This is a genomic window from Escherichia sp. GZ89, from assembly GCF_019366485.1.
Classification (GTDB): domain Bacteria; phylum Pseudomonadota; class Gammaproteobacteria; order Enterobacterales; family Enterobacteriaceae; genus Escherichia; species Escherichia fergusonii.
Genome location: NZ_JAEOHX010000001.1, coordinates 172,208 through 229,878, shown reverse-complemented (window position 1 = coordinate 229,878; position 57,671 = coordinate 172,208). Strand labels below are relative to the sequence as shown.

Sequence of the window (57,671 nt, the reverse complement as noted above, 5' to 3'; positions counted from 1 at the left end):
CGACCAATATCGGTGTTGAATCCACCGCCCGCAATGCCTGGGAACTCGGTTTTAATCTGGTGATTGCCGAAGACGCCTGCAGCGCCGCCAGCGCCGAGCAGCACAATAACAGCATCAACCATATCTACCCACGCATCGCCCGTGTGCGCAGTGTGGAAGAGATCCTCAACGCATTATGATTTACATCGGTCTGCCGCAATGGTCGCATCCTAAATGGGTGCGGTTGGGAATCACCAGCCTTGAAGAGTATGCCCGCCACTTTAACTGCGTGGAGGGGAACACCACGCTATACGCTATGCCGAAACCCGAGGTTGTCCTGCGCTGGCGTGAGCAGACCACAGATGACTTCCGCTTCTGCTTTAAGTTTCCAGCGACCATTTCGCATCAGGCAGCATTACGGCATTGCGATGATTTAGTGGCAGAATTTTTAACCCGTATGTCACCGCTGGCTCCGCGCATTGGGCAATACTGGCTGCAACTGCCTGCCACATTCGGCCCACGGGAACTGCCTGCGCTTTGGCATTTTCTCGACTCTCTTCCCGGCGAGTTTAATTATGGTGTGGAAGTCCGCCATCCACAGTTTTTCGCCAAAGGGGAAGAGGAACAAACGCTTAATCGCGGTTTACATCAGCGCGGCGTTAATCGGGTGATTTTAGACAGCCGCCCGGTTCATGCAGCACGTCCACACAGTGAAGCCATTCGCGACGCTCAACGAAAAAAACCTAAAGTTCCGGTACATGCTGTACTGACGGCGACAAATCCGCTGATTCGTTTTATCGGTAGTGATGATATGACGCAAAACCGGGAATTATTTCAGATCTGGTTACAAAAATTAGCGCAGTGGCATCAGACCACTACGCCTTATCTTTTTTTACATACGCCAGATATTGCCCAGGCACCGGAACTGGTACATACCCTGTGGGAAGACTTACGTAAAACGCTTCCAGAGATCGGAGCAGTTCCGGCTATTCCACAGCAATCTTCTCTTTTCTGAATTTGCCACCTATCATAGACAGGTGCCATCGGCCATTTTAAAGGGAGTTTGTATGGTAAGCGCGCTGTATGCCGTTTTAAGTGCGTTGTTATTAATGAAGTTCTCTTTTGATGTCGTTCGCCTGCGAATGCAGTACCGCGTTGCCCTGGGTGACGGTGGTTTTAGCGAGCTGCAAAGCGCTATTCGTATTCATGGCAATGCGGTGGAATATATTCCCATCGCTATTATCCTTTTATTGTTAATGGAGATGAATGGCGCAGAAACCTGGATGGTGCATATTTGTGGCATCATTTTGCTAATGGGCCGTCTAATGCACTATTACGGTCTGCATCATCATCTGTTTCGCTGGCGGCGCTCCGGCATGAGCGCCACCTGGTGTGCGCTGTTGCTGATGGTGCTGGCGAATCTTTGGTATATGCCCTGGGAGTTGGTTTTCTCCCTGCGTTAGCGCACAATACGCCACTTTCTTTTTCCCGGATTTTTACGTTATGTCTCACCGCGACACGCTATTTTCTGCCCCTATCGCCAGACTGGGCGACTGGACCTTTGATGAACGGGTAGCCGAAGTCTTCCCGGATATGATCCAGCGTTCCGTTCCCGGTTACTCCAATATTATTTCCATGATTGGTATGTTAGCCGAACGCTTCGTTCAACCTGGTACGCAGGTTTACGATCTGGGTTGTTCTCTGGGCGCGGCGACGCTCTCAGTGCGTCGCAACATTCATCATGATAATTGCAAAATTATCGCCATCGACAACTCCCCGGCGATGATTGAACGCTGCCGTCGTCATATTGACGCCTATAAAGCCCCTACGCCAGTAGACGTTATTGAAGGTGATATTCGTGATATCGCCATTGAAAATGCATCAATGGTGGTGCTGAATTTTACCCTGCAATTCCTGGAACCCTCCGAGCGCCAGGCGTTACTGGATAAAATTTATCAAGGGCTGAATCCGGGCGGCGCGCTGGTGCTTTCGGAAAAATTCAGTTTCGAAGATACCAAAGTTGGTGAGCTACTGTTCAACATGCACCACGACTTTAAACGTGCCAACGGTTACAGCGAGCTGGAGATCAGCCAGAAGCGCAGCATGCTGGAAAATGTCATGCTGACCGATTCCGTGGAAACCCACAAAGCACGCCTGCATCAAGCCGGATTTGAGCATAGCGAGCTGTGGTTCCAGTGCTTTAACTTTGGTTCACTGGTGGCATTAAAAGCAGAGGACGCTACATGATCGACTTTGGTAACTTTTATTCTCTGATTGCCAAAAATCATCTTTCACACTGGCTGGAAACGCTGCCCGCGCAGATTGCCAGCTGGCAGCGCGAACAGCAGCACGGTCTGTTTAAACAGTGGTCCAATGCGGTGGAATTTCTGCCTGAAATTAAACCGTATCGTCTTGATTTACTACATAGCGTGACGGCAGAAAGCGAAGAGCCACTGAGCGCCGGGCAGATTAAGCGCATTGAAACACTGATGCGCAACCTCATGCCGTGGCGCAAAGGGCCGTTTTCACTGTATGGCGTGAACATCGATACCGAATGGCGTTCTGACTGGAAATGGGATCGTGTTCTGCCCCATCTTTCTGATTTAACCGGGCGCACCATTCTTGATGTCGGCTGCGGCAGCGGTTATCACATGTGGCGCATGATTGGCGCAGGTGCGCACCTCGCGGTGGGGATCGACCCTACGCAACTGTTTCTTTGCCAGTTTGAAGCGGTGCGTAAACTGCTGGGTAACGATCAGCGCGCGCATCTGCTGCCGTTAGGCATTGAACAACTTCCGGCACTGAAAGCCTTTGATACCGTCTTTTCGATGGGCGTGCTTTATCATCGTCGTTCACCGCTGGAGCATCTCTGGCAGTTAAAAGATCAACTGGTGAATGAAGGTGAACTGGTGCTGGAAACACTGGTTATTGATGGCGATGAAAATACCGTCCTGGTGCCAGGCGATCGTTACGCGCAAATGCGTAATGTTTATTTCATCCCGTCAGCCCTGGCGTTGAAAAACTGGCTGAAGAAGTGTGGTTTTGTTGATATCCGCATTGCGGATGTGAGCGTTACCACGACCGAAGAGCAGCGACGCACCGAATGGATGGTCACCGAGTCTCTGTCCGATTTCCTCGACCCACATGATCCGGGTAAAACGGTGGAAGGCTATCCTGCGCCTAAACGCGCGGTACTGATTGCGCGCAAGCCATGATAAAAAAAGGCCCCTGTTGAAATTGCAGGGGCCTGGTACGAGCAAGCATCATATTGGGCGACATGATGCAACGGTAAAAATCATTTGGCCTGATGGCGCACGATGATTCCTTTCATTTCAGCAACCGCCGCCCCGTCTACGACATACCGCGAATACTCATCCGCGTGTGCATCTGATGACATGGACAATCCTTGATTGCGATAACGCATTGGTGAGGTTTGCCACATTCCAGCGGAACTATGAACTTCCAGCACCCCGGCATTGAGAAGTTGCTGCAGATTAGCTGCACGAACTCCTGCTCCGGCCATAATGCTTATGGCATCAGTTTGGGCAATAAGTTCCATAATTATTGATAAACCTTGCACTGCATCAGATTTTTGCCCTGATGTTAGTACTCGTGCTACACCAAGATCACGTAAATTGTTTAATGTTTTTAATGGATTAGCACACATATCGAAGGCCCGGTGAAATGTCACGGCTAATGGGCCTGCTGCTGCCATGATTTGCGCCATTCGCGGCATATCGACGTTACCGTCTTCATCCAGAACTCCAGTAACCAGGCCAGGGAAACCCAACTCCCGGACCGTTCGTACATCTTCAAGTATGGCGGTAAATTCGCCGTCACTGTAACAAAAGTCCCCTCCGCGCGGGCGAATGATTGGGTGAACGGGGATCGTAACATGCTGGCGAACAGATTTAAGTACCCCTAAGGATGGAGTCAGCCCGCCCTCTTTCGGTGCAGCACATAGTTCAATGCGATCCGCACCGTTACGTTGTGCATTCAATGCACACTCAAGGCTGTAACAGCAAATTTCCAGTAAAGCCATACACACTCCTTTTATGCTGTCCGCTCGCTGGCAACAATTTCTTCAATTGACCAGGGGTGAAATTTAATGGTGGTTTTACCATCGGTCACTGCCAGTGTCGGATTTGGCAATCGCTCATGCTCACCTTTCGGTGAACTGGTTTTCACGGAGATCCCTGGTTGGCTTAAGCCCTCATCAGAAAGCAACGCCAGTGCTCGGGCATTAAGTGTCTCAGCGGCTCCTGGCAGAACGATCTCTATATGCTCCCATCCTTCATGAGGATAACGCTTCTCTCCTGGCCAGGGCAGTTCCACAATATTCAATTGCCAGTGAGCAACATTCACTGGTTCGTGTAATTTAAATAAGCAGATAGGACGGCCATTAATGATATTTTCTGATAGCAGCTCCCCACACTGTTCCAGCCCACGACGCCAGCGTTCTGCTGTAGTATTTTGATGGCAGCGTAATGAAATATGATCGGCGACAAGTGGCGTGATATCCAGCCCCACGCGCGTGGAAAGTTCTGTTAACGCCGCGGTGAATCGCGGCAGATCAGCTGAAATATCATGCAGTTCGTCAATGGTTTGCCAGTTCGCCATAAAATAGACTCGTTTTCTTTACTAAAGCCGCTAATTTACTCTGTTGTGCCGCACCAACCAACTGCTGATTTTTAACAGCAACGGCTGAATGCTTATGCACCTTTTTGTTGTTGATATTTGGCCCATTGAGCAGTACCTCCAGTGCTGACGGCAACGGGCATTTGCAGTATACTCGCGGCCTAATTTCTTAAACTGATGCGGGTGAACAGACTCGCTTCATCAACGTAAGGTATTCCGGTGAATATTCAGGCTCTTCTCTCAGAAAAAGTCCGTCAGGCCATGATTGCGGCAGGCGCGCCTGCGGATTGCGAACCGCAGGTTCGTCAGTCAGCAAAAGTTCAGTTCGGCGACTATCAGGCTAACGGCATGATGGCAGTTGCTAAAAAACTGGGTATGGCACCGCGACAATTAGCAGAGCAGGTGCTTACTCATCTGGATCTTAACGGTATCGCCAGCAAAGTTGAGATCGCGGGTCCTGGCTTTATTAACATTTTCCTTGATCCGGCATTCCTCGCTGAAAACGTTCAGCAGGCGCTAAAATCTGATCGTCTTGGTGTCGCAACGCCCGAAAAACAGACCATTGTGGTTGACTACTCCGCACCAAACGTGGCGAAAGAGATGCACGTCGGTCATCTGCGTTCCACCATCATTGGTGACGCGGCAGTGCGTACCCTGGAGTTCCTCGGTCACAAAGTGATTCGCGCTAACCACGTCGGTGACTGGGGTACTCAGTTCGGTATGCTGATTGCCTGGCTGGAAAAACAGCAGCAGGAAAATGCCGGTGAAATGGCCCTGGCTGACCTTGAAGGTTTCTACCGTGACGCGAAAAAACATTACGACGAAGATGAAGAGTTCGCCGAGCGCGCACGTAACTATGTGGTAAAACTGCAAAGTGGTGATGAGTATTTTCGTGAGATGTGGCGCAAACTGGTCGACATCACCATGACTCAGAACCAAATCACCTATGATCGTCTGAACGTGACGCTGACTCGTGATGACGTAATGGGCGAAAGTCTCTACAACCCGATGCTACCGGGAATTGTGGCTGATCTGAAAGCCAAAGGTCTGGCAGTAGAAAGTGAAGGTGCAACTGTCGTATTCCTTGATGAGTTCAAAAACAAGGAAGGCGATCCGATGGGCGTTATCATTCAGAAGAAAGATGGCGGCTATCTCTACACCACCACCGATATTGCCTGCGCGAAATATCGTTACGAGACGCTACATGCCGATCGCGTACTCTATTACATCGACTCCCGTCAGCACCAGCACCTGATGCAGGCGTGGGCGATTGTTCGTAAAGCTGGCTATGTGCCGGAATCTGTGCCGCTGGAACATCATATGTTTGGCATGATGCTGGGTAAAGATGGTAAACCGTTCAAAACCCGTGCTGGCGGTACAGTGAAACTGGCGGATCTGCTGGATGAAGCACTGGAGCGTGCACGCCGTCTGGTGGCAGAGAAGAACCCGGATATGCCAGCTGACGAACTGGAAAAACTGGCCAATGCGGTCGGTATCGGTGCGGTGAAATATGCTGATCTTTCCAAAAACCGTACTACTGACTATGTCTTCGACTGGGACAATATGTTGGCGTTCGAAGGTAACACCGCGCCGTATATGCAATATGCATACACTCGTGTGCTTTCCGTTTTCCGCAAAGCAGAAATTGCTGAAGAAGAACTGGCAGCAGCTCCGGTGATTATCCGTGAAGACCGCGAAGCGCAACTGGCTGCGCGTCTGCTGCAGTTTGAAGAGACTCTCACCGTGGTTGCCCGTGAAGGTACACCGCACGTGATGTGTGCTTATCTGTATGATCTGGCTGGTCTGTTCTCAAGTTTCTACGAACACTGCCCGATCCTCAGCGCAGAAAACGAAGAAGTACGTAACAGCCGTCTGAAGCTGGCATTGCTGACTGCTAAGACGCTGAAACTGGGTCTGGATACGCTGGGTATTGAAACAGTAGAACGCATGTAAACGTGTTCTGCGTCAAAAAGCCGATGTTGCTGACATCGGCTTTTTGACAAAGTGTACTTTGTTTATGCCGGATGCGGCATTAATGCCTTGTCCGGTAAATAAAACTATGTCCATTCAATATATTGCAGAGACTATGTCGTCCTGATAAACGCAGCGCATCAGGCAACTCTGCATTAGTCATCAGTCTCGTTATTTTATTATCTGTGATAATTCACAATCACTTCATTACGTTGAACTTTGAGCGGTGGAATTAACCGTCCACTACCAGGCACTTCCCAGATAAAACGTAGTGGTTCTAAAGCGGGTACGCCAGAAAATGCCACTGTTGTTCCGCTTTGCCCGTCTAATTCGACACACCGGGATTGTGAGCACAAACGTACACGAAGCCCCGTTGGCGTCGGGCCAATCAGCTGATAGCGCCAGGCTACCAGCGTCATCACTCCCGACACAGGCTGTCGTGCTGCCAGTGGTGTTGATGACATTGACTCCCCACGATGATGTAACGTAATGCCAAAGCTGCTGGCCTGCCACATTCCTTCGCCAGCAGCGGTGGCAACCAGTGGAAATAACAATATTGCCAGTAACTTACGCATTATTTCCCGCCAATCGTTGCCGTCATGCGGATCTGTCGATTATCCGCAAGTTCCAGATTCGACAGCACCACCAGTTGTGGCAGGCTACGGCGTAAAAAGCGAGAGAGCAGCGGACGTAGCGCATGATTTACCAGCAGTACAGGCGGTGCGCCAAGTGTTTCCTGGCGAGACAACGCCTCCTGAGTTTGCGCCAGTAAACGATCAGCCAACCCTGGCTCCAGTCCGCCACCACCCTGTAAAGCCTGCAATAGCAGACGTTCAAGCGCAACATCAAGTCCGATAACCTGCACTTCATTATTACCAGGAAACCAGCGTTGAGTAATCGCTCGCCCCAGCGCCACACGCACAACGGCAGTTAACTCGTGAGGATCGCTCTGAACGGGAGCATGTTCAGCCAGTGTTTCGAGAATAGTACGCATATCACGAATCGGTACTTTCTCATCCAGCAGATTTTGCAACACTTTGTGGAGTGTGGTGAGCGTAATAACGCCAGGAACCAGATCTTCCGTCAACTTCGGCATTTCCTGCGTAACGCGGTCCAGCAACTGTTGCGCCTCCTGGCGACCAAACAGTTCCGCAGCATATAACCCAAGCAGATGGTTAAGATGAGTAGCCACTACAGTGCTGGCTTCGACTACCGTATATCCCTGAATCTGCGCTTGTTCTTTCAGTGCACTTTCAATCCAGATAGCACTTAAACCAAATGCCGGATCAACGGTTTGTTCGCCTGGCAGCGTACCTGCCGCTGTCCCAGGGTTAATGGCCAGCCAGCGCCCCGGATAAGCATCGCCACTGCCAATTTCTACCCCTTTCATCAAAATGCGATACCGTGCCGGTTGTAAATCCATATTGTCGCGAATGTGCACCACCGGTGGCAGAAAGCCCATATCCTGAGCGAATTTCTTGCGGATACTACGAATGCGCCCCAATAGCTCGCCATCCTGTTGCATATCCACCATCGGGATCAGACGGTATCCCACTTCCATTCCGAGCGAATCTTCCAGTTGCACGTCATTCCATGTCGCTTCCATTACTGAATTGTTTTCCGGCATTTTTATCGGTTGTGGTTCAGCAGGTGCCTTTTGTTCCTGACCACGAATCCACCATGCCAGTGCCAGAAGCCCGGCAGTAAACAGCAAAAACACCAGATTCGGCATTCCTGGCACCAGGCCGAGCAAGCCAAGAACGGCTGCGCTGAGCAACATCACCCGAGGGTTACTGAACAGCTGTTTGACCATCTGTTCGCCAACATCCTGATCGGTGCTGACACGAGTAACAATCACCCCTGCCGCCGTGGAGATCACCAGAGCCGGAATTTGTGCGACCAGACCATCACCGATAGTCAGCAGTGTGTAGCTTTCTGCGGCGTGCCCCATACTCATTCCATGTTGCAGCACCCCAACCAATAAACCACCTATCACGTTGATGACCATGATTAAGATCCCGGCGATGGCATCACCACGTACGAACTTACTCGCACCATCCATCGAACCGTAAAAATCCGCTTCCTGAGTCACTTCCGCGCGGCGTTTTTTCGCTTCATCTTCACCGATCAACCCGGCATTAAGATCAGCATCAATCGCCATCTGTTTTCCTGGCATACCATCAAGAACAAAACGCGCACCTACTTCGGCAATACGCCCCGCCCCTTTGGTGATAACCATAAAGTTGATGATGACCAGAATGATAAACACCACGATACCAATGGCGAAATTGCCACCAACCAGAAAGTGACCGAACGCTTCCACCACTTTCCCTGCCGCAGCTGCGCCTGTATGCCCTTCCATTAAAATGATACGTGTTGAAGCGACGTTAAGTGCCAGTCTTAGCAATGTGGTGAACAACAGAATTGTCGGAAACGCGGCAAAGTCGAGCGTGCGCTGGGTAAACATCGCCACCAGCAGCACCATTATCGATAGCGCGATATTAAAGGTGAACAACAAGTCGAGGATAAACGCTGGCAATGGCAGCACCATCATCGACAAAATCAGCAAGATGAGGATGGGTCCGGCGAGGATCTGCCATTGTGTTGATTTCAGGTTGCCGGGCAAGCGCAGCACGGAGGCCAGATTAGTCATCGGTCGTTTTCTCGTTGATAAAATCCAGTGCCTCTGGCACCGGGAGGTTTGCAGGTTTTACCGGGCGTTGTCCACCGGCAATACGCCAACGCTTTAATTGCCATACCCACGCCAGCACCTCTGCTACGGCAGCATACAGTTGACCGGGGATTTGCTGGCCAATTTCGGCATGGCGATATAGCGCACGCGCCAGAGGTGGCGCTTCCAGTGTTGGAATATGATGTTCGGCCGCAATTTCCCGAATACGCAGCGCCACCAGCCCTGCCCCTTTGGCAATCACTTTTGGTGCGCTCATTTTATTTTCGTCGTATTGCAGTGCCACAGAATAGTGCGTCGGGTTATTGACGATAACATCAGCCTGGGGCACATCATTCATCATTCGTCGTCGGGCAGCGGCCCGCTGCATTTGACGGATACGGCCTTTAACGTGTGGGTCGCCTTCGCTTTGTTTAAACTCATCGCGAATATCCTGGCGTGACATGCGAAGTTTCTTAAGATGGCTGAAGATTTGATAAAAAACGTCAAAACCGACCATCGGAATGACACCCAGCACCACCAGCAGTGCGCACAGGCCAACCAGATCCAACGCATTACCCATAGCGGTAATTGGCGATTGCGCCATCAGGCGCATCATCTCTGGCCACTTATGCCATAAGTAAAACCCGGCTACGCACCCCACCAATGTTGATTTGAGGATCGCTTTTAATAACTCTGCTCCGGTCTGGGCAGAAAACATCCGTTTAATTCCTGGTAACGGATTCAGTTTAGAGAATTTCGGTTGTAACGATTTGCCACTAAAAATTAATCCTCCCAGCAAAACCGGAGAGATCAATGCCACCAGCACGACGCCAGTAATCAGCGGCAATAGCGCCATCATCGCTTGTTTAATCAGCAGAATAATTTGCCCAAGGATCAGATTTGGATCGTTAATCAGATGATGGTCAAAGTGCAAACCTGCCGATAACATCGCAGCAAGCTGCCGTGCCAGTGATTCGCCGCCAAACCAAATGACACAAACACCGACCAGTAAGATCAGCATCGACGTGAGTTCACGGGAACGCGGGATTTGCCCTTCTTCCCTGGCTTTTTCCAGTCGGTGAGGTGTGGGGGCTTCTGTTTTGTCGTCGCTCTCGTCAGACACGCGGCAGATCCTGGTAATAAAGATATGCCAATGATGCCAGACCTGCGCGTAGTCAATGGCAAGAGTAAGAGGTGAAATAGGTGGGTTTATCGACTTTTACATCTTAAAAAATAGCCGGAGAGTATAAATCTCTCCGGCCGGGATGCCATCAGTGCTGCTTATCGCACTCCACTAACGCCAGCAATAACTGGCTTAATGCAGCGTAAAAACCAAAGCTGTCATACTGATGGCAACGCGCCGCAAACTCTGGTAACCATTGTTGCAGCGCCGTCAGTACTTTTTGCCGCAAACTGTCGATTCTTCGCGCAGGAACGGTCCCCTCTCCCAGCGAAAAATGCAGATGACTCAACAACTCGAGATAGATCGCCAGATGATCTGCCGGTTCGTTGAAATTGCCGCTGGTTTCCATCCCTGCCTCAACTAACAAGCGTTTAATCTCTTGCTCGTCCTGTTTGTAGGCCGATGCATACGGCAGCGCCGCTTGTTTGTCGGTCATCAGAAACAGGCCGCAAAAGTCAGCGGCCAGTTCCAGACGAGCGTCGTCACGCACTGTCAGAGCGGCAATTTTAGTTTCCAGCTCGTTCACCGCCGCAGTGAGCGGCGGTTCGCTTTTTAGCAACGAAAACCATTCAGCCATCTGCGCACTGGCGATCTGCGTCAGTTGTTCATCGTCCAGCTCACGGGAGAACAACTGCGCCAGCCAGGCGTAGACACAGGCAATCTGTTGTGCTGTCAGCGTGGTCATGATTTCACCTGCGACGCGGGAACATATTCGCACTGCGCCACCATCTCAACGGGGCCATTAAACGCCGTCACCTGCTCCACTGTTCCGTTGTACTTCTCAATTTCCACCAGCGTGGTATGCGCACTGGTCGCCTGCGCCAGCTGCGAAGTACCGATGTCGATAGTCAACACGTTGGGGTTACCGTATTTGCACAGCGCACCAGGCTCACCGCCTTTATCTGGATCGTACCATGCCCCTTCGTGAATTCGTGCCACGCCGGGTGCATAGCGGTCAGAAACCACTGCTCCAGCCAACACCTGACCACGAGCGTTAAAGACGCGTACCACATCACCGTTACGAATACCGCGCGCACTGGCATCCTGCGGGCTAATAAATACTGGCTCTTTACCCGCGACCGTATATTGCTGACGCAAAGTTTCCGACTCACATAACTGCGAGTGAAGTCGGAAATCCGGATGCACAGATTGCAGATGCAACGGATACTTCTGCGAGCCGGGCCCACCGTGGGAGCGTTCGATTTTCTCGAACCACATCGGATGCCCCTGACAATCGTCGTAGTTCATGTCGGCGATGGTTTTTGAGTAGATCTCAATCAGGCCACTCGGCGTGCCCAGCGGTTCGAGATCCGGATCTTCCCGGAATGCCTGGTGGCGAACAAACATCTGCGGATGATCAAACTCGACGTACTCTTTCTTATTCCAGAAGTCATCAAACGCTGGCAGATGAACACCGCGTCCTTTGCCCTGTTGTACACCTTCCTGCCAGATGCGTTTCAGCCAGCCCATTTCGTCCAGCCCTTCGGTAAAGGCTTCTTCACGATTAAAGCGACGGCACAGCTCGCGGAAAATATCAAAGTCGTTGCGTGCCTCAAACTGCGGCGGCACGACCTGTTTCATGGCGATAATGCCACGGTTGGAGTGGTTACCGTACTGGTCGAGATCGTTACGCTCAAACTGCGTGGTCGCAGGCAGTACGATATCGGCAAAGCGGCAGGTTGAGGTCCACTGATTATCTATAGCGATAACCGTTTCCAGCTTGCGCCAGCCTTCGATAATGCGGTTAATCTGCTGATGACGATGTAACGGGTTAGTTCCGGCAAAAATACACATTTTCAGCGGTGGCAGTTTTACCGATTTACCATTCCAGTTGATCACTTTTCCCGGTTCGAGGATCGCATCGACAAAACGGGCAATCGGAATAGTGCTGCTATAGCCTTGGTAGTCGCTGTTGTCGTGAACAGGTGGAATCGACGTAGAGCCGGAGAAACCACTCAGAATAACGCCTTTACGCCCCGGCGTGCCTGCGCCGTTATAGTGCCAGCCAAAACCGAAGCCACCACCCGGCAGGCCAATTTGCCCCAGCATCGCCGCCAGAACCACAATCATCCACGCCCACTGTTCACCGTGCTGCATACGCTGTACGCACCAACCAGCAATAATCTGCGTTCTGTTCGCCGCCATCTGCCGCGCCAGTCCACGAATGGTTTCGGCATCAATGCCAGTCAGTTTTTCAGCCCATGCGGCATCTTTCGGCTGACCGTCTTTCTCGCCCAGCAGATAGGGCAGGAACTGCTCAAAACCCACACAGTAGTTAGCGAGGAAGTTTTTGTCGTACAGGTTTTCGCTGTACAACGTATGCGCCAGCGCCAGTTGCAGCGGCACGTCAGTTTGCGGGTTAACCGCAATGTGCTTCACATGCTCGCGTCCCAGATACTCATGAGTGGATGTAACAACCGGATCGATGCTGATGACCTGAATTTCACCGGCGGCGACTTTCGCTTTCAACTGCGCGTAATATTCATAAACATCGTGATCCGGGCACCACCAGTTCGCTTGCTGGTTTTTCAGCAAATCGGAGCCCCACAGCACAATGGTTTTGCTGTTCTGCAATACCAGCGGCCAGGAGGTTTGCTGTTCATACACTTCCATTGAGCCAACTACACGCGGCAGGATCACCTGCGCAGCACCGGTGGAGTAATCCCCACCCGTACCCACGCTATTACCATGTAAGGCAATAGCTTTCGCCAGCATCCCCGACGCGTTATGGAACATCCCCGTCGATTGCCAACCACTGGCGGTCAACAAGGCACTCGGCCCGTGCGTTTTCTGCACACGTTCCAGCTCTTCATAGAACATGTCGAGGGCTTCATCCCAGCTCACGCGCACAAATCGGTTATCACCGCGCTGGGAAGTGTCGCTCAGATGGCGCTTACGTAGCCAGTCCACGCGTACCATCGGATAACGAATACGCGCCGCGTTGTGTACGTGATCCGGCAATCCGGCGATCATTTTCGACGGATATTTATCCAGTTCGAACGGTTTTGCCGCCACAAAGCGACCATCCTTCACCGTCGCGCGGATAGCCCCCCAGTGCGACCCGGTAATAATGCCCTCTTTCGAGGTGACAGCTTCAGTCGCCGCTTGCGCCGCAGTCGCACGGCGCGGCGTTAACAGTGACGGCCCCAGCATCCCGGCGACAGTTAAGCCGCCGAGTTGTGCCAGAAAACGTCGACGTGATGCCTGAAAGAGATCGTTATTGTTCATTATTTTTCATCCTTCTTATCGCCGTGAGCCTTACCTGCGGTATCAGACGCATTCATTTGCAGATATTTCAGCAAGGTGCGTTCTTCACGTTTATCGAGGCTGGTAAAGCCAATCATGCCGTTGAGCGTGCCAATCCAACCATTAGCGTCAAAGTGGGCGATTTCCGGTGCGCCGTGGCATTGATTACAGGTGCCGTTGTACAGCGAATCCGCGTAAGCCCAGATCGGTTTGATATCGTTCACCATGTCGCCTTTCTTCATCCACGCGGTGGCCTGCAATTTGCTCCACTCGGTATTGGTGTCGGCTACGGTGGTTTTCTCCAGCGTTTTCACCTGCTGCTGAACATCGCCACGAATCGAAGCAACAAAGATGCGTTTGCCAGGGAACTGGGTGAGTACACGCTGACGTCCTGCGCTTTCCGTCCAGCCAGTGATTTCAATTTGCAGCCAGTCGCCGTCACGTTTAAGGACTTTCACTTCCGAAGCAGGCAGCAGAGAACCAGACGCTTCTTTATCGCCTTTCGCCGCATAAATTGGCTTAATATCAATGGAGTACAGCGTATTACCACTATCATTTGCACTGGCGCGCAGCTCATCGAATTGCTTACGGAAGCCGCTACTCATATCCGGCAACTGGTGGGCAATACCTTTATGACAGTCGATGCAGGATTGATTATCTTTCGCTGCCACCTTCATCTGACGTGCCGCTTCAGGATGTTGCTTCGCATGATCCATCGCGTCGTAGTTATGGCAGGAGCGGCAGGTTGCCGAGTTGTTTTCTTTCATTCGCGCCCATTCACGCTCGGCAAGTTCCGCGCGTTTGGCTTCGAATTTTTCAGGTGTATCAATGGAGTGGGCAATAAAGGTCTGGTAGATGTCGTTGCTCGCTTCCAGTTTACGCTTCACCATGCCTGGAATATCCGGCGGGATATGGCAGTCATGGCATTCAGCTCGCACGCCTGAGGCGTTCTGGAAATGCACCGACTGTTTATATTCTTCATACACCGGTTGCATACTGTGGCAACTGACACAAAATTCGGTTGTGCTGGTGACTTTGATCCCCACGTGAGGTAACACAATCAGCGCAATGCCAATCACAATCCCAATAGCGACCAGCGCCAGTACCGACCAACGAGCACTGGGTCGGCGTAACGCGTTCCAGAGTTTCCGCATAATAGCCCCTGTAAAATTATGGTTTAGTTAAGCGATCTTAATGAGCAAATATGAACAGCGGCACTGGTCAGGATGAACGGCTTACGGCAGAATATGAACAGATATGAACAGAATGAGTAAAACTCTCTGATGCCACATCACATTGTTATTGTTGAAGATGAGCCGGTTACCCAGGCGCGATTACAAACCTACTTCACTCAGGAGGGGTATACGGTTTCCGTTACGGCGAGCGGTGCCGGGCTGCGTGAAATTATGCAAAACCAGCCAGTGGATTTAATTCTGCTGGATATCAATTTGCCCGATGAAAATGGCCTGATGTTAACCCGCGCCCTGCGGGAACGTTCGACGGTGGGTATTATTCTGGTTACCGGACGCAGCGATCGGATTGACCGTATTGTTGGGCTGGAAATGGGCGCAGACGATTACGTCACCAAACCGCTGGAACTGCGCGAACTGGTGGTACGGGTGAAAAATCTGCTCTGGCGAATCGACCTCGCGCGACAGGCTCAACCGCTCACTCAAGACAACTGCTATCGCTTTGCCGGTTATTGCCTGAATGTGTCGCGCCATACGCTGGAGCTTGATGGCGAACCGATTAAACTAACCCGCGCAGAGTATGAAATGTTGGTGGCATTTGTGACCAATCCGGGCGAAATTCTCAGCCGTGAACGTCTGCTGCGTATGCTTTCTGCGCGCCGGGTGGAAAACCCCGACCTGCGCACCGTCGATGTGTTAATTCGTCGTTTACGTCATAAACTCAGCGCGGATTTACTGGTGACACAACATGGCGAAGGTTATTTCTTAGCCGCTGATGTGTGCTGATAAAAATAGACCGGACGAAATCCCCCTGGTGACAGCGAGCGGCGGATATGTTCGCGGTCGGCATTTTTCGGCGTCAGGACTAAAATCGGTGGGCTGACATTATCAGACACCGATAGTCCCTGTAATTGCCTGATCGCTTGCTCAACCGCCAGTTCCCCCTGCCAGACCATTTGATCGCTGGCAGCCATAATCACTCTTCCCCGCTTCAACCCGCGATACACCTGATGTGAAAGATAAAACGACACCACGGTAAGCGGTGTTTTCAGGTTACGCCCTTCACCCATTGCCGCCTCTGCCGCAATCGCCGTTCCGGCCACAACGTCGATTTCTGGATGGCGCTCCAACATCTCCTGCAACAGGTTACGCTGGATTTCAATATCGTTGTCGCCGAGCGCAATATCGACAATACGCACCGGGCTTCCGGCAATGGCGGCGCGGAAACCCTCTACCATCTCCTTACTGCCCCCGGCGTTATCGGGGCCGGGCATCAACAGCACGTTCAGTGGTTTTCCGTGACTCCATTGCACCAGATATCGCCCTGGTTGATAGCCCATCTGAAACCACGGCACACCAACGCGGCTTTTCACCTGGGGAGCATCAATAGCATTTACCAGTTCGATCACCGGCAGACTTGCTACCTGCTTTTGCAGGTCGGGAAATGACGTCGTGCTACTACCGAGCAAAATGGCCTCTGCACCCCACTGTTTGCACTGGTCGATTTGTGCTTGCTGGGTAGCCAACTGGCTGTAGCCGCCTGCCTCCAGCACTTTTAAATCCACACCGTAGCGGCGAGCAGCCTCCTGCATACCATAGTTCAACGATAACCAGTATGAATCTTTCAGGCTGGGATAAAGCGCGCACAGTTTCCATGAACGTTTGGCTTTAAGCGGCGTAGAGGGTTGTACCGAGAAATGCTGCGCATCATGCCAGCGCAACAAGTTATCAGCCGAAAAACCAGGCAACATGAAAAGGGAAAGAAGTAACAATAGCAGTACACGCATGATAGCCTCATCAATAATAAGGCTTTATGCTAGATGCATTCCGCTTTGCGACTCAACCTTTTTCACCTTAAGTACACTGACCGTGAATTTAACCCTGACCCGAAGACTCTGGATGGGCTTTGCCCTGATGGCGCTGTTAACCCTGACCAGTACCCTGGTGGGATGGTACAACCTGCGCTTTATCAGCCAGGTGGAAAAAGACAACACTCAGGCATTGATTCCTACCATGAATATGGCTCGCCAGTTGAGCGAAGCCAGCGCCTGGGAACTTTTCGCCGCGCAGAACCTGACCAGTGCCGATAACGAAAAGATGTGGCAGGCGCAGGGGCGAATGCTCACCGCACAAAGCCTGAAGATTAACGCGTTGCTGCAAGCGTTACGGGAACAAGGTTTTGATACCACCGCTATTGAACAACAGGAGCAGGAGATCTCCCGTTCGTTACGTCAACAAGGGGAACTGGTGGGGCAGCGTTTGCAACTGCGCCAGCAACAACAGCAACTCAGCCAGCAGATAGTCGCTGCTGCCGATGAGATCGCACGCCTGGCGCAAGGTCAGGCGAATAATGCGGCGACCTCTGCCGGAGCGACCCAGGCCGGGATTTACGATTTGATCGAACAACATCAGCGTCAGGACGCAGAAAACGCACTTGATCGGCTGATTGATATCGATCTTGAGTACGTTAACCAGATGAATGAACTGCGCCTTAGCGCCCTGCGCGTGCAGCAAATGGTGATGAATCTGGGGCTGGAACAGATCCAGAAAAATGCGTCAACGCTGGAAAAGCAACTCAATAATGCGGTTAAAATTCTGCAACGTCGGCAAATACGCATTGAAGATCCCGGTGTTCGTGCACAGGTCGCGACAACGTTAACTACCGTTAGCCAATATAACGATTTGCTGGCGCTTTATCAGCAGGACAGTGAAATCAGTCATCGCCTGCAAAGTCTCGCGCAAAATAACATCGCCCAGTTCGCGCAGTTTAGTAGCGAAGTCAGTCAACTGGTCGACACCATTGAGCTGCGTAATCAGCATGGCCTGGCGCATCTGGAAAAAGCCAGTGCACGCGGGCAATACAGCCTGTTATTGCTGGGGATAGTTTCTCTTTGCGCACTGATTCTGATCCTCTGGCGCGTGGTTTATCGCTCAGTCACGCGTCCCCTTGCCGAACAAACGCAGGCGCTGCAACGACTGCTGGACGGTGATATCAACTCCCCTTTCCCGGAAACCGCTGGCGTGCGGGAGCTGGACACCATCGGGCGGCTGATGGATGCGTTTCGCAGCAGTGTTCATGCGCTTAATCGCCACCGCGAACAGCTGGCGGCGCAGGTAAAAGCGCGCACAGCCGAATTGCAGGAACTGGTGATAGAACACCGACAGGCACGGGCGGAAGCAGAAAAAGCCAGCCAGGCAAAGTCGGCGTTTCTGGCGGCAATGAGCCATGAGATCCGCACACCGCTGTACGGTATTCTCGGTACCGCGCAACTGCTGGCAGATAACCCCGCACTTAATGCCCAGCGTGATGATTTGCGGGCAATTACTGACTCTGGTGAATCGTTGCTGACCATCCTCAACGATATTCTCGATTATTCGGCTATCGAAGCAGGCGGCAAGAATGTTTCGGTCAGCGATGAGCCCTTTGAACCGCGCCCGCTGCTGGAAAGTACCCTGCAATTAATGAGCGGACGGGTGAAAGGTCGCCCAATTCGCCTGGCAACGGCAATTGCCGACGATGTTCCGACCGCGTTAATGGGCGATCCGCGACGAATTCGTCAGGTCATTACCAACCTGTTGAGCAACGCCCTGCGTTTCACTGACGAAGGGCAAATTATCCTGCGTAGTCGCACTGATGGCAAACAATGGCTGGTCGAAGTGGAAGACAGCGGCTGCGGTATTGATCCCTCGAAACTGGCTGAAATCTTCCAGCCATTTGTTCAGGTGAGTGGCAAACGCGGCGGCACCGGGCTGGGGCTGACTATCAGTAGCCGTCTGGCCCAGGCGATGGGCGGCGAACTCAGCGCCACCAGCACGCCGGAGGTTGGAAGCTGTTTTTGTTTACGCTTGCCGTTACGTATTGCCACGGCACCCGTGCCAAAAACAGTCAATCAGGCGGTGCATCTGGACGGTTTACGTTTGCTGTTAATTGAAGATAACCCGCTAACCCAGCGAATTACCGTTGAGATGCTGAACAACAGTGGTGCGCAGGTCGTTGCTGTTGGCAATGCCGCGCACGCGATAGAGACGTTGCAAAATAGCGAACCGTTTGCTGCCGCACTGGTGGATTTTGATCTGCCGGATATCGACGGTATTACCCTTGCCCGACAACTGGTACAGCAATATCCGTCGCTGGTTTTGATTGGCTTTAGCGCCCATGTCATCGACGAAACGTTGCGCCAGCGTACCAGTTCACTATTTCGCGGGATTATCCCTAAACCGGTGCCGCGTGAAGTGCTCGGTCAGTTACTGGCGCACTATCTCCAACTGCAAACCAGTAACGATCAGCCGTTGGATATATCGCAACTCAATGAAGATGCTCAGTTGATGGGGACGGAGAAGATCCACGAATGGCTGACATTATTTAAACAACATGCCCTGCCGCTTCTCGATGACATCGACATTGCCCGCGCCAGTCAGGAAAGCGAGAAAATAAAGCGTGCCGCACATCAGCTAAAAAGCAGTTGCTCGAGTCTGGGAATGCGTAGCGCCAGCCAGCTATGCGCACAACTGGAGCAGCAGCCTCTGTCGGCTATTGCACTGCGAAAAGAGATTATGAAAAGTATCTCAGCACTGGAAGTCTGGATCAGCCAAAAGTTACACCCGTGATAATTCACCCCTATTAGTGACTATTGAGCGTTTAAGCAGCAACTACACTCTAAATAATTCGAGCCACGGTCCGTATTATATGAAACATGATGAGTATATAACTGATGCAGGAGATACATGATGAAACGATTGTTAGCGTTAGTCATAAGCATATTTTTTATTTCTGCTTGCTCCTCAGCCATTGAAAAACCAGCAAATAATGGCATTACTTTTAGCAATACCGCTCCCTCGGTTACGCCAACAAAAGCCTTCCCAATGCGTCCTGACTATGATCCCTGGGATACCAACCCCACACCAACTCCATCACCAAAACCACCAAAACCGGAGCCCAAAGAACCAACAGAACCTAAACCAACGCCTAAACCCAAAAGTTATGAAAATCATTTTTTATTAGATAATGAAACGCAGCGTAATAACTCACTTATTAACATTCAACAGAATAACGATAAGTTGATTAATCCGGGTCAACAGATGCTGGAAAATAATGGCGGGTACTAATACACAGAAACCCCAGCGATTAATGGCTGGGGTCAGATTGTTGACAAAGCGAGCTTTATTTATGCCGAATTATTGGCCTACAAAAGCATGTTAAATCAACATATTTAGCCTGATAAACATATCGCATCAAGCAATTTTATGATTACCAGCCGCCTCGTCTTTTTTAGCGCTCTCAAACCGTGGCTCAAGCCATACCAGAACCAGTGACGTTATGGTGCACATCAGCAAAATGCCAACAAACCAGAGTTGATACCACATTGTTACTGCTCCTCAATAAAGTTCACTATCGTGGCGGCGAACAGTGTCTGTATTAATTCTTCCCCACAGCTTGTAGTAACTCCATAAGGTATACAGCAATACAATTGGCAGGAAGACCAATACGATAACCAACATAATACTTAATGTTTTATCACTTGATGTACAATCCCAGAGCGTCAGACTTGAAACAGGACTCACACTGGATGGCATAACAAAGGGGAAGAGTGCCACACCAGCGGTAAATATCACGCCAAACTGTGTCAGCGATGCCATGACAAATCCCCAGCCAGGGCGTTTTCGACTCAATGCAAATAATGCCAGCATTGGCCCTACCAGGCCAAGCAGCGGGAAAATCAACAATGAAATGGTGTTAAAAAAGTTGCGCATCCATACGCCAGGCGCGATCACGACAATTTTCATTAATGGATTTGCAGGACCATTAGTATCCTGATCCAGCAGCAAATAACCGTCAATGCCTACCCACAACCAGTATCCTGCCAGCAGGAAGCAAAGCACCACTAATAGTGCACTGCGTTTGGTGGCGGATAACGCCCGCTGACGGAGGATGCCTTCTGTTTTCAATTGTAACCAGACGCCTCCCTGCATGATGACCAGGCATAGGCTGAGCGCCCCACAAAGCAGCGCAAACGGCGATAATAGCTGCCAGAAGGTACCGAAATATTCCACCCTTAATTGCGGTGTAAAAGCAAAAGGTACACCAAGAAGCAAATTGCCAAACGCCACACCAAAAACTACGGGCGGGATAACGCTACCGATAAATAACCCTGCATCCCACATTGTGCGCCAGCGTTTGTTAGCAATTTTGCCACGATAATCAAACGCAAGGGGGCGGAAGAACAATGCGCAAAGGACAAGGATCATGGCGACATAAAATCCAGAAAAAGCAGCAGCATATACTCGTGGCCAGGCAGCGAATAACGCACCACCCGCAAGAATCAACCATACCTGGTTGCCTTCCCAGTGCGCCCCAACGCTATTAATCACCACCCGGCGTTCCTCATCATCCCGGGCAACCAATGGCAGCAGGCAGCCGATCCCCATATCAAAGCCATCGGTCACCATAAAGACCACAAGGATGACACCGATCAGCAACCACCAGATAAACCGTAATGTTTCGTAATCAAACATGACTCTTTTCCTTACCCCTGTTGCTGGACGGGTTGTTCACTGTGCATTGCTCCTGGCCCGAGCCGGGCATATTTCTGCATCAGATAGACTTCTGCGATCAAAAACAGTGTGTACAGCCCAAGGATCAATCCCATTGAAAATGCCAGTTGGCCGACGGTAAGTGCAGAATGAGCCGCCCAGGTTGGTAGAATATCCTGAATCGCCCACGGCTGACGACCAAACTCAGTCATAAACCAGCCGGCTTCAATGGCAATCCAGGGTAATGGTAAGCTCCAGAACACCATGCGTAGCACCCAACGATGTTGTTCGATGCGCCCGCGAATCGTCTGTACCAGAGCAATCAACATCACCAATAACAGTAATGAACCACAGCCAATCATGATGCGAAAACTCCAGAACACAGGGGCTACCTGAGGAATTGCGCCGCGCATGGCCGCCTGGTATTGCTCTGGCGTCACGTTATTCATATCTGGCGCGTAACGCGCCAACAACATGCCATACCCGAGGTCATCCTCAACGGCACGGAATGCGCGTAGTATGTGTGGCGAACGGTCACCCTGCGAAATTTCATTCATTAACAACCAGGCAATACGCCCTCGTTGCAAACGCGGCAAAGTCTCTGCCATCAGATTTTTCAGCCCCGGAACGGGCTTATCTAAAGAATGGGTCGCCAGTATCCCCAGCAACGCCGGAATTTTGATAGCGAAGGCATTTTTTTCCTGCTCTTGCTCAGGCCAGGCTAACAGATGAAAGGGGGCGGGAGCGGGTTCTGTTTGCCACTCCCCTTCCATTGCCGCCAGTTTCACTGGTTGTACTTTTGCTACTTCATAAGCTGAACTGTCGCCAAGTTGTAGCGTTCCCAGAATCGCTAAGGTGCCAAATACCGAACCAATGGCAAACGAGCGCAGCGCCACATCGCGTTCACGCCCACGCAGTAAATACCAGGCACTGATCGCCATAATGAACATCGCACCTGTCACATAACCGGACATAACGGTATGGACAAATTTCACCTGACTTACCGGATTGAGTACCAGATCACTAAAGCTGGTCATCTCCATACGCAAGGTTTCAAGATTAAAATGCGCCCCGGTGGGATATTGCATCCAGCCATTGCCGTTAAGTATCCATAGTGCAGAGATATTGGAACCGAAGGCTACCAGCCAGGTCACCAGTAGATGCTGGTATTTATTGAGACGCTGCCAGCCAAAGAAAAACAGACCGACAAAGGTAGATTCCAGGAAGAAAGCCATTAACGCTTCCATCGCCAACGGTGCGCCGAAAATATCACCCACATAGTTGGAATAGAAAGACCAGTTGGTGCCAAACTGAAACTCCATGGTCAGGCCTGTCGCCACACCAAGAGCAAAGTTAATGCCGAATAACTTACCCCAGAAACGGGTCATGTCACGGTAGATTGTTTTGCCGGTTACCACATAGATGGTTTCCATGACAGCCAGCAAAAAAATCAACCCCAAAGTGAGAGGAACAAACAAAAAGTGATAGAGCGCGGTCAGTGCAAACTGCCAGCGCGAGAGGTCAATAACATCCCACATGCGAACTCCTGTAGGCGATTAGAGGGAAATAACCTGCTAATAGTAGTTCGCTTGCTATACCACTACATCCTATGTGTATATAGATAAGCCGATTGTGGTAATTAAAGAACTAAATTTATTATTTCACTTTGCGGACATATTCTTAGGATTTTTATTATTACGCTAAGTATACAAAAGTGAACGATAAATCCGCATGGAGCGGATTTGAACAAGACTTATCGCGACACCGTGAAAATCTTTGATTCTTGAGGATAATCTCATCTAGTATTATCTGACAGGTTGAAAATCCGACTTGCTCTGGCGGGATAAAACCACCAGTTAATTGAGAAAAGTTGCAGAGGTTTTCAGTGAGTCACTTGGCTGTATTTAAAAGAGTAATTATAAAATTATGGCTGGCATGCAGGCATGACATAACCGCTCTGGCTGTACTTATTAACGGTTTACTTATTTTTAAAACCATTTATGGAATGTCTGTTAGCCTGTTGGATATTTTCCATATCCACGCCTACACAGGATTAGATCTTTCACTGCTTGCTAACGCCCCACTGTTCATGCTTGGGGTGTTTCTGGTTTTGAACTCCATTGGTTTGCTTTTTCGCGCCAAACTTGCCTGGGCCATAAGCCTGATACTGCTGTTGATTACACTAATCTACACACTGCATTTCTATCCTTATCTTAAATTCAGTATCGGTTTTTGCCTCTTTACGATGGTGATGCTGCTGTTACTGAGTAAAGATTTTTCCCACAGCAGCGCCACTGCGGGCAGTATCTTTGCGTTTATCAGTTTCACCACCTTATTGTTTTACTCTACCTATGGTTCGCTATATTTGGGAGAAGGCTTCAATCCCAAAATAGAAAGTCTGGTGACTGCATTCTATTTTTCAATAGAAACCATGACTACTGTCGGTTATGGCGATATTGTGCCGGTTTCAGAGACTGCCCGCTTGTTCACTGTATCGGTAATTATTTCGGGCATTACGGTTTTCGCAACATCTATTACATCGATTTTTGGCCCGCTAATCCGTGGCGGCCTGAACAGACTGGTTAAAGGGAAAAAGCATACTATGAATCGCAAAGATCACTTTATTGTCTGCGGTCACTCTATTCTGGCGGTAAACACTATCTTGCAACTCAACCAGCGTGGGCAAAAAGTTACCGTGATCACTAACCTGCCAGAAGATGAAGCTAATCTGCTGGATCAGCGGTTAGGTGGCAATTTCGATATGATTTTAGGTGACAGTAATGACAGCGCGATTTTGAAAAAAGCCGGCATTGACGACTGCCGGGCGATTCTGGCGCTCAGTGACAATGATGCCGATAACGCCTTTGTGGTGCTTTCAGCGAAAGATCTCAGCAAAGATGTCAAAACTGTATTGGCAGTAAGCGACAGCAAAAACCTGAACAAAGTGAAAAAAGTACAACCTGATATCATCCTGTCACCACAATTATTTGGTAGCGAGATTTTAGCCCGTATCTTAAACGGCGAAGAGATCGACAATAATATGCTGGTATCGATGCTACTGAACTCCGGGCATGGACTGTTTGGTGATAACGATACTGACGAAAAAAAGACGAATGAGGTTAAAGCGTAACTCAATATGGAGGGTACCATGCCCTCCGAGTTTACATATTGCAGACAGTCAGCTACGGCTATGCCCCTCACGATTAAGCAGTGTATTCGGAAAAAGAGAACTTGCCAAACCAATTAAAAGATATTCAAGAAAATTTAATCTTGTTGCGCCGAATTCAGGCCAGACGCCAATATCATTTTTGTTCCAGGCCTTACACCAGAACCAGATATCCTGCTTAAGTTGCGGTTTCTCGGTTGGGAAATCCACAAACACGTTTTTCGCCCAGTGTAGATACTTCTGTGTGACGTACTTTGTATCATGTCCAGGTAAGACACATGCACTGAGATCGCCAATATGATACTGGTAGTTATCCCCCCAACGAGCAAATTTATCTTTCACCCGCTCGACATCTTTTATATTCGCTGAAATTGCATTAATACGCCCTTTCGATTCTGTTTTACCGATATAGAGAGGAATAACATCCTCGTGATCGCGTATAAACATCATATAAATCAAACCATCGAACTGATTGCTTTCACGAGCAATGTCATCCAGCAGAATATTAGTTTGAGAGATAACCAGTGATTCCATAGATTCACTTCGGACCAGGAGACGCCGGGTTGCCTTTTTCCCAACCTGCTTGATACGAACCATAGATTCATTATCAACATCAAAAAGAGGAGTGGTGTTAGCAATGATCTGTTGTCGCTGACAGAAAGCATCCCACAACGCTTTACGTTGCCCAATACTATGTTGAGTCACCATCTTTTTGATTCCTGATAAAAATCTTGTTTTCGCTCTCTTATGTGTAATTCAGGAATTCCGAGGCTTAGTGTCCAGAGAAAGAGAGAAATTTCATGTACAAAAAAACCACCCGAAGGTGGTTTCACGACACTGCTTATTGCTTTGATTTTATTCTTATCTTCCCCATGGTACCCGGAGCGGGACTTGAACCCGCACAGCGTTGCCGCCGAGGGATTTTAAATCCCTTGTGTCTACCGATTCCACCATCCGGGCTCGGGAAGAAATTGGAGGCGCGTTCCGGAGTCGAACCGGACTAGACGGATTTGCAATCCGCTACATAACCGCTTTGTTAACGCGCCAAATTCTTCAGGCCTTTCAGCCAGACACCCGCTTATCGCCGATGCCTTTTAAACTGGAGCGGGAAACGAGACTCGAACTCGCGACCCCGACCTTGGCAAGGTCGTGCTCTACCAACTGAGCTATTCCCGCATTCACCAAGCAATTTGTTAATCACTTGATTTCATTATCGTCTGGCAATCAGTGCCGCCGTTCGATGCGTTGCATTCTACTTACCTGACGCGATGAGTCAACGATATTTTTCGCCGCAGATGATCGTTTGCTGAAAATTGCGGCGAAACGATCACTGTTCAAGCAAATCTGCTCGCGCAGCGTTCAAATACTGGAACATTGACCACAGTGTCAGCACAGCAGCAACGAAGAATAATGCAATCCCCGCATACTCGACCCAAATGTTCGGACGCCATAACAGCCATGCCAGCGCTACCATTTGTGCCGTGGTTTTCACTTTACCAATCCAGGATACAGCCACACTACTGCGTTTGCCCAGTTCCGCCATCCACTCACGCAGTGCAGAAATAATAATTTCACGCGCAATCATGGTTGCTGCCGGTAACGTCACCCACCAGCTGTGGTAGTGCTCGGTAACCAGTACCATTGCAATTGCCACCAGGACTTTGTCGGCAACGGGATCAAGAAACGCCCCGAAACGGGTGCTTTGATTCCAGCGCCGCGCCAGGAAACCATCAAACCAGTCGGTCACTGCCGCGACGCAGAAAATAAGCGCAGCAGCAAATGGCGACCAGGTGACAGGGAGATAAAAGACCAATACAAAGAATGGGATAAGGATGACGCGAAACAGCGTGAGCAACGTAGGGATATTAAATTGCATAATGACGGGTAACTATCTGTTGTCAGAGAAATTACCCCTATGTTGCTACAGCGGACTCAATGTTTCAACGACCAGAAGATCTTTTCTGCCAGACCTTGCGAAATACCCGGCACTTTTGCAATTTCCTCGACACTTGCGTTACGTAATCCTTGCAAACCGCCCATATATTTCAACAGCATTTGACGGCGCTTAGGACCGACACCTTCGATCGTTTCCAGGGTACTGGTGTTTTTGACTTTGGCCCGTTTTTTACGATGCCCGCCAATGGCGTGATCGTGCGATTCATCGCGAATATGCTGGATGACATGCAGAGCGGGAGAATCTGACGGCAAACTAAACCCTTCCCCTTCTGGTTCAAAGAATAACGTTTCCAACCCGGCTTTACGGTCAGCGCCTTTGGCAACGCCCAAAAGCAGCGGACGGTTTTTATCCCAGGGAACATCCAGTTCGGCAAAAACAGCTTTGGCCTGCGCCAGTTGCCCTTTACCACCGTCGATCAGGATAACGTCCGGAATCTTACTTTCTTCGATTGCTTTGCCATAGCGACGACGAAGAACCTGATTCATTGCCGCATAATCATCGCCGGGTGTAATACCCGTAATGTTGTAACGGCGATATTCCGACCGCAACGGACCATTGGCATCAAACACCACACAAGACGCTACGGTCTGTTCCCCCATGGTATGACTGATATCGAAACACTCCATCCGTTTAACTTCAGGAAGTTTCAATACCGTTGCGAGGGCCGAGAGACGCTGATGAACGGTGGATTGTTGCGAAAGCTTGCTGGTCAGTGCTGTCGCAGCATTCGTTCGCGCCAGTTTAAGGTAACGCGCACGATCACCACGTGGTTTGGTCTGGACGTTGATCCGCCGCCCCGCCAGCTCTGTAAGTGAATCGGCAAGCAGCGTTTTATCACTGAGATTAAAATCAAGCAGGATTTCGCCAGGCAACGTTCTCATCTGGCTTCCCTGCAGATAAAACTGCCCGACAAAGGTTTCAACGACTTCGCCAAGCTCAGTGCCTCCAGGAACTTTTGGAAAATAACTGCGACTGCCTAGTACCTTTCCCTGACGAATAAATAGCACATGTACACATGCCATGCCTGCATCAAACGCCACACCAATAACATCCAGGTCATCACCGGTATTAGAAACAAATTGTTTTTCAGTTACCCGGCGAACGGCCTGAATTTGATCCCGAATACGTGCTGCCTCTTCAAATTCAAGGTTCTGACTGGCCTTTTCCATACGTGCAATCAGTTGTGTAAGCACCTGATCATCTTTGCCAGATAAAAACAGGCGTACGTATTCAACCTGCTGAGCGTACTCTTCTTCGCTGACCAGACCAGCTACACACGGCCCCAGGCAGCGGCCAATCTGGTATTGCAGACAAGGACGAGAGCGGTTGCGATAAACGCTGTTTTCACACTGGCGGATAGGGAAGATTTTTTGGAGTAGTGCCAACGTTTCCCGCACGGCATAACCATTTGGGAAGGGGCCAAAATACTCCCCTTTCGCGTGCTTTGCACCGCGATGCATAGCAAGACGCGGGTGCGTGTCACCACTCAGGAATATAAAGGGATAAGATTTATCATCGCGCAACAGTACGTTATAGCGCGGTTGATAAAGCTTAATATAGTTATGTTCCAGTAACAGAGCTTCCGTCTCGGTGTGTGTCACCGTGACATCAATTTGCTGGATCTGAGCAACCAGTGCTTCTGTTTTACGTGAAGCAAGGTTGCTGCGGAAATAACTGGAAAGGCGTTTTTTGAGGTCTTTGGCTTTACCCACATAAATGACCGTACCGCCGGCATCATACATACGATAGACGCCAGGCTGACTGGTAACGGTTTTTAAAAACGCTTTGGCATCAAACTGATCACTCACTGGCTTGATAATGTCTCCGCATTACACAGGCCATGGCGAATCGCCAGGTGGGTCAGTTCAACATCACCGTGAATGTTTAGTTTACTGAACATACGGTAGCGATAACTGTTCACCGTTTTCGGGCTGAGATTCAGTTGTTCTGAGATCTCATTAACCTTCTGGCCTTTGGTGATCATCAGCATAATCTGCAATTCACGTTCGGACAAACTGGCAAAAGGCGTTTCGGTTTTTTCCGGCTCGATCTGGCTGAGCGCCATCTGCTGCGCAATATCCGACGCAATATACCGCTGCCCTGAATAAACAGAACGAATCGCGCTAACCACTTCCTGGGGGGCTGCTCCTTTGCTCAGGTAACCTGCCGCACCCGCCTGCATAACTTTTGCAGGCAACGGGTTTTCAGTGTGAACGGTCAACATAATCACTTTGATATCTGCTGAAGAGCGCGCGATTTTGCGCGTTGCTTCAAGGCCACCGATACCAGGCATACTCATGTCCATCAACACCACATCGACGGTGTTAGAACGGCACCATTTAACGGCGTCTTCGCCGCAACATGCCTCACCGACAACTTTTATACCCTTTATATCTTCCAGAATGCGTCGTATCCCTGCGCGCACCAGTTCGTGGTCATCAACAAGAAGAACGTTGATCAAAGGAATATCTCCAGAATAGGGATAACGCTACTGATATTATGTCGTCCCTATATTAGCGGGTTTTACCCCAACTTTGAAATGTTAAAATGTCCGTCATTAGATTTTGCTCTCGTTTTTGGAAATTATTTCGTACAGTTTCCTGTAACGCCTTCCTCTACAGCCTGCTTGCCGCGCGGTAAGCGAGACAGGTTTCAGAAAAGTGACAAAAAATTCACCTTGCTGTCCATCACATTCAAATTAACATGCATTTTTGTAACAACAATTAACGAACTATATACGCGAGATAAACGATGAATGAATAAAATATAAGCTTGATTGCAAATTGTTTATTCGTCTGGTGGCAATGATATTTACGCTCATAAATTAACCACTGATATTTTTCGCCGGGCTTATGATATACTCCGCCGCCTTCACATTTGTCATTGCAACATTTAGAGGAAAATAAATGAGTACGCCTGATTTTTCCACTGCTGAAAATACTCAAGATCTGGCTCATGAAATCGCTTGCCTGAAGTCCATGTTAACCCTGATGTTACAGGCCATGGGGCAAGCTGACGCCGGGCGCGTAATGTTGAAAATGGAAAAACAGCTGGCGCTGATCGCAGATGAAACTCAGGCTGCGGTATTTTCTAAAACTGTTAAGCAAATTAAACAGGCTTACCGCCAGTAAACAAAAACCGGCTGACAGCCTGACTTTCAGCCGGTTTTTGCCTTTTTCACACAGAACGGTTTTCCCTTCAGATTATCCCCGTTGCCGCCGCATAACAGGCCACCTGCGTTTTATTGGGGGCATTGAATTTTTTCTGCATATTCTTTTGATGAAAATTGACGGTATTTTCTGATATCGACAAAATCATGGCGATCTCTGCTGAAGTCTTCCCTTCTGCTGTCCAGCGCAGGATTTCAGTTTCCCGTTTACTAAAACGCATCGCGGGCGTCATCACCATCTCGTGTTGCAATCGTGCCAGAACATTAAGACTTTCACGTACCAGAAGTTGCAGTTTCAACTCCAGTTCATCATGGGCAATTGGCCCTTCACGAGCACTCATGCGGGAAAGCGAAAGAAAACCAAGCGCTCTATTAGACAACATCAAGTATTGCGTTACCCCTCTACGCAACCCATGCGCCCGCGCCGCATCCCACAGTGGTTGTGCTTCGCTAAACAATGCGTCATCCCACAACAGATGGCCCTGACTAAAGTTTTCTGGCTTTAAGACGGGATCGATCGCTAAAAAGTTGTGCTGCTGGTAATAAGACACCCAGGCTTCAGGATAAGTTGAATAATACGCCACTTTGGGCCTTGTAAACGGGACGGGATGACGGACACACAAAGAATAATAATCAAATTCCAGTTTTTGTGTTTGAAGTTGTAATTCCTGAAAAACATCTTCAGCGGAAGCCATTTCCTGAAAGCGTGACAGCATAGTCCGTCGCCAGGTGAAAAATTCAATATCATGCATACAAATTGCAATATCCCATGGCGCTAAACTCATTTATACGGATGAAATAAACTATCACATAAACATATTTTATATAAAAAAATAATCACTTCGTTGACGGTTTAATTAGTTTCAGCAACTTTTCCTACTAATTTCAGGGTATTGCATTTAGAAAAATTCAATATCTAAAAATTCGAAAAGAATATATTCCCCAGACCAACACGCAGCCTGGGGAATCTTTATCCGCTTTATTGCAGAAGAAATTTTTCCAGGAACAGACGGGTTCGAGGCTGTTTTGGATCAGCAAATAGTGATTTTGCTGGCCCTTGTTCAACAATTTTACCCTGGTCCATAAATATTGCCCGATCAGCAACATCACGGGCAAAACTCATTTCATGAGTTACTATTACCATGGTTCGCTTTTCTTCGGCCAGTTGACGAATTGTATTTAACACTTCCCCGACTAACTCAGGATCTAATGCCGACGTCGGCTCATCAAATAAAATAACTTCCGGGCGCATCGCCAGTGCACGAGCGATCGCCACACGCTGTTGTTGCCCTCCTGACAAGCGACGTGGATAACTGTTTTCTTTACCGGCAAGGTCAACTTTCGCCAGTAACTCCCGCGCACGTGCTATCGCCTCTTCTTTTGCTTCGCCTTTAACGATTACCGGTCCTTCAATAATATTTTCCAGCACTGTACGGTGAGGAAACAGATTAAAGTTTTGAAAAACAAAACCGACATGCTGACGCAGCTGGCGGATTAGCCCTTTTTGTTGGCTAAGCGCACGTCCGGCATCGATCGTTATCTCTCCCACTTTAATCGTGCCAGACTCCGGTTGTTCCAGGAGATTAATACTACGTAACAACGTCGTTTTCCCGGAACCGCTGGGGCCAATAATCGCCACCACTTCCCCGGTTTTCACCGCCAAATCAATCCCGTGTAATACAGTTTGACCATGGAATTTTTTTACCAGGTTTTTAACTTCTATCGCACTCATTTCGGCTCTCTCTCCTGGCGGTTAAGTTGATTTTCGAAATAGTTTTGCAGGGTAGAAAGCACTGTTGCCATGATCCAGTAAATCAGGGAGGCCGCCAGATACATCGTGAACACTTCCAGCGTACGCGAGGTGATCAACTGTGCCTGACGGAACAACTCTGGCACCTGAATCGTCGCCGCCAGCGAAGTGTCTTTCACCAGACTGATAAAACTGTTGCTCAGTGGGGGTAATGCCACACGTGCTGCCTGGGGCAAAATTGCCCGGCGCATCGTTTGCCAGGGCGTCATACCAATACTGGCTGCCGCTTCCCACTGCCCTTTATCAATAGAAGAAATAGCTGCCCGTAAAGTCTCGGCAGCATATGCCGCCGTGTTTAATGACAAACCAATCATTGCCGACGGCACCGGATCGAGTTCAATACCAAACTGCGGCAAACCGTAATAGATCATAAATAGCTGTGCAATAAGCGGCGTGCCACGAAAAATCGAGATATAAAACCGTGCCAGCCAACGCAGTGGCCCAACCGGAGAAAGCCGCATTAACGCAAGAATAAACCCAAGCAGCAGCCCAAAAAACATCCCGCCAATACTTAATTGCAGAGTAAAGACCGCACCTTTGAGTAGATATGGCAAGGATTCAATAACTAAATCAATACTTTCTTGCATGAGCAGTTCCGAAAGTTATACGTGCGGATGATAGGCGAAAAGCGCAGGCGCCCCACCAGTATGAATAAACAGAATCGGGCCCTGATCTTTAAAGCGTTTCTGGCTGATGCCATCAATCAACCCGGCCATCGCTTTGCCGGTATAAACCGGATCAAGCAAAATGCCTTCCAGCCGCGCCAGCAATTTCACCGCTTCCATCCCCTCTTCGTTCGGCGTACCGTACCCTGGTGCAAAGTATTCATCCCAGAGTGTAATTTCTGCCGCTGCACTCAGTTCAAGTTCACGAGCGACCGCCTGTTGCAAAGCAACCACTTTCGGTTTTTGGTCGGCAACGGAGCGGGACACGGTAACCCCGATCAATTCAGTTTCTGGCAGCAGATGTTCCAGCCCTACCGCCAGCCCGGCATGTGTACCCGCGCTACCGGAAGCCACCACCACTGAAGAAAGATTAACCGCACCTTCGCACTGTTGTGCGATCTCCAGCGCGCTTTCGACATAGCCCAGCGCCCCCAGCACATTTGAACCGCCGACCGGGATAACATACGGACGAAATCCCTGAGCTTCTATGCGCGTGGCGAGCTCCTGTAATTGTGCATCTGGATCATCGAGTGCTGCGCACATCTCCACCTGAACGTTGAATAAATCCAGCAATAGTCGATTGCCATTACTGAGATAGTTTTCCGCCTGCGTACCGATGGGATTTTCCAGTAAAGCGACGCAATGCAAGCCCAGTTTTGCCGCCACAGCGGCTGTCTGGCGCACATGATTTGACTGAATTGCCCCTGCCGTTACCAGAGTATCAGCACCTTCCCGCAGCGCATCGGCGGCAAGGAATTCCAGTTTGCGGACTTTATTGCCGCCCATTGCCAGCGGCGTCACATCATCGCGTTTTATAAATATTTCACGACCGAGGTAATCAGAAAAACGCGGCAGATATTCAAGAGGCGTTGGTGCGCCAATAAATTCCAGACGCGGGAAACGCGTTAAGTTTTGCAGTGACATGGAGCCTCCGGTAAACATTGATGTGAGTTATTGTTTATTATGCACCCGGTTGAGAATTAAATAAAAAAGGCGCCGGTTAAAGCGCCTTTTTTGTCGTTTACAATGATTATTTCGTCACATCAGCGCCAAACCATTTTTGTGAGAGTGCCTGCAAAGTGCCATCTTTTTGCATTTCGGCAATCGCTTCATTGACCGCTTTCAGCAGGTCTTCATTGTTCTTACGCACAGCCACGCCCGATTCCTGACGGGAGAACGCGTCACCTGTTACCGCAAGTGTGTCTTTGGTTTTCTTTACCAAATCCAGTGCGGCAAGACGATCCACCAGGATGGCATCAATGCGACCGACTCGCAGATCCTGATATTTGGTTGGATCATCGTCATAGGTACGAATGTCTACGCCCTGCACATTCTGGCGCAACCACTCTTCATAGTTCGTCCCTAATCCGACACCCACTTTTTTACCTTTTAAATCATTCGCCGTTTTAATCGTTCCTTCATTACCTTTTTTCACCAGCGCCTGAATACCGGAGACGGTGTAGGGGGTAGAGAAGTCATATTTTTTCTTACGTTCGTCAGAGATGGTGACCTGATTAATCACCACATCAATACGTTTTGAATCCAGCGATGCCAGCATTCCGTCCCATTTGGTTGGTTTCAGCGTCGCTTCAACACCGAGATGTTTAGCCAGTTGCTGGGCAAATTCCACTTCAAAACCAGTCAACTTGCCATCATCGCCCTGAAAACTGAACGGAGGATAAGTACCTTCGAGGCCCACCAGCAGCGTGCCTCGCTCTTTAACTTTATTTAACAGGCCTTCATCTGCAAAGGTTTTTGCGCTCATTCCGGCAACCAGTGCCAGCGCCATAACGCTCAACAACGCCCGACGTCCCAGAAGTGCTAATTTCATAATTACCCCAAATGTTGTCAGTAACGGCATCAGTGTAGAGCGTTTCTGACTCGCGCCAAAAAACACTCCGTTACATCTTATTCATTTTTAATATATATCAGATGTAAGTCTCTGAACCTGTAAAGAAGGATTTTGTGATCGATACTGCTCATATTTACGCAGCGCGATAAGGTAATTGGTGGTGCTGGTTTGCGGTAACCATGGCGCAAGGATTTCATCCAGATATCCTTCTGCCAGTAGCGCACGTGAAACGTGTTGTTGATGGAGGTGATTACCCAGGCGGCGCAGGCGCACGACATACTCACGAATGGAGCTATGGCTCATTTCGGCCTGTTCTATCAGAAATTGTTTAAAACCCACAATATCGAAGAAATCATTGTGAGCTTTGCAATGCAGATCACCACAAAAACGGCACAGCGCAGACCATTGTTGTTGTTCTTCCTGCCACTCTGGCTCATCCATGGGGGTATCAAGGCGAGCAATTTCCAGCTTGTTAACAATTTGCCCGCTGCGCACAAGAGTGATGCGATCGAGCAATTTGCGGCAGTGGGTACAATGCGTCTGGCTATGTTTAAAGTCTTTCAGGTAGCGGCTCAGAGGCCGTCGTTTGCTTTGCTGCACCGTCATGATAACTCCTGGTAGTCAATTCGTTGTGCGGCATTTGACGGCAATGTGGTTACCGTATTCACCTACCCAGTTTGCTGCGTAATCGTTTGATGGCCTGGCTATGCAACTGACTGACGCGCGACTCCCCCACTTCCAGTACCGCGCCGATCTCTTTGAGATTCAGCTCTTCCTGATAGTAAAGGGTAAGCACCAATTTTTCACGCTCTGGCAAACGTTCGATGGCATCCATTACTTGCTGGCGCAGATCACTCTCCAGCAACTGGTGCAGCGGATTAGCCTGCTGATGCTCTTCGGTGATCAGTTCAGCACTGTCACCATGCTCTTCCCGCCATTCGTCATAGGAAAACAACTGACTGTTATTGGTATCGAGCAACATCTGGCGATACTCTTCTGTCGAGATCCCCAGTCGTTTTGCCACTTCCGTTTCGCTGGCGTTGCGCCCTAACTCTTGTTCCAGTTGCCCTATTGCCTGCGCCACTTCGCGCGCATTGCGGCGGACACTACGCGGCGCCCAGTCACGGCTGCGTAGTTCATCCAGCATTGCCCCTCGGATACGCTGCACTGCGTAAGTTGTAAATGCCGTTCCTTGCAGAGCGTCATAGCGGTCTACTGCGTTCAATAACCCGATGCCGCCTGCCTGTAGCAGGTCGTCCAGTTCTACGCTCGCGGGCAGCCGCACCTGTAGGCGCAGTGCTTCGTGTCGCACCAGCGGCACATAGCGTTGCCACAGCGAGTGTTTATCCATTACGCCTTCAGCGGTATACAGTGAATTCACGATAAACAGCCCTGCGTTAGATGTGTTATCGGCATGATTATCCGTTTCTGTAGAGGATTTAATCGGATGAATAGTGGGTGAAATGGGGGGTTATTTGCAGGTTACGGCTATTTGCCTGCTAGAAAAAACCCCGCCGGAGCGGGGTTTGGCAGAATATAGCGGCGATTAACGCAGCAGAGACAGTACGTTCTGCGTGGTCTGGTTAGCCTGTGCCAGAACAGAAGTACCTGCTTGTTGCAGGATCTGCGCACGAGACATGTTAGACACTTCGGTCGCGTAGTCAGCATCTTCGATACGGCTACGGGCAGAAGACAGGTTGTTTACAGTGTTGCCAAGGTTGGTGATGGCAGAGTCGAAACGGTTTTGTACTGCACCTAATTGGCTACGGAATTTGTCAACATCAGACAGGGCTGCATCAATTTTCTCTAATGGATTTACTGTAATATCAGGCGTGACTGCAGTACCAGCAGTCACTGTACCATCGTCGGCAAATACTACTTTTTTATACGTTGAGCGTCCAGTCACAGCATCTGTATTGCGGATCGCATAAGTATCATTACCCTTGTCATCTTTATATTTAACTAAATCATCATTAATACCAAGGCCTTTATTATCAAATTTAACAGTTTTACCTATAGTGGTAACATCTTTTGCTGTACCAGAAGCGGTATATGCCGCTCCCTTTGAATCGAATGTTACAGTACCATTCGTATTATCCACTTTTGCTTCATAACTTTTACCGCCAATAGTCACAAATGATTTTCCTGTATCATCCGTTTGCAATTTACCACCAGTAGTGGCTGCGCCGCTGAGATCAGTCAGCATTGCCTCTTTGAAGGCGACACTAACATTCAATGAAGTACCACCTGAAACAGTGTTCCCCATTTTAGTTACATCTAGTTTATCGAGACCAAGTGTTGATGAATCGATTTTCTTCAGATCAATTGAAATTGTTTCATTGTCATTCGCGCCAACCTGGATAGTTAATTTACCATCTTTGCTTAACACTTTCGTTCCGTTAAAATCCGTTTGCTCCGCAACACGGTTAATTTCTGTTAAACGTTGATCAATTTCATCCTGGATGGATTTCAGGTCAGAGTCAGAGTTAGTTCCATTAGCTGCCTGAACAGAAAGTTCACGTACACGCTGCAGGTTATTGGTGATTTCGTTTAACGCACCTTCAGTAGTCTGCGCGATAGAAATACCATCATTCGCGTTACGGGAAGCCTGAGTCAGACCTTTAATATTTGCCGTAAAACGGTTAGCAATCGCCTGACCTGCTGCGTCATCTTTAGCACTGTTAATACGCAGGCCAGAAGAGAGACGTTCAATGGCGGAGCTCAGAGAAGACTGAGATTTATTCAGGTTATTCTGGGTCAACAGCGACAGGCTGTTTGTATTAATGACTTGTGCCATGATTTTTTCCTTATCAAATACCACTTGATGTTATTGGGCTGTTGCCCACGGTTTCTCACCGTACCCCTTGTATCGGCACCTGAATTTCGAACTTTAGAAAATTTTTACTCGCCGAATTACCTGCTTTATGTCTCACTATTCCGCGCATTATCAACGCCCCTTTTTCCTTAAACTTTGGCGAAAGATTGCCGATAACGCACTTATCTTCTGTTTGCAATCAAAAGGAATAAGGCATGGCTTCGTTTACTTCGTTGGGTGTTGGCTCTAATTTACCGCTGGATACATTACTGACGAACCTGACTACCGCAGAGAAAAAACGCTTAACGCCCATTTCCCAACAGCAGAGCAGCAATACCGCCCGGTTGACGGCATTTGGCACCTTAAAAAGCTCGCTGGAGAAATTCCAGACAGCGAATACTGCTTTAAACGATGCCGCCCTTTTTAAAAGCACCACAGCGGTCAGCTCCTCGACGGATTTAACCGTCAGCACCACTGCCGGTGCCGCTGCCGGGATTTATAAAATCAGCGTCAGCCAACTGGCGCAGGCGCAGTCTATTCGCACTACGACACCTGTCACCGACAGCAAAGCCATTCAGGGTAATAGCAACAGCGAACGTACGCTGGTTATCAAGCAGGATGGCAAAGACAAGCCGCTGGAAATTAAGCTCACCAGTGAACAAACCTCTCTGGAGGGGCTGCGTGATGCCATTAACAATGCCGATGGTGGGGTTTCTGCCAGCATTGTGAAAGTGAAAGATAATGACTATCAACTGGTATTAACCTCATCAGAAACAGGTCTGGAAAATCAGATGAGTGTTTCAGTACAAGGTGATGACAAATTAAACCAGTTTATTAGCTTTAATAACCCGGATGTCACCGGAAATAATGTCGAACAAATTGTCGAAGCGCAGGACGCCAAACTTAGCGTAAACGGGATTAATATCGAGCGCAGCAGCAATACCATTACCGATGCGCCACAAGGAATTACGCTAAACCTGACAAAAGTCGTCGATGACGTCACGATCACCGTCAATAAAAGTGATGAAAAATCTACCAGCGCAATTAAAGCATGGGTTGAGGCATATAACTCTCTGGTCGATACCATCGGTTCACTGACTAAATATACGGCAGTTGATCCTGGCGCTGAAAAACAAGATACCAGTAATGGCGCATTGTTGGGTGACAGCACCGTGCGCACAATCCAAACCGGTATTCGTGGGCAATTTTCTGCCAGTGCCAACAGCGGTAATTTTCAAACATTATCGCAAATCGGCATTACCCAGGACGGGACCACCGGCAAATTAAAAATTGATGACGATAAACTGAAAAAAGCGCTTAGCGAACATTCGGTTGATGTGCAGCAATTATTAGTTGGTGATGGTAAAGAAACCGGTATTACCACCAAAATTGCCGGGCTGGTAAAAGGCTATCTGGCTGATGACGGTATTATCGACAGCGCGCAGGACAGTATTAACAGCACACTGAAAAAATTAACCAAACAGTATCTTTCTGTCAGTGCCAGCATCGATGACACTATCGCCCGCTATCAGGCGCAGTTTACCCAGCTCGATACCATGATGAGCAAACTGAATAACACCAGCACTTACTTAACCCAACAATTTGAAGCTATGAGCAGCTAATCAAAACATGAGGTAACTATGTCTACCGCGAGCGGTATCCAAGCGTATGCGCAAGTCGGTGTGGAAAGTGGCGTGATGAGCGCCAGTCCACATCAGTTGATCGAGATGTTATTTGATGGTGCCCACAGCGCCCTGGTGCGCGCTCGCCTGTTTATGCAGCAAGGCGAAATCGTGGCGAAAGGTGAAGCCCTCAGTAAGGCCATCAATATTATTGATAACGGATTAAAAGCGGGTCTGGACGAAGAGAAAGGGGGTGAACTCGCGCGTAATCTTTCCAGTCTCTATGACTATATGGTTCGCCGCCTGCTACAGGCCAATGTGCGTAATGACGTCCAGGCCATTGAGGAAGTTGAAGGGTTATTGGGCAATATTGCCGATGCCTGGAAACAGATTTCGCCAAAAGGCGTTTCCCAGGAGTTACGTGAATGACCTCACCTGTGGAGTTTATTAGCCGTTGGCAGCGAGTAGCGCTGCTAAGCCAGTCGTTGCTGGAGCTTGCTGAACGTGGTGAATGGAACCTGCTTCTGGATCAGGAAGTTTCCTATCTACAAGGGATTGAAGCAGTCATGCAATCACAAACTCCACCTAAAATGGCACCGGGTGTCCAGGAGATGATCACCGGCTATATCAGCCAGGCACTCAATAATGAGCAAAAGCTTAAAGGGCTGCTGCAACTGCGCCTGGACGAACTTAGTGGCCTGATAGGCCAATCGACACGCCAAAAATCCATCAACCATGCCTATGGCCATCTGTCGGGAATGTTGTTGGTGCCGAAAGCGCCCTTCGTCCAACAATAATCTCTCGCTTCGTCTTAAAATCTTCCATACTCCAGAAGTCGCTAATGACTTCTGGAGCACGGAAGATGAAAAACCCCACACTTTTGCAATGCTTCCACTGGTATTACCCGGAAGGCGGTCAACTCTGGCCCGAACTGGCAGAACGCGCCGACGGTTTAAATGATATTGGTATCAATATGGTCTGGCTTCCCCCGGCGTATAAAGGCGCTTCGGGGGGATATTCCGTTGGCTACGACTCTTATGATCTGTTTGATTTAGGTGAGTTTGACCAAAAAGGCACCATTCCTACCAAATATGGTGATAAAGCGCAGCTGCTTGGTGCGATCGATGCCCTGAAACGTAACGATATTGCCGTCTTGCTGGATGTGGTAGTGAATCACAAGATGGGCGCGGACGAAAAAGAAGCGATTCGTGTTCAGCGAGTCAACGAAGATGATCGCACGCAAATTGACGATGAAATTATCGAATGCGAAGGCTGGACGCGTTATACCTTCCCTGCCCGTGCGGGAAAATATTCGCAATTCATCTGGGATTTCAAATGCTTTAGCGGCCTTGACCATATCGAAAACCCCAATGAAGATGGCATTTTTAAAATCGTTAATGACTACACCGGAGAGGGCTGGAACGATCAGGTTGATGATGAATTGGGTAATTTCGATTACCTGATGGGCGAGAATATCGATTTTCGCAATCATGCGGTCACGGAAGAGATCAAATACTGGGCGCGTTGGGTCATGGAACAAACGCAATGTGATGGTTTTCGTCTCGACGCGGTAAAACATATTCCCGCCTGGTTTTATAAAGAGTGGATTGAGCACGTGCAGGAAGTCGCGCCAAAACCGCTGTTTATTGTGGCGGAATACTGGTCGCACGAGGTCGATAAACTGCAAACGTATATTGATCAAGTGGAAGGTAAAACCATGCTGTTTGATGCGCCGCTGCAAATGAAATTTCACGAAGCATCTCGCATGGGGCGTGACTACGATATGACACAGATTTTCACGGGTACGCTGGTGGAAGCAGATCCTTTCCATGCCGTTACCCTGGTGGCAAACCACGATACTCAGCCATTACAGGCACTGGAAGCCCCCGTAGAACCGTGGTTTAAGCCGCTGGCCTATGCCCTGATATTGCTGCGAGAAAACGGTGTACCTTCGGTGTTCTACCCTGATCTTTACGGTGCTCATTACGAAGATGTCGGCGGTGATGGGCAAACGTACCCGATTGATATGCCGGTTATTGAGCAACTGGATGAGTTAATTCTCGCCCGCCAGCGGTTCGCTCATGGCGTACAGACACTCTATTTTGACCATCCGAACTGTATCGCCTTTAGCCGTAGCGGGACTGACGAAGCTCCGGGATGTGTGGTGATAATGTCCAACGGCGACGATGGCGAAAAAACCATTACTCTTGGTGAAAATTATGGCAATAAAAACTGGCGAGATTTCCTCGGTAATCGACAAGAGAGTGTGGTGACCGATGAAAACGGCGAAGCAACGTTTTTTTGCAATGGCGGTAGCGTCAGTGTGTGGGTTATTGAAGAGGTGATTTAAAAATATCCCCGGCAGCACGCCGGGGTATGAGGTTACGGCAGCGGCGTCGGCAACGGCGCTTTTGCCAGGGCCGCTGCACACTCTGCGGTTGGACGATCCACGCGTTCCATCGTCATACCGTCATATTCAATCGTGTTGCCATCTCGCTCAATCTCATACAGTTCACGTTTCACGGTGACATTGGTGAGATCATCAGACATCAGCGTCAGCTTACCAGGTAAAGCAATCACCCGCTGCCACTGACGACAATCCAGCGTATCGCCCGCTTTGGTGACAATCAGACTCCCTATCGCTTCCGGGCTAACCAGGCTGCGTTGTGGCCCTTTGGTTTGCCAGTATCCTGCCAGCCAGTCGGGCGCGGGAGTTTTCACGACATTGTTATAATTTTCGACTTCGGCACAGCCAGCCAACAGCATAAGTGCGCCTGCAATTGCGAGTTTTTTCATCATTAGTCCTGCATGAGAAGAAAAGAGGATTGTGGCATTAAAGCCCTGATGCTGCCAGCCTTTCCAGGTTCCACCAGAAATTTGATCTAACCATTATTTTTATCAATTATTACCCCGCAAATAAATTTGTCTGGTGTATTATTCGCGGCTCTTGTTTCAAACCTTCTGAGTTCAGAGGCTACATACATGTCATGGCAACAATTCAAACAAGCCTGGTTGATTAAATTCTGGGCGCCTATCCCTGCGGTCATCGCGGCCGGTATTCTCTCCACTTATTATTTTGGCATCACTGGCACCTTCTGGGCAGTCACTGGCGAATTTACCCGTTGGGGCGGTCAGATCCTGCAACTGTTTGGCGTACATGCCGAAGAGTGGGGATACTTTAAAATTATCCATCTCGAAGGCTCGCCATTAACCCGGATCGACGGGATGATGATCCTCGGTATGTTTGGCGGTTGTTTTACCGCAGCTCTCTGGGCTAACAACGTTAAATTACGTATGCCACGTAGCCGTATTCGCATTATGCAAGCCATTGTCGGTGGCATAATTGCCGGGTTTGGCGCACGTTTGGCGATGGGCTGTAACCTCGCCGCGTTCTTTACCGGCATTCCACAGTTCTCACTACATGCGTGGTTCTTTGCCATTGCCACCGCTATCGGCTCATGGTTCGGGGCGCGCTTTACCCTGTTACCCATTTTCCGTATTCCGGTAAAAATGCAGAAAGTCTCTGCCGCATCGCCATTAACCCAAAAACCTGATCAGGCGCGACGTCGCTTCCGCCTTGGGATGTTGGTCTTTATCGGTATGCTTGGCTGGGCGCTATTAACGGCGATGAATCAACCAAAACTGGGGCTGGCGATGCTGTTTGGCGTCGGTTTTGGTTTGCTGATTGAACGTGCGCAAATCTGCTTTACTTCCGCCTTCCGCGATATGTGGATCACCGGTCGCACACATATGGCAAAAGCGATCATTATCGGTATGGCGGTGAGTGCGATTGGTATTTTTAGTTATGTGCAGTTGGGTGTAGAACCGAAAATCATGTGGGCAGGTCCTAACGCAGTGATCGGTGGTTTACTGTTTGGGTTTGGTATTGTGCTGGCGGGTGGCTGCGAAACGGGCTGGATGTACCGCGCCGTGGAAGGTCAGGTGCATTACTGGTGGGTCGGTCTTGGCAACGTCATCGGCTCTACGATTCTGGCTTACTACTGGGATGATTTTGCTCCGGCACTAGCAACCGACTGGGACAAAATCAACCTGCTGAAAACTTTTGGCCCGATGGGCGGCCTGTTGGTGACTTATTTGTTACTGTTTGCAGCGCTGCTGCTGATTATCGGTTGGGAAAAACGCTTCTTCCGTCGTGCTGGCGTGCAAAGCGTTAAGGAGATTACATGAGAAACATCGTTCCTGATTATCGTCTTGATATGGTTGGCGAACCTTGCCCATATCCGGCGGTCGCTACCCTTGAAGCCATGCCGCAGTTAAAAAAAGGCGAAATTCTTGAAGTGGTGAGCGACTGTCCACAGTCGATCAATAACATCCCACTGGATGCCCGCAATCACGGCTATACCGTGCTCGACATCCAACAAGATGGCCCGACCATTCGCTATTTAATTCAAAAATGAATTCAGGTTACCCACCGCATGGTGGGTAACTCTTTTATTACTCCTGACCCGGATTCAAACGGCGGCGGCTGATAATGCGCAGTATTCGCCACAACACCCATGCCAGTAGCATCACACTACTCGCAGCCATCACCGCCAGTAAAACAGGATGATTCGCCAGGGTATACTGCAGCCGCTCATACCATGGCAAATGACCAACATAGTAAATATTGCCCGACCGCAGACTTTCAACGCCTGAATCACGAATAATCGCCAACGAACCAGATATCCCGGCGCGTTTTGTGCTGTCATTCAGAGCATTATTAAGCAACTGATAATCCTGAGCATTCTCTGCCAGTAACGCCACTACACTGCGCTTTTCGTGCCACGGGGACTCAAATCCTGTCACCATTGCCATTGCAGCGGAGGAGCTAAGCGTTGTCTGAGTTTGTTTAAGTGCAATATTGTTAGCGTCTTTCAGATTCTCCGGAAGTGCGCCAATAAGCAAAATATCCGCATCTCTGCGTTCAATAGCACGACTATCATCAGTTACCGTGAGATTGATAGCAGGAAACCCGGTGTGTGCTCCGATTAACGCAACCGTATTTAACAGCGTGGACACTGGCGCTTCGTCTGGCGCTTTTGGCATCAGAACGAGCGTTTCTGAGAGATCCGCCATCCGGCTGAACGGAAACCCCGTGTGTGCAAACACCCGTAAATCTGGCATTGCCAAAAAGTGATGGTACTTAGAGAAATCGATCGTCGAGTCATCAGCAATTACCGCATGATTCTCAATCATCCGATAATTCATACAGCGCTTATCTGCCCGTTCTGGCAACGCATTTTTAAACTCGAAGTTAAAACGCAGACGATTAGTTTCCCCTGGTTTTAGCGCAGATACGGGTACTTCAGGATGATCATCTAGTAATTCTTGTAAAAGCGGTAAACGCAACACCTGACGTTGCGCATGGTCGTTCAAGGGTACGGATTGCAGAAACTGGTTGTTCAGGCTGATATCCATCTGCGCACCATCGACCACCGGCGGAGCGGTGTACCGATACTTAAGGTGCATATCGATACCACTGTTGCGCAATAAAAAGAGATCTGGCGGTAAATTCAGTGCCACATCAATTGCCGCAGAATCCACGCCACTGGACTGTAACTGCCCTTCCCAGGTTTTCAGCTCGGCAAACGTAATTGGACGATCAGTACGTACCCAATTTGGCGCATCGTATGGCTTTCGTGCTGCCAGCTGTTTGACATCTTTAACGACCACCCTTTCGCCACGGAATAATATATTGCCCTGAGCAATCCCCTTCGCCGCCATCAGTAGATCCTGATCATCACGCCCCAGGATCAGCAATAATTTATGTTGCGGATAAGCAGGATGCGTCATCATCCCGATCACCGGTGCATCTACTGCCGGGTAATTGTTGAGAAAGTCCGGGCGATTATCGTTAGTGGCAAAAACGATAGCATTACTGGATGGCAGCTGATTGTAATGTACAGGAAATTGTTGCCCACGCCAGGCGGAGCGTGAGCCAAACCATGAGGCAACAATAGCGGCAGCCTGCTGCTGTTCGCTGGCAGGTGATCCGGCAAATACCATCGGTATAATTGTGGGTCCCTCATCATGGGAATCGAAAAACGGTATCGGGAAAAAAGCTAAGTCGTTCTGTAGGGGAATTTTTTGCCAACGAAGCTCCAGCCCACTATTCCCTGAAACGTCCACCCACAGGCTACTGTTGGTCGGGTTCTCACAAGCTTGTCGATAATGGCCAACGAACTCCACTCGCACACGGTTGAAGTTCTTCATATACAGTGGGTTAAGCGTTACCCTGGCATGCGATTTTTTCCCCAGTTGCTCCGATGTAATCGGCAATACATCCATCAACTCATCATTGAGATAGATTTTGAGTTGCGACTGAACAGGCAATAGTGAAGGCGATGGCGTATATTCAAGGTTAAGCAACGCTTTTGTTGCTACCTCGTCACTACGCATTCCGAACTCAATGGTGCCATGCGGATTTACCCCATTGAGCTTCATTTTTCCCAAAGGCGAGATTTGCGCAAAGGAGAGTTTTACCTCGCGTGAAATTTCATCCTGAGTTGAAGAACTACTCGTTGTTGACGGTGTAGCAGCTGCCGCTGGCAGTAACGATATTCCCATTGCCAGTGCATAGATGCAAAAAAGTTTTCTTAGCATTATCAGAAATCTTAAAAACTAATAACAGTGAAGAGACTTTATGAACACAGAAGAAATTAAATAGTCATTTCTTCTTCATCGGAGAAATTAAAAATAATAAGAACTGGTAATAACCTTTTAGAGAAACCCAACAAATAGTCAAAAAGCTTTTTAAAATTTTGTCGCGAGGAAGGCTATTATGCCAGTCACTCCAGAGATTATCTCGCGAAAAAGTTGCCCGTACATAATCGATATGTTCTTTATGCGTCATAGGCAATATTTTCAAACCAATTTTATTTTTAAACGCGTGAACAATTTCAACAGGGATCGCGCACTCCTCATCACCAGTATGTAAATATAAGGTCATTGGTTTATTTTTTTCGATATTCCGATTACCCAGCCTGCTATGAAGCGTGATACCTAATCCTCCCTCAGAAAAATCGATTACCGAACAAGGGTGTCGTGTGCCATTCGTCAGCAACAAGTGACCACTAAACGCGACCTCAATACGAGGCGAAACACGCACTTGCTTTTGCTCAATAGAAACTGCCAGCGTTGCGCCAATAATAATAGTGTTATATACCAGCCACATTAAACATATTGTGTTTAACAGTGCCGCTTCACCATTTAACTCACTAACCTGAATTATGCCTGCTATCAGACCACATAGATTCAAAATAGCAAAAATAACGTATGGGTATGAGATCTGCCAGTCCACATATTTATTGGCGATCAATCCACCTTTGGCAGTGACATTAAAACGCCCTTTCGCCGGGGCAATTAGTGCCACCAGTGTCGGTAGCGTAATATACCATGCCAGCACCATCTCATAAATTTCATTCCAGAACGAATGGCGGTATTTACCCTGAATCCGTGAATTAATCAATACCACAATAAACAGATACGGCAAAACATAGGACATAATATCGGTGACAGTAGCATCGATAAGCCCTACGGAGAAAAAAATGGGGCACAGTGGTGCACAAAGAAAAATTAGTCGTGGTACGCCTGACAAAAAATGCATCATGCTGCTGAGATAACACAGACGCTGAGATAGTTGCAGGCCTTTTCCCAACAACGGGTTGTCGATACGTAAAATTTGTATCATGCCGCGCGCCCAACGTATGCGTTGCCCGATATGTGCCGATAATGTTTCAGTTGCAAGACCAGCAGCTAATGGATAGCGCAAATACGCTGAACTGTAGCCAAGACGATGCAAACGCAGAGATGTATGCGCATCTTCTGTCACCGTTTCGACGGCAATCCCACCAATTTCATCCAACGGTTTACGACGGATAACCGCGCAAGAGCCACAGAAGAACGAGGCATTCCACGTATCAGTACCATTTTGAATCAAGCCATAAAACAGATGACCTTCATTAGGTTTCTGTCTAAATTTCCCTAAATTTCTTTCAAAAGGATCAGGAGAGAAAAAATGGTGTGGCGTTTGCATCATCGCCAGTTTTTCATCGGCTAAAAACCAGCCCATTGTTCGCTGCAAAAAAGATACCGAAGGAATATGGTCGCAATCAAAAATAGCGACAAATTCACTCTTCGCCAGCTTCAACGCATGATTAATATTTCCTGCTTTCGCGTGTTCATGAGTGCTTCTGGCTACATAACGAATTCCTGTTTCCTCGGCAAAACGGTGAAACGCGTCTCTACCTCCGTCATCTAATAACCAGATGGTGATTTTATCTTCTGGCCAGTTCATCGCTAATGCACCATAAACAGTGTTTTGCACCACTGACAACGGCTCATTATAGGTTGGAATAAAAATATCCACCGATGGCCAGTGTGTTGGATCTGCTGGCAATGGCAAGCTCTCGCGGTTAAGTGGGAAACAAACCTGAAAATAACCCAGCAGTAACACGGCCCAAGCATAGATCTCGGCAATCAGTAGCGTTAACGAGAAGAAAATATCGGGATATTTATCCCATATTAAGGTGGTTGAAATCCGCCAGAAAATATAACGTGATGAGATCAAAATACCGATACCCATCAAGAAAAGCGTAATAAATCTTCCTTTGCCAAAATTGATCAGCAGGACCGCAAAACAAATAATGGTAGATAAAAACGTCTGTTGATAAAGAGTAAGTGGTTGCTCAATCAGCGAGATGAAGATTATACAAAGCGTTATAATAACCAGCAGAAGTAATTTATGATAATGTGGTTTATATTTTATACTCACATCAATTAGTCCTGGATTTAAATGACTTCCTTTCAGATTTGAAACAATTTCGGCATCATTTTTACAGATTATTGCCAGGTAATCTGTGCCCTGCCGTTCTTCTTACTTTTGTATAACCGTTCATCTGCCATCACTTTCAGTCGTTCAATATTGTTGCCACACTCCTCAGTACTGGCGATGCCAATACTGCAACTACAATTCAAGCCCCCCATCCTGAATCTGACAATATGACTAAGCATGTGTAGCAAGGCGTTTAAATCATTATCGCGGTAGATAATTGCAAACTCATCGCCACCAAAACGATAAACATCGCCTTTATCACATGGTAATTGTTCTTTAATCAGACCTACCAGTTTAATCAGCACTTCATCACCAAACAAATGACCAAATTTATCATTGATGACTTTAAATTTATCCACATCAAACAAACATAAAAAGCCGAAATTTTCACTCAAGTCGTTAATATCACTATCGAAAATACGACGCACAGAAGCACGAGTGAGGCTGTCATAGGCACCAAAATCATAAATATCGCGGATCATATTAATTTCGCCTGGTGAGAAAAATATATTTTCACCTCTAATCTCATGAAATTGATTTGATAAAATTGCCTCTTTTTCAAGTTGTCCGCGATAGAGAATTTTGCTTAACAATTTGACATGATAATGATAAATCAACCATGTAATCACGGCTGAGATTGCAATCAAAATAAAACAGATGGCGAAATATTTACTTTTTTTGTAGGCCACAATAAACATCATGTCAGGAACATACGATAAGGCACGTGTAGAGGCAGACATGGGGAAAATAGAGTCGCTAATTAAGAAATCGTCTCCCGCTATTCGTTTCTCATTATCGTTGATATCATATAATGAGATAAATAAATCCTGTCTTTTTTCAGTCTGTAATTTCATCAGCGAAAGATAACGTTCAGGATCAACAACGAATATTAATGACATTCTGTAACCCACCGGGTGTTGATAATAGGCATATCCTTTTCCAGAAAATTTAATAATACCAATCTGGTGGTGATTATTAACTTTGAAAGCAGTCATTATTTCTTTGCAATAATCACCACCTTTCATGGTAATATTGATACAATGATCATTATTAATAAAAAATGGACCTATATCATACAAATAGCCAGGAGCAGGTTGCTCTGCATAACTTTGCCGAATGTGGTTCAAAAAATCTTCTGGGTTAGAATTAATTTTATCTAATAAGTTAGTCGCGACAGCACGCCGATATTCTGACACATTGGCAACAGAAAGACCATTATCCACAATAGCCGTTTTTACGGCGTTTATTTTACTCTTAACATTTTCAGTATATAGCGTACATGTTATCGCTGATATAAAAACAAAACATAGCACACTAATACCTGCTGCTTTATTCTTATACTTAAACATTGTCTTAACTTCTTTTCTGTGGTTTGCTATCGATATGCCATTCAGAGAATGGTAACGGCTTTTGATACAGGTATCCTTGTACCTGTGAGAAGCCCAATTTTTGTAATTCTTTTGCCTGATGTTCTGTTTCCACACCTTCAGCGATAACGGGTAGATTTTCTTCTCGGGCAAAACTGGAAATAAACCATACTATCCGGTTGGTTTCATCAAATACCCCGGAAGTAAACTCGGAGTCGATTTTGATACTGTCGGGTTTAACTTTGTAGAGTTTCTTCAAGTCAGCAAGCCCACTACCAAAATCGTCCAGCGCAATTTTGATACCGTTACCTTTTAACACAATAATATTGTTATAAAAGCTGTCATTAATCTCTTTTACTGCTGATTCAGTGATCTCAAGACAAATTTGTCCGGCATTAATATTGAAATCTTTAATCAACTGCAAAACACGATGATGAAAATCGAAGTCATTTAACTGCCAGGGAGAAACATTAATATGCAATAAAAAATCATCACTAATCACATACTCATTACTGAACTGGCTGAATTCGCGAATAGCATTCTCAAGTATATAATCACCTAGCTCTTTAATCAGTCCAATATCTTCAGCGATAGACACAAATACAGCCGGGGAGATAAAACCATACTCAGCTGAGTTCCACCGGCACAGCGCTTCCGCTCCCACGACTTCGTTGCTGTCGATATTAACGATCGGCTGATACACCAGATAAAATTCACCACGGCTGATTGCCTGTTTTATATTGCTTGCCACCCATACCTTTTGATCTAATTCGTGAAGTTTAATATCATCATAATACAGAAATTCAGATTGTTTATTTTCGCGCATAGCTGTCATCGCTAATTTTAATTTACCTTCATATATAGACACATCTTTCCCGGAAAAGGTTTCACAAAGTGCTGTTTTATGCACATAAATATTCCGCAGGCAAAATATATTTTCCGGGAGATTAAGAATTGAGAAGTTAGAAATAAATTCTTCACAATCTGTATAGCAAAGCAATAAATATCTGTCGTTTGATATTTTAATAATATCACAGTGAGATGAATATTTTGCAGAGATTTTCGACTTTAACTCACTAATAATAGCATTGTATTTCTCGCTACCATAAATGGCTTCAGCAAACTCAAGCCCGTAAAGACAAATCATTCCTGCTGCAACATAATCTTTGTTATTGGTTTCAATAACCGCTGTATTGATATAAAAACTGGTCCCCTGTTCGTAGGAAACCAAATTTAACATACGTTCAATTCTTTCTTTATATTTCTCACCAATGGTATTGATAATTTTCTTAAGTTCAACAATTTCTCGGCTATCTTCGGTTGAAATATCTACTTTATCTTCCTTGTAGACTGAATTGCCTAAATGTTCCAGATTACGCACCAGTTTACCTGACTCACCACTAATTTTTCGGGTAATTACAATGATGATGTACCAGAGCAGAAAGAAGCAGACAATTCCACTCATAAACATTAAGACAAAACTTTTATTCAGATAGGATAACTTACTGTTAAGAGCATAGAAATAGTGAAATTTAACATCAGGAAGTTTAGGTAATATAATGACTTTCTCAAGATACTCATCAGTATCATTACTGGTTCTGTATTCACCATTAGTATCTTTAACGATAAGATGTAGCGTTGATTCCTCATTCCCGCCGATAATTCGGCCATTATTTTCTAAAAAGATAATATCGCCTGGTTTCCCCTGAGCATTTAAAAAATTCGTCAAATATTTCTCATCCAGATCCAAATGAATAAGTTTGATTGCAAAATTGTTTTTTTCATTTTCTGAAGGAGACAAAGAGAATGTAAAGCATTTTTTACCGGGCATACCATAACAATCGTACCATGATGCCCATTTGCTAACCGCACCTGGAGGAATGTCATTCCACGGACGAGATAGAGGGTTAAAGTTCTCATCAATTACTTCACCATCGGCGCCAGTCAGTGGTCTGCCAGGGACAAATTTCGCCTGTAATTTTATTTCACCACCGGGCGTGCGAATGAAGCTATAATATTTACCATTATTCATCATCAGGCCAACCAGATTTATGCCCTCTATTTTTGCCATACGATGAATTAATGCACGTTTGATCTCTTCTTCATCCTGTAACAGATAAAGTGCATCTTTTAGCGCATCAGCTTCTTTTTCTACTTTTGAAAAATAATTGCGTAAATTGTTCCGTAATAATTCCTGGTGATTCTTTGAAGAACTTTCTGCAATTTTTTTGTGAAAGTCAAAGGCAGTAAAAAGACTCAGCAAAATATAAACAGCAATGGCGACAGTAATTGCGAATTTGAAACTGGAGTTAACTTTTTCGGAAATACTATACATAAATGATGAGTTCTAAATGATATGCTGGAAACTATATTAAGAAGATAATTTTTATATCCCACACACTTCAAGTTGCAGGTACTGCGACTGCAATTCGAACTATTTAGTCGTTTATTCTCTTATTCAATGATCTAAATTGTAACCCATGTGACATTAAACATCATTAATTGTTCCCATATACGATTGTTAACCTGAATAACGCCCACGCTACCGCCTTTCGTGTTTTTAACGAAATGAGATATAGGGTACAAACAGTCAGGCTCTGGCTATGCAATTAAGAGCCGGTCCCGTTAGATATTTATTTGAATTAAACGATCCATGTTTGGCAGGAGAGGAAGGAGTAATACTTTCCTGGTAAATTACCGCTGAGTTACATGAGTATGCTGTGGTGATATTTTAACCTTCAGTCGTGCAATAAAAGCCCCGTCATGGTTAAAATATGACTTACAATGTTTAATAAACAGCTTCTTCACTACAAAGAGTGATCGGGTAACTTCAAACGGAGAATATGACAGCCTGATAAATCCTTTGACCCAACATTTTATTTTTAACTTTCTGCAATGTGAAGCCATTGATTACATAAGCATTTTCCTTTTATGTTGATTTTGTATGGCTTTTTATGTTGACAGACATAAACAAATTAGAATATATCACTAAAATATCTTGCATATGTGACATATTATAAACGATAACTACACAATGCTTAGTCACTTAATCTTAATCAATGAAAATTGTAAATCTTGATATAAATCAAAATAAAGCATTAATCACCGAATGAATTTGTTTGTTTATTAGCCAGTATCGCTTGTTTCTTCAACACCATCAGACTGAATTACAATAATAATGAAATTAATCACTCACATTATCAGTTTAATTTAAATTATCACCCAGATACAAAAAACGCCAATATCTAAAATTATTAAAAATTAAGCGTTAATATGATGGCATTATTAAAATTTTAATAATCGACGCTTTAAAAGTTCATCTCTTTCACTAAATAAAATATACCGGGCTGCAACTTGTAACTTTTCGAGGATATAAAAAAAAGCAGACATATGCCTGCTTTCTGTAATTTATGATTAAGCCCTAACGAGGCCGAATGCCTTCAAGAATAATCCGCTGCACATTCTCAACAGTCTGATTAAAAAATATCTCATCACGCAGGGTTGCACCTGTTACTGCCTCCACTTGAGGGGCAAAATCAGCATAATGCTGAGTGGATGCCCATATCATAAAGATCAGATGTTGCGGATCGATCGGCGCCAGTTTGCCGCTATTCACCCACCCCGCGATCAACGCCGATTTCTCGTCAATCAACGCCTTGAGATCACCCGATAATTCATCCATCAGTAACGGCGCACCTGCCAGCATTTCCATACAGAACAGCCGCGATGCCTGAGGATAATCACGGGAAACTTCAAGTTTCAGGCGGATGTATTCTTTAATCGCTGCCAGCGGTGCAAAATCCTCATGAAACGCCTTTAACGGTGCCAGCCAGATATCAAGGATCTGACGTAACACGGCAATATAAAGGGCCTCTTTTGACGGGTAATAATAAAGCAGATTCGTTTTCGACACTCCCGCCAGCTCGGCAATCTGTTCCAGTCTGGTGCCGTGAAAACCATATTGTGAAAAAGTATCCAGTGCTGCGCTTAAGATCGCTTTTTTCTTCGCACTCACTGCCTGCGAACGTTTACCTGTTGCTTTCACTGCGCCTTGTGCCATGCGCTCTCCCCTCTTTTCATATGGGCAACAGGATAGCAAAAGGCCTGTCCGGCCTCGACCTTCTGCATTCAGATTGCAGCTGAATGCAGAATTTATGAACGGGCAACAGAGAACAGTTGTTGAATTTAAAGACAAAAAAACCGCCGGGGCTACCGGCGGTGGTGGCTTAATGACGCTCTTCAGACAAAAACGCATTCGTCATTAACTAAGCCTGGCTAGCTGTCGCTCTTACCGTGACTGCTTTTGCCACCTTTTTTTCCTGCTTCAGATGCGCGCTGCGGGTCATTTTTGAAATTCCCCCCGCTGTGCTGTCCACCTTTTTTACCTGCTTCTGATGCTCTTTCGCGGTCTTCTGCAAAATTGCCTGAACCGCCTCGATGGTTTGCCATCACTGACCTCCGTCATCATATTGCATGGATTGAACGCGGCGTATGGCGGCTGCCATATTTTCGCTACGTGGGACTAAGCTTAGTGAAGTGACGCGGACAGGTCGGCGTTTGGTAATATCCTGCAATAGCTTCTTAGCAAGAATTAATATCATTTCGAATAATCACCTATAACCTACTCTTATGATTAAAAAAACGCTATGGGATAAAAATGTATCATTTTGCGACAAATTTACGCGCTTGTGAAAATTGTTATAAATCAAATAAGTGGTTGTGAAATTTGCACTCTGAAAAGGACGTCTTATCTTTAAAAGAGTGGTAGCGAATCGCTACGGAATAGAGATAACACGAGGAGTGGTTAGAAATGGCTAAAGTTCTGGTGCTTTATTATTCCATGTACGGACATATTGAAACGATGGCGCGTGCCGTCGCGGAAGGCGCAAGCAAAGTCGATGGCGCAGAAGTTATCGTTAAGCGTGTACCGGAAACCATGCCGCCGCAATTATTTGAAAAAGCAGGCGGTAAAACGCAAACTGCCCCCGTTGCAACTCCGCAAGAACTGGCAGATTACGACGCCATTATTTTTGGTACACCGACCCGCTTTGGCAATATGTCGGGCCAGATGCGTACCTTCCTGGATCAGACGGGTGGCCTGTGGGCTTCCGGCGCACTGTACGGAAAACTGGCGAGCGTCTTTAGCTCCACGGGTACTGGCGGTGGTCAGGAACAAACCATCACATCCACCTGGACGACCCTTGCGCACCACGGCATGGTGATTGTCCCTATTGGCTACGCAGCGCAGGAATTATTTGACGTCTCGCAGGTTCGTGGCGGAACGCCGTACGGCGCAACCACCATCGCAGGCGGTGACGGTTCACGCCAGCCCAGCCAGGAAGAACTGTCTATTGCTCGTTATCAAGGGGAATATGTCGCTGGTCTGGCAGTTAAACTTAACGGCTAATCTTCAACAGGAGGATACGCATGCCAACTCAAGAAGCGAAAGCTCATCACGTCGGTGAATGGGCATCTCTGCGCAATACGTCGCCGGAAATAGCCGAGGCCATTTTTGAAGTCGCCGGGTATGACGAAAAAATGGCGGAGAAAATTTGGGAAGAAGGTAGCGATGAAGTGTTAGTCAAAGCCTTTGCTAAAACCGATAAAGATTCGCTTTTTTGGGGCGAACAGACCATCGAACGTAAAAACGTTTAATCCTGAACCTCCCCCGTTTCTCTGAATTGCGCCCCAAAAGCTGGGCACCCAACTGATTAAGGTGCAGTTCATTCCTCACGGGGGAGTTTTCTGTTATTTCACCGCTTCATTCAACACGCTATCAAACTTATCCATTGGGCAAAAACCGTTGGCATCTATCGGGCAGCCGGTTAATTCCAGCGTCACGCGCTGAGCCGGAGCCTGCAACGTTAACGCATCGGCATTACGCAACTGTTCCGCACTCTGGTACACATACTCGATTTTCATTAAATCGCGATTAGCTTTGTTGTCATGCCAACGCTGGAAAACGATTTTGCCGCCAATCGGCGTGCGTTCGTTCTGGTCATGCAACTGATACGGTTTGAAATCAAGTGCCGTTAACAGAGAGGCAATGTTTGAGTCGTGCCCAACCAGCACAGTGATTTTTGGTGCACTGGCGCGATCTGTCACCAGCGCTTTGTCGATATAACTGACCAGTGGTTTCGCAACATTGCGCGCCACTTCCGGTGAAGTAAACAGGCTATCCTGGTAACCATTTTTCAGTTTCGACAATACCTTCCACTGCTGATCTGATTTGATCTCTCCCCACGCCACCTGATCCATCGGGAAACCTTCGTAGTATTGCAAAGTAAACGCATCTACCAGCGAGTTGCCGACTTTCAGCGGCCCGGAAACGCCCGGTTCTTGTTGATACTTCGCGCTAAAGGTGTTTTTACCATCCACCAGCGAACACTGCTGTTTCTCTTTACAGGCAGGAGAATCTTTATAGTTAACGATTTTTTCCAGTAGCTTGTAGCTGTCGGTAAGCTGGAGTTTGCCGAGCTCTTTCTCCATTGCCGCCACCGCCTGCTCACTGAATGCGGCAGAATCATCGGTGATCACCGGGTTAAAGGTTGGGTCCATGGTGCCCATTTTTTCCTGGTGGTGGACCGGAATGTCACACCCAGGGAATGCGCCAGTAATAAAGAATTGTGCGGTAGCGACGGTACGTTGCAGGCTGTTGGCATAGGCATAAACGGTGTCAGGCGGCGGGCATTCCCCCGAATTCACCATCCCCTGCTCTGCCAGCCACTCACGCATATAGTGGCCCATATACACTTCCAGCACACCGCCTTTGGTGGTGAGTTGCCCACCGGGAACGTCCCACTGCGGCCATTTATTCGGTGTGGATTGTTCCAGCACACTGCCGTTATTTGCCAACGGTGCACGTAAATTATGACGGCTCATCAGCAAGACTTGTTGTAACTGATAGCCTTCCGGTGTGGTCTGTGCCTGCGCATTCGAAGAGAGTAAAACCATCCCTGCCACAGCTGCGGCGATTACTGTTTTTTTCATTCCTCGCACCTCTTTTGTCATCAATGATTAAAGAGTGTGACAGAAATATGACATTTTTCCGGGAACAGGTTCGCAAATTGACAGATGACGAGACGGGAAACCGTCAGGCGATAACGGACAGTAGTCGCGCTATCGCCTGGTTTGTATCGTTAAACTAATACCTGAAACAGCAAGGCAAAAAGAATGATATTGGCAATGACAATAGCCCAACCGTTATAAAGCATATATTTCAGGTGAGTAGATTGCGCCAGCCCCATTTGACCAAACATATCCGATGAAGGGAAAGGCCCAAACCAGTCCACTTGCGATGAGGCTAATAATACTGCCGTTGTTCCCTGAGGTGGCACCCCCGCAGCCATCAGCATCGGACCAAATATTTTGTGCGTAAAGGTCATCTGAGCAACAGCAGCGCCGGGCACATGACCGATAATATTAAAGGCAAAAATACAAAAGCAAAGCCATGCCGGAGATATCCCGGTTAACAGTGGTTGGGTGTATTCGAGCAATCCCTGATACGCCTGCAGGCTATCCATAAGTTCCAGAATCGGGTTATACAACCAGTAGAGCAGAAACATCCACACCAGTCTGCCACAACCTTTATACAGCGCTTGCAAGATCCCGGTTGGGCTTAATCCGCCCACCAGCCCGGTGATTAACGCCACCAACAGCATAACGATAATAGCAAAACTAAAACCTGCTTTTATCACTACGCCAATAACCGCCATCACAATGATGGTTGCAGCAAATGCCAGGGCGCTGAGTTTGCGACGACGATCGCGGGCAGGATCCTCTTCTTCCCGAGTTTTCTCTGAGAGATCCACTTCGTAGTGTAATTTTCCTTCCGTCATCTTCTGAATTCGCCCGGCCATTATCCAGCCAGCAAATAACGTCACGGCGCTCATTGGTAGCCCGACGTACATCAGGTATTGCGGATAAGTCAGGCCGCCGAGTTGTAAAATCGTCACGGTACTGGGAGTAAATGGCCCGGTAAACAATCCCACTGACCCCGCCGTCATCATCAGTGCAGCCACCGTAGGCGGTGTCAGCCGTACTGCCGCCGCGACAGGAATAATCACCGCGACAATAATGGCGTTGCCGCCTGCCATTGTGCCCAGCGCGCCACAGATGAGAATGGATGACACGACGATACCAAATTTGACCCGTGTCTGGCTGGAAAGCCCGATACGATGTACCACAAATTTGACCAGTTCAACGGCGGCTCCGGTACGTGTTGCCACTTCACCGACACCGGCGCCAAGCATAATGATCAGACCAACAGTGGCGATAAATGATCCTGTCGATTTTGCCAGCATGGTGCCCATTTCAGGTAACCCGGTGGAGGTCATTATCATCGCAATAATAATCGATGAAATAACCGCCAGAACAATATCGACGCCTATCAACGAGAGCACCGCTAACGCCACCAGTGGTGTAAAACCAAGCAGCCCGAGTTCATTACCTGGACGCCCCTGACACCAGAACGCGGTCAGTAAAAAGGCAATCAACAACAAGCCAATAATGACATTCTTTTTAGTGATATTTTGTCTGGTTAGCGAACCACCAGCGAGCATTGAGTCACTCATATAACTCCTTAACCCCATCGAATCGACTTTCAATATCAGCCGATGTATTTGGACAGCTCAGAAAATATCCCCCCTCGTTATTATTGTTAGCAAAATGCACTGAGGGTTTGTCCGGGTACTACAGGTATTATTCTGAGTTCGTAATTAACCCCTTTAGGTGGGCAAATAACGCATTGTTACCAGAACAGGCGTTACAGATTAAATTTATGTTAACTTGGCGTTACCATGAAATGACTTTTTATCTACCGTCTATAACTCTGGGTTAACTCTTAATGAAACTGCGCCACCTGGAAATCTTCTATGCTGTGATGACATGCGGGACACTTTCACGGGCAGCGGAATCGCTGAATATTTCCCAGCCGGCCGCCAGTAAAGCGTTAAAAAACGCTGAGCAAAAACTCGGTTTTCAGCTCTTTCAGCGAGTACGTGGCAA

At 47.9% G+C, this 57,671-nt stretch carries 53 protein-coding genes and 3 tRNA genes (2 of these 56 running past the window's edge); 20 read left to right on the top strand and 36 right to left on the bottom strand.

The genetic code is table 11. The features are described from left to right. The 5 genes in view from K0335_RS01110 to cmoB are tightly spaced (at most 52 nt apart) and all read left to right on the top strand, a layout consistent with a single transcriptional unit that may run on beyond the window. A protein-coding gene (locus K0335_RS01110) for a hydrolase (protein WP_000891632.1) crosses the window boundary here: on the top strand, positions 1-179 show its 3' portion. It extends 388 nt beyond the left edge of the window; only the last 179 of its 567 coding nucleotides appear in the window; its start codon lies off the left edge, out of view; the stop codon is at positions 177-179. After that, positions 176-994 (top strand): DUF72 domain-containing protein, encoded by an 819-nt coding sequence (locus tag K0335_RS01105; protein ID WP_000639291.1) that lies wholly within the window; start codon positions 176-178, stop codon positions 992-994. The genes K0335_RS01110 and K0335_RS01105 overlap by 4 nt, the downstream gene beginning before the upstream one ends. A 52-nt stretch (positions 995-1,046) precedes the next feature. Continuing rightward, entirely contained in the window at positions 1,047-1,442 is a 396-nt protein-coding gene (locus K0335_RS01100; RefSeq protein WP_002431590.1) for an MAPEG family protein, read from the top strand. Between the two features lie 40 nt (positions 1,443-1,482). Then, complete coding sequence (cmoA, locus tag K0335_RS01095) at positions 1,483-2,226, top strand: carboxy-S-adenosyl-L-methionine synthase CmoA (RefSeq protein WP_104919664.1); 744 nt, start codon at positions 1,483-1,485, stop codon at positions 2,224-2,226. Next, positions 2,223-3,194, top strand: coding sequence for a tRNA 5-methoxyuridine(34)/uridine 5-oxyacetic acid(34) synthase CmoB (cmoB, locus tag K0335_RS01090; protein ID WP_000564758.1), 972 nt, complete (start codon positions 2,223-2,225; stop codon positions 3,192-3,194). Before cmoA ends, cmoB begins: the two co-directional genes overlap by 4 nt. A gap of 80 nt (positions 3,195-3,274) precedes the next feature. Here cmoB and cutC read toward each other — a convergent pair whose 3' ends face one another. Next, entirely contained in the window at positions 3,275-4,021 is a 747-nt protein-coding gene (gene cutC / locus K0335_RS01085) for a copper homeostasis protein CutC (protein ID WP_046081504.1), read from the bottom strand. 11 nt (positions 4,022-4,032) lie between these two features. After that, positions 4,033-4,599, bottom strand: a complete 567-nt coding sequence (locus K0335_RS01080; RefSeq protein ID WP_000024804.1) for a VOC family protein — start codon at positions 4,597-4,599, stop codon at positions 4,033-4,035. Between the two features lie 237 nt (positions 4,600-4,836). Between K0335_RS01080 and argS the strand changes: the two genes are divergently transcribed. Beyond that, the gene (gene argS, locus K0335_RS01075; protein WP_001025344.1) at positions 4,837-6,570 is read left to right on the top strand and encodes an arginine--tRNA ligase; all 1,734 of its coding nucleotides are present in this window, start codon (positions 4,837-4,839) and stop codon (positions 6,568-6,570) included. Positions 6,571-6,767: 197 nt separating this feature from the next. Here the strand turns inward: argS and flhe are convergent, their stop codons facing one another. From flhe to torC, 6 genes are all read right to left on the bottom strand, one after another. Beyond that, positions 6,768-7,163 (bottom strand): flagellar protein FlhE, encoded by a 396-nt coding sequence (gene flhe, locus K0335_RS01070; protein ID WP_219393695.1) that lies wholly within the window; start codon positions 7,161-7,163, stop codon positions 6,768-6,770. Next, complete coding sequence (flhA, locus tag K0335_RS01065) at positions 7,163-9,241, bottom strand: flagellar biosynthesis protein FlhA (RefSeq protein WP_000182803.1); 2,079 nt, start codon at positions 9,239-9,241, stop codon at positions 7,163-7,165. Before flhA ends, flhe begins: the two co-directional genes overlap by 1 nt. Then, positions 9,234-10,382 (bottom strand): flagellar biosynthesis protein FlhB, encoded by a 1,149-nt coding sequence (gene flhB, locus K0335_RS01060; RefSeq protein WP_001278964.1) that lies wholly within the window; start codon positions 10,380-10,382, stop codon positions 9,234-9,236. Before flhB ends, flhA begins: the two co-directional genes overlap by 8 nt. Positions 10,383-10,530: 148 nt before the next feature. Then, entirely contained in the window at positions 10,531-11,127 is a 597-nt protein-coding gene (gene torD / locus K0335_RS01055; RefSeq protein WP_000209899.1) for a molecular chaperone TorD, read from the bottom strand. Further along, positions 11,124-13,670, bottom strand: coding sequence for a trimethylamine-N-oxide reductase TorA (torA, locus tag K0335_RS01050; RefSeq protein ID WP_104919661.1), 2,547 nt, complete (start codon positions 13,668-13,670; stop codon positions 11,124-11,126). The genes torD and torA overlap by 4 nt, the downstream gene beginning before the upstream one ends. Continuing rightward, positions 13,670-14,842 carry a pentaheme c-type cytochrome TorC gene (gene torC / locus K0335_RS01045; RefSeq protein ID WP_104919660.1) on the bottom strand — a complete coding sequence of 391 codons (1,173 nt, stop codon included), beginning with the start codon at positions 14,840-14,842 and terminating at the stop codon, positions 13,670-13,672. The genes torA and torC overlap by 1 nt, the downstream gene beginning before the upstream one ends. Before the next feature lie 129 nt (positions 14,843-14,971). Between torC and torR the strand changes: the two genes are divergently transcribed. Next, positions 14,972-15,664 carry a two-component system response regulator TorR gene (gene torR, locus K0335_RS01040; RefSeq protein ID WP_001120131.1) on the top strand — a complete coding sequence of 231 codons (693 nt, stop codon included), beginning with the start codon at positions 14,972-14,974 and terminating at the stop codon, positions 15,662-15,664. Here the strand turns inward: torR and torT are convergent. Further along, positions 15,637-16,665 carry a TMAO reductase system periplasmic protein TorT gene (torT, locus tag K0335_RS01035; protein ID WP_104917583.1) on the bottom strand — a complete coding sequence of 343 codons (1,029 nt, stop codon included), beginning with the start codon at positions 16,663-16,665 and terminating at the stop codon, positions 15,637-15,639. The genes torR and torT overlap by 28 nt on opposite strands. Before the next feature lie 82 nt (positions 16,666-16,747). Here torT and torS point away from each other — a divergent pair, with 82 nt between their 5' ends. Together torS and K0335_RS01025 are read left to right on the top strand one after the other, a co-directional pair. Continuing rightward, entirely contained in the window at positions 16,748-19,486 is a 2,739-nt protein-coding gene (torS, locus tag K0335_RS01030) for a TMAO reductase system sensor histidine kinase/response regulator TorS (RefSeq protein ID WP_104919659.1), read from the top strand. Positions 19,487-19,603: 117 nt separating this feature from the next. Beyond that, on the top strand, positions 19,604-19,984 hold the full coding sequence (locus K0335_RS01025) for a hypothetical protein (RefSeq protein WP_104919658.1): 381 nt from the start codon (positions 19,604-19,606) through the stop codon (positions 19,982-19,984). A gap of 126 nt (positions 19,985-20,110) precedes the next feature. On the opposite strand, the gene cbdX is transcribed toward K0335_RS01025, so the two are convergent. Genes cbdX through appC form a run of 3 tightly spaced genes read right to left on the bottom strand, consistent with a single transcriptional unit; the run spans position 20,111 to position 22,947 of the window. Beyond that, positions 20,111-20,242 carry a cytochrome bd-II oxidase subunit CbdX gene (gene cbdX / locus K0335_RS01020; protein ID WP_104919657.1) on the bottom strand — a complete coding sequence of 44 codons (132 nt, stop codon included), beginning with the start codon at positions 20,240-20,242 and terminating at the stop codon, positions 20,111-20,113. A 12-nt stretch (positions 20,243-20,254) separates the two neighbouring features. Further along, positions 20,255-21,391 (bottom strand): cytochrome d ubiquinol oxidase subunit II, encoded by a 1,137-nt coding sequence (appB, locus tag K0335_RS01015; RefSeq protein WP_219393694.1) that lies wholly within the window; start codon positions 21,389-21,391, stop codon positions 20,255-20,257. A gap of 11 nt (positions 21,392-21,402) precedes the next feature. Next, complete coding sequence (appC, locus tag K0335_RS01010; protein ID WP_000263594.1) at positions 21,403-22,947, bottom strand: cytochrome bd-II oxidase subunit 1; 1,545 nt, start codon at positions 22,945-22,947, stop codon at positions 21,403-21,405. Positions 22,948-23,294: 347 nt separating this feature from the next. Here appC and kch point away from each other — a divergent pair, with 347 nt between their 5' ends. Next, positions 23,295-24,539, top strand: a complete 1,245-nt coding sequence (kch, locus tag K0335_RS01005) for a voltage-gated potassium channel protein (protein ID WP_104919655.1) — start codon at positions 23,295-23,297, stop codon at positions 24,537-24,539. 48 nt (positions 24,540-24,587) lie between these two features. On the opposite strand, the gene K0335_RS01000 is transcribed toward kch, so the two are convergent. From K0335_RS01000 to uvrY, 7 genes are all read right to left on the bottom strand, one after another. After that, a complete protein-coding gene (locus tag K0335_RS01000; protein WP_104919654.1) occupies positions 24,588-25,283 on the bottom strand; it encodes a hypothetical protein in 696 nt (231 codons plus the stop codon). A gap of 165 nt (positions 25,284-25,448) precedes the next feature. Continuing rightward, positions 25,449-25,535: transfer RNA gene (locus K0335_RS00995), tRNA-Leu, on the bottom strand. Positions 25,536-25,547: 12 nt separating this feature from the next. Then, positions 25,548-25,621: transfer RNA gene (locus K0335_RS00990), tRNA-Cys, on the bottom strand. A 54-nt stretch (positions 25,622-25,675) separates the two neighbouring features. After that, positions 25,676-25,751, bottom strand: a tRNA-Gly gene (locus K0335_RS00985). A 151-nt stretch (positions 25,752-25,902) separates the two neighbouring features. Next, a complete protein-coding gene (gene pgsA, locus K0335_RS00980; RefSeq protein ID WP_001160185.1) occupies positions 25,903-26,451 on the bottom strand; it encodes a CDP-diacylglycerol--glycerol-3-phosphate 3-phosphatidyltransferase in 549 nt (182 codons plus the stop codon). Positions 26,452-26,507: 56 nt separating this feature from the next. After that, positions 26,508-28,340, bottom strand: a complete 1,833-nt coding sequence (uvrC, locus tag K0335_RS00975) for an excinuclease ABC subunit UvrC (protein WP_001283403.1) — start codon at positions 28,338-28,340, stop codon at positions 26,508-26,510. After that, positions 28,337-28,993 carry a UvrY/SirA/GacA family response regulator transcription factor gene (gene uvrY, locus K0335_RS00970; RefSeq protein ID WP_000611317.1) on the bottom strand — a complete coding sequence of 219 codons (657 nt, stop codon included), beginning with the start codon at positions 28,991-28,993 and terminating at the stop codon, positions 28,337-28,339. Before uvrY ends, uvrC begins: the two co-directional genes overlap by 4 nt. Before the next feature lie 445 nt (positions 28,994-29,438). Here uvrY and K0335_RS00965 point away from each other — a divergent pair, with 445 nt between their 5' ends. Then, positions 29,439-29,663, top strand: coding sequence for a DUF2594 family protein (locus tag K0335_RS00965; RefSeq protein ID WP_000106486.1), 225 nt, complete (start codon positions 29,439-29,441; stop codon positions 29,661-29,663). Positions 29,664-29,730: 67 nt separating this feature from the next. On the opposite strand, the gene sdiA is transcribed toward K0335_RS00965, so the two are convergent. From sdiA to K0335_RS00925, 8 genes are all read right to left on the bottom strand, one after another. Continuing rightward, positions 29,731-30,453: a transcriptional regulator SdiA gene (gene sdiA / locus K0335_RS00960; RefSeq protein WP_000543721.1), complete on the bottom strand. Its 723-nt coding sequence runs from the start codon at positions 30,451-30,453 to the stop codon at positions 29,731-29,733. A gap of 227 nt (positions 30,454-30,680) precedes the next feature. Continuing rightward, positions 30,681-31,433 carry an L-cystine ABC transporter ATP-binding protein TcyN gene (gene tcyN, locus K0335_RS00955; RefSeq protein ID WP_219393693.1) on the bottom strand — a complete coding sequence of 251 codons (753 nt, stop codon included), beginning with the start codon at positions 31,431-31,433 and terminating at the stop codon, positions 30,681-30,683. Next, entirely contained in the window at positions 31,430-32,098 is a 669-nt protein-coding gene (gene tcyL / locus K0335_RS00950; RefSeq protein WP_001158201.1) for a cystine ABC transporter permease, read from the bottom strand. The genes tcyN and tcyL overlap by 4 nt, the downstream gene beginning before the upstream one ends. 15 nt (positions 32,099-32,113) lie before the next feature. Further along, positions 32,114-33,100 carry a D-cysteine desulfhydrase gene (gene dcyD / locus K0335_RS00945; protein ID WP_160193995.1) on the bottom strand — a complete coding sequence of 329 codons (987 nt, stop codon included), beginning with the start codon at positions 33,098-33,100 and terminating at the stop codon, positions 32,114-32,116. A 106-nt stretch (positions 33,101-33,206) separates the two neighbouring features. Then, entirely contained in the window at positions 33,207-34,007 is an 801-nt protein-coding gene (tcyJ, locus tag K0335_RS00940) for a cystine ABC transporter substrate-binding protein (RefSeq protein WP_015953333.1), read from the bottom strand. 87 nt (positions 34,008-34,094) lie between these two features. Next, the gene (gene fliZ, locus K0335_RS00935; protein WP_000218085.1) at positions 34,095-34,634 is read right to left on the bottom strand and encodes a flagella biosynthesis regulatory protein FliZ; all 540 of its coding nucleotides are present in this window, start codon (positions 34,632-34,634) and stop codon (positions 34,095-34,097) included. A 58-nt stretch (positions 34,635-34,692) separates the two neighbouring features. Continuing rightward, complete coding sequence (locus K0335_RS00930; RefSeq protein ID WP_001087452.1) at positions 34,693-35,409, bottom strand: RNA polymerase sigma factor FliA; 717 nt, start codon at positions 35,407-35,409, stop codon at positions 34,693-34,695. A gap of 165 nt (positions 35,410-35,574) precedes the next feature. Further along, on the bottom strand, positions 35,575-36,825 hold the full coding sequence (locus K0335_RS00925; RefSeq protein WP_182227767.1) for a FliC/FljB family flagellin: 1,251 nt from the start codon (positions 36,823-36,825) through the stop codon (positions 35,575-35,577). 233 nt (positions 36,826-37,058) lie between these two features. On the opposite strand from K0335_RS00925, the gene fliD reads away from it, so the two are divergent. The 4 genes from fliD to amyA all read left to right on the top strand — a co-directional run bounded on the left by fliD (position 37,059) and on the right by amyA (position 40,815). Beyond that, on the top strand, positions 37,059-38,465 hold the full coding sequence (gene fliD, locus K0335_RS00920) for a flagellar filament capping protein FliD (RefSeq protein WP_000146106.1): 1,407 nt from the start codon (positions 37,059-37,061) through the stop codon (positions 38,463-38,465). Between the two features lie 18 nt (positions 38,466-38,483). Further along, on the top strand, positions 38,484-38,894 hold the full coding sequence (fliS, locus tag K0335_RS00915) for a flagellar export chaperone FliS (RefSeq protein WP_104919650.1): 411 nt from the start codon (positions 38,484-38,486) through the stop codon (positions 38,892-38,894). Then, positions 38,891-39,262, top strand: coding sequence for a flagella biosynthesis regulatory protein FliT (gene fliT, locus K0335_RS00910; RefSeq protein WP_104919649.1), 372 nt, complete (start codon positions 38,891-38,893; stop codon positions 39,260-39,262). The genes fliS and fliT overlap by 4 nt, the downstream gene beginning before the upstream one ends. A gap of 65 nt (positions 39,263-39,327) precedes the next feature. Continuing rightward, positions 39,328-40,815 carry an alpha-amylase gene (gene amyA, locus K0335_RS00905; protein ID WP_104919648.1) on the top strand — a complete coding sequence of 496 codons (1,488 nt, stop codon included), beginning with the start codon at positions 39,328-39,330 and terminating at the stop codon, positions 40,813-40,815. A gap of 32 nt (positions 40,816-40,847) precedes the next feature. Here the strand turns inward: amyA and yedD are convergent, their stop codons facing one another. Beyond that, positions 40,848-41,261, bottom strand: a complete 414-nt coding sequence (yedD, locus tag K0335_RS00900) for a lipoprotein YedD (protein WP_002431599.1) — start codon at positions 41,259-41,261, stop codon at positions 40,848-40,850. Between the two features lie 165 nt (positions 41,262-41,426). Between yedD and yedE the strand changes: the two genes are divergently transcribed. Together yedE and yedF are read left to right on the top strand one after the other, a co-directional pair. Beyond that, on the top strand, positions 41,427-42,653 hold the full coding sequence (gene yedE / locus K0335_RS00895) for a selenium metabolism membrane protein YedE/FdhT (RefSeq protein WP_331716986.1): 1,227 nt from the start codon (positions 41,427-41,429) through the stop codon (positions 42,651-42,653). Then, entirely contained in the window at positions 42,650-42,883 is a 234-nt protein-coding gene (gene yedF, locus K0335_RS00890; protein WP_104919646.1) for a sulfurtransferase-like selenium metabolism protein YedF, read from the top strand. Before yedE ends, yedF begins: the two co-directional genes overlap by 4 nt. 37 nt (positions 42,884-42,920) lie before the next feature. Here yedF and bcsB read toward each other — a convergent pair whose 3' ends face one another. The 6 genes from bcsB to K0335_RS00860 all read right to left on the bottom strand — a co-directional run bounded on the left by bcsB (position 42,921) and on the right by K0335_RS00860 (position 53,114). After that, entirely contained in the window at positions 42,921-45,068 is a 2,148-nt protein-coding gene (bcsB, locus tag K0335_RS00885) for a cellulose biosynthesis cyclic di-GMP-binding regulatory protein BcsB (protein WP_219393691.1), read from the bottom strand. Positions 45,069-45,132: 64 nt separating this feature from the next. Next, positions 45,133-47,238 carry a UDP-forming cellulose synthase catalytic subunit gene (gene bcsA, locus K0335_RS00880; RefSeq protein WP_219393690.1) on the bottom strand — a complete coding sequence of 702 codons (2,106 nt, stop codon included), beginning with the start codon at positions 47,236-47,238 and terminating at the stop codon, positions 45,133-45,135. Positions 47,239-47,306: 68 nt separating this feature from the next. Then, the gene (locus tag K0335_RS00875) at positions 47,307-48,647 is read right to left on the bottom strand and encodes a GGDEF domain-containing protein (protein WP_176913002.1); all 1,341 of its coding nucleotides are present in this window, start codon (positions 48,645-48,647) and stop codon (positions 47,307-47,309) included. Between the two features lie 4 nt (positions 48,648-48,651). Continuing rightward, the gene (locus K0335_RS00870; RefSeq protein WP_104919643.1) at positions 48,652-51,000 is read right to left on the bottom strand and encodes an EAL domain-containing protein; all 2,349 of its coding nucleotides are present in this window, start codon (positions 50,998-51,000) and stop codon (positions 48,652-48,654) included. 1,086 nt (positions 51,001-52,086) lie between these two features. Then, entirely contained in the window at positions 52,087-52,725 is a 639-nt protein-coding gene (rutR, locus tag K0335_RS00865) for an HTH-type transcriptional regulator RutR (protein ID WP_000046883.1), read from the bottom strand. A gap of 215 nt (positions 52,726-52,940) precedes the next feature. Continuing rightward, positions 52,941-53,114: a general stress protein gene (locus K0335_RS00860; protein WP_001273659.1), complete on the bottom strand. Its 174-nt coding sequence runs from the start codon at positions 53,112-53,114 to the stop codon at positions 52,941-52,943. A 361-nt stretch (positions 53,115-53,475) separates the two neighbouring features. On the opposite strand from K0335_RS00860, the gene wrbA reads away from it, so the two are divergent. Then, complete coding sequence (gene wrbA, locus K0335_RS00855) at positions 53,476-54,072, top strand: NAD(P)H:quinone oxidoreductase (RefSeq protein ID WP_001151432.1); 597 nt, start codon at positions 53,476-53,478, stop codon at positions 54,070-54,072. Positions 54,073-54,092: 20 nt separating this feature from the next. Continuing rightward, positions 54,093-54,320, top strand: coding sequence for a YccJ family protein (locus K0335_RS00850; protein ID WP_001143120.1), 228 nt, complete (start codon positions 54,093-54,095; stop codon positions 54,318-54,320). 93 nt (positions 54,321-54,413) lie between these two features. Here the strand turns inward: K0335_RS00850 and agp are convergent, their stop codons facing one another. Further along, complete coding sequence (agp, locus tag K0335_RS00845) at positions 54,414-55,655, bottom strand: bifunctional glucose-1-phosphatase/inositol phosphatase (protein ID WP_104919642.1); 1,242 nt, start codon at positions 55,653-55,655, stop codon at positions 54,414-54,416. A 149-nt stretch (positions 55,656-55,804) separates the two neighbouring features. Then, a complete protein-coding gene (locus K0335_RS00840) occupies positions 55,805-57,238 on the bottom strand; it encodes a gluconate:proton symporter (protein WP_046081520.1) in 1,434 nt (477 codons plus the stop codon). A 272-nt stretch (positions 57,239-57,510) separates the two neighbouring features. Here K0335_RS00840 and K0335_RS00835 point away from each other — a divergent pair, with 272 nt between their 5' ends. Continuing rightward, a protein-coding gene (locus K0335_RS00835) for a LysR family transcriptional regulator (RefSeq protein WP_104919641.1) crosses the window boundary here: on the top strand, positions 57,511-57,671 show its 5' portion. The gene runs 754 nt beyond the window's last position; the window shows 161 of its 915 coding nt (coding positions 1-161); its start codon is at positions 57,511-57,513; its stop codon lies off the right edge, out of view.

What these genes read in the sequence shown, in the direction of transcription:
- torD (WP_000209899.1), bottom strand. Translation starts at nt 11,127, where the DNA reads ATGACCACGCTGACAGCACAACAGATTGCCTGTGTCTACGCCTGGCTG.
- yedD (WP_002431599.1), bottom strand. Translation starts at nt 41,261, where the DNA reads ATGAAAAAACTCGCAATTGCAGGCGCACTTATGCTGTTGGCTGGCTGT.
- tcyL (WP_001158201.1), bottom strand. Translation starts at nt 32,098, where the DNA reads ATGCAAGAAAGTATTGATTTAGTTATTGAATCCTTGCCATATCTACTC.
- amyA (WP_104919648.1), top strand. Translation starts at nt 39,328, where the DNA reads ATGAAAAACCCCACACTTTTGCAATGCTTCCACTGGTATTACCCGGAA.
- torR (WP_001120131.1), top strand. Translation starts at nt 14,972, where the DNA reads ATGCCACATCACATTGTTATTGTTGAAGATGAGCCGGTTACCCAGGCG.
- cutC (WP_046081504.1), bottom strand. Translation starts at nt 4,021, where the DNA reads ATGGCTTTACTGGAAATTTGCTGTTACAGCCTTGAGTGTGCATTGAAT.
- K0335_RS00965 (WP_000106486.1), top strand. Translation starts at nt 29,439, where the DNA reads ATGAGTACGCCTGATTTTTCCACTGCTGAAAATACTCAAGATCTGGCT.
- cbdX (WP_104919657.1), bottom strand. Translation starts at nt 20,242, where the DNA reads ATGTGGTATCAACTCTGGTTTGTTGGCATTTTGCTGATGTGCACCATA.
- K0335_RS01100 (WP_002431590.1), top strand. Translation starts at nt 1,047, where the DNA reads ATGGTAAGCGCGCTGTATGCCGTTTTAAGTGCGTTGTTATTAATGAAG.
- dcyD (WP_160193995.1), bottom strand. Translation starts at nt 33,100, where the DNA reads ATGTCACTGCAAAACTTAACGCGTTTCCCGCGTCTGGAATTTATTGGC.
- cmoB (WP_000564758.1), top strand. Translation starts at nt 2,223, where the DNA reads ATGATCGACTTTGGTAACTTTTATTCTCTGATTGCCAAAAATCATCTT.
- agp (WP_104919642.1), bottom strand. Translation starts at nt 55,655, where the DNA reads ATGAAAAAAACAGTAATCGCCGCAGCTGTGGCAGGGATGGTTTTACTC.
- K0335_RS00925 (WP_182227767.1), bottom strand. Translation starts at nt 36,825, where the DNA reads ATGGCACAAGTCATTAATACAAACAGCCTGTCGCTGTTGACCCAGAAT.
- rutR (WP_000046883.1), bottom strand. Translation starts at nt 52,725, where the DNA reads ATGGCACAAGGCGCAGTGAAAGCAACAGGTAAACGTTCGCAGGCAGTG.
- bcsB (WP_219393691.1), bottom strand. Translation starts at nt 45,068, where the DNA reads ATGCTAAGAAAACTTTTTTGCATCTATGCACTGGCAATGGGAATATCG.
- K0335_RS00875 (WP_176913002.1), bottom strand. Translation starts at nt 48,647, where the DNA reads ATGTTTAAGTATAAGAATAAAGCAGCAGGTATTAGTGTGCTATGTTTT.
- K0335_RS00870 (WP_104919643.1), bottom strand. Translation starts at nt 51,000, where the DNA reads ATGTATAGTATTTCCGAAAAAGTTAACTCCAGTTTCAAATTCGCAATT.
- tcyN (WP_219393693.1), bottom strand. Translation starts at nt 31,433, where the DNA reads ATGAGTGCGATAGAAGTTAAAAACCTGGTAAAAAAATTCCATGGTCAA.
- torA (WP_104919661.1), bottom strand. Translation starts at nt 13,670, where the DNA reads ATGAACAATAACGATCTCTTTCAGGCATCACGTCGACGTTTTCTGGCA.
- tcyJ (WP_015953333.1), bottom strand. Translation starts at nt 34,007, where the DNA reads ATGAAATTAGCACTTCTGGGACGTCGGGCGTTGTTGAGCGTTATGGCG.
- K0335_RS00860 (WP_001273659.1), bottom strand. Translation starts at nt 53,114, where the DNA reads ATGGCAAACCATCGAGGCGGTTCAGGCAATTTTGCAGAAGACCGCGAA.
- K0335_RS00840 (WP_046081520.1), bottom strand. Translation starts at nt 57,238, where the DNA reads ATGAGTGACTCAATGCTCGCTGGTGGTTCGCTAACCAGACAAAATATC.
- appB (WP_219393694.1), bottom strand. Translation starts at nt 21,391, where the DNA reads ATGTTTGATTACGAAACATTACGGTTTATCTGGTGGTTGCTGATCGGT.
- yedF (WP_104919646.1), top strand. Translation starts at nt 42,650, where the DNA reads ATGAGAAACATCGTTCCTGATTATCGTCTTGATATGGTTGGCGAACCT.
- flhe (WP_219393695.1), bottom strand. Translation starts at nt 7,163, where the DNA reads ATGCGTAAGTTACTGGCAATATTGTTATTTCCACTGGTTGCCACCGCT.
- K0335_RS01105 (WP_000639291.1), top strand. Translation starts at nt 176, where the DNA reads ATGATTTACATCGGTCTGCCGCAATGGTCGCATCCTAAATGGGTGCGG.
- appC (WP_000263594.1), bottom strand. Translation starts at nt 22,947, where the DNA reads ATGTGGGATGTTATTGACCTCTCGCGCTGGCAGTTTGCACTGACCGCG.
- pgsA (WP_001160185.1), bottom strand. Translation starts at nt 26,451, where the DNA reads ATGCAATTTAATATCCCTACGTTGCTCACGCTGTTTCGCGTCATCCTT.
- cmoA (WP_104919664.1), top strand. Translation starts at nt 1,483, where the DNA reads ATGTCTCACCGCGACACGCTATTTTCTGCCCCTATCGCCAGACTGGGC.
- K0335_RS00850 (WP_001143120.1), top strand. Translation starts at nt 54,093, where the DNA reads ATGCCAACTCAAGAAGCGAAAGCTCATCACGTCGGTGAATGGGCATCT.
- fliT (WP_104919649.1), top strand. Translation starts at nt 38,891, where the DNA reads ATGACCTCACCTGTGGAGTTTATTAGCCGTTGGCAGCGAGTAGCGCTG.
- sdiA (WP_000543721.1), bottom strand. Translation starts at nt 30,453, where the DNA reads ATGCATGATATTGAATTTTTCACCTGGCGACGGACTATGCTGTCACGC.
- fliS (WP_104919650.1), top strand. Translation starts at nt 38,484, where the DNA reads ATGTCTACCGCGAGCGGTATCCAAGCGTATGCGCAAGTCGGTGTGGAA.
- K0335_RS01080 (WP_000024804.1), bottom strand. Translation starts at nt 4,599, where the DNA reads ATGGCGAACTGGCAAACCATTGACGAACTGCATGATATTTCAGCTGAT.
- wrbA (WP_001151432.1), top strand. Translation starts at nt 53,476, where the DNA reads ATGGCTAAAGTTCTGGTGCTTTATTATTCCATGTACGGACATATTGAA.
- fliZ (WP_000218085.1), bottom strand. Translation starts at nt 34,634, where the DNA reads ATGACGGTGCAGCAAAGCAAACGACGGCCTCTGAGCCGCTACCTGAAA.
- fliD (WP_000146106.1), top strand. Translation starts at nt 37,059, where the DNA reads ATGGCTTCGTTTACTTCGTTGGGTGTTGGCTCTAATTTACCGCTGGAT.
- torT (WP_104917583.1), bottom strand. Translation starts at nt 16,665, where the DNA reads ATGCGTGTACTGCTATTGTTACTTCTTTCCCTTTTCATGTTGCCTGGT.
- K0335_RS01000 (WP_104919654.1), bottom strand. Translation starts at nt 25,283, where the DNA reads ATGGTGACTCAACATAGTATTGGGCAACGTAAAGCGTTGTGGGATGCT.
- flhA (WP_000182803.1), bottom strand. Translation starts at nt 9,241, where the DNA reads ATGACTAATCTGGCCTCCGTGCTGCGCTTGCCCGGCAACCTGAAATCA.
- torC (WP_104919660.1), bottom strand. Translation starts at nt 14,842, where the DNA reads ATGCGGAAACTCTGGAACGCGTTACGCCGACCCAGTGCTCGTTGGTCG.
- K0335_RS01025 (WP_104919658.1), top strand. Translation starts at nt 19,604, where the DNA reads ATGATGAAACGATTGTTAGCGTTAGTCATAAGCATATTTTTTATTTCT.